This window comes from Caenimonas soli, from assembly GCF_013155545.1.
GTDB lineage: Bacteria > Pseudomonadota > Gammaproteobacteria > Burkholderiales > Burkholderiaceae_C > Ramlibacter > Ramlibacter soli.
Genome location: NZ_JABJVV010000008.1, coordinates 1 through 57,671 on the forward strand (window position 1 = coordinate 1; position 57,671 = coordinate 57,671).

46 protein-coding genes, 1 tRNA gene and 1 pseudogene (1 of these 48 running past the window's edge) are annotated in these 57,671 nt (G+C 62.1%); 11 read left to right on the forward strand and 37 right to left on the reverse strand.

Going from position 1 to position 57,671, the window contains the following annotated elements; genetic code table 11:
• Together HNE04_RS13535 and HNE04_RS13540 are read left to right on the forward strand one after the other, a co-directional pair.
• Positions 1–257 (forward strand): transposase domain-containing protein (locus tag HNE04_RS13535; RefSeq protein ID WP_172219723.1); only part of this gene is annotated, 257 nt, incomplete at its 5' end.
• 1,216 nt (positions 258–1,473) lie between these two features.
• A complete protein-coding gene (locus HNE04_RS13540) occupies positions 1,474–2,160 on the forward strand; it encodes a hypothetical protein (RefSeq protein ID WP_172219726.1) in 687 nt (228 codons plus the stop codon).
• A gap of 369 nt (positions 2,161–2,529) precedes the next feature.
• Here the strand turns inward: HNE04_RS13540 and HNE04_RS13545 are convergent, their stop codons facing one another.
• The 6 genes and pseudogenes from HNE04_RS13545 to HNE04_RS13570 all read right to left on the reverse strand — a co-directional run bounded on the left by HNE04_RS13545 (position 2,530) and on the right by HNE04_RS13570 (position 10,791).
• Entirely contained in the window at positions 2,530–5,664 is a 3,135-nt protein-coding gene (locus HNE04_RS13545) for a CARDB domain-containing protein (protein WP_172219729.1), read from the reverse strand.
• Positions 5,661–6,137: a hypothetical protein gene (locus HNE04_RS13550; protein WP_172219732.1), complete on the reverse strand. Its 477-nt coding sequence runs from the start codon at positions 6,135–6,137 to the stop codon at positions 5,661–5,663. The genes HNE04_RS13545 and HNE04_RS13550 overlap by 4 nt, the downstream gene beginning before the upstream one ends.
• 53 nt (positions 6,138–6,190) lie before the next feature.
• Complete coding sequence (locus HNE04_RS13555) at positions 6,191–6,565, reverse strand: hypothetical protein (RefSeq protein ID WP_172219734.1); 375 nt, start codon at positions 6,563–6,565, stop codon at positions 6,191–6,193.
• A gap of 650 nt (positions 6,566–7,215) precedes the next feature.
• Positions 7,216–7,838 (reverse strand): annotated as a pseudogene (locus HNE04_RS13560) (tyrosine-type recombinase/integrase).
• A 381-nt stretch (positions 7,839–8,219) separates the two neighbouring features.
• Positions 8,220–9,875, reverse strand: coding sequence for an exonuclease domain-containing protein (locus tag HNE04_RS13565; protein ID WP_172219736.1), 1,656 nt, complete (start codon positions 9,873–9,875; stop codon positions 8,220–8,222).
• A gap of 1 nt (position 9,876) precedes the next feature.
• The gene (locus HNE04_RS13570; protein ID WP_235964997.1) at positions 9,877–10,791 is read right to left on the reverse strand and encodes a leucine-rich repeat domain-containing protein; all 915 of its coding nucleotides are present in this window, start codon (positions 10,789–10,791) and stop codon (positions 9,877–9,879) included.
• On the opposite strand from HNE04_RS13570, the gene HNE04_RS13575 reads away from it, so the two are divergent.
• The gene (locus HNE04_RS13575) at positions 10,790–11,113 is read left to right on the forward strand and encodes a hypothetical protein (protein WP_172219739.1); all 324 of its coding nucleotides are present in this window, start codon (positions 10,790–10,792) and stop codon (positions 11,111–11,113) included. The two genes, HNE04_RS13570 and HNE04_RS13575, sit on opposite strands and share 2 nt — an antisense overlap.
• A gap of 722 nt (positions 11,114–11,835) precedes the next feature.
• Here HNE04_RS13575 and HNE04_RS13580 read toward each other — a convergent pair.
• The 3 genes from HNE04_RS13580 to HNE04_RS13590 all read right to left on the reverse strand — a co-directional run bounded on the left by HNE04_RS13580 (position 11,836) and on the right by HNE04_RS13590 (position 17,007).
• Entirely contained in the window at positions 11,836–12,813 is a 978-nt protein-coding gene (locus tag HNE04_RS13580; RefSeq protein WP_172219741.1) for a M48 family metallopeptidase, read from the reverse strand.
• A 744-nt stretch (positions 12,814–13,557) separates the two neighbouring features.
• Positions 13,558–15,219: a DUF262 domain-containing protein gene (locus HNE04_RS13585; RefSeq protein WP_172219743.1), complete on the reverse strand. Its 1,662-nt coding sequence runs from the start codon at positions 15,217–15,219 to the stop codon at positions 13,558–13,560.
• Between the two features lie 342 nt (positions 15,220–15,561).
• Positions 15,562–17,007, reverse strand: a complete 1,446-nt coding sequence (locus HNE04_RS13590) for a hypothetical protein (RefSeq protein WP_172219745.1) — start codon at positions 17,005–17,007, stop codon at positions 15,562–15,564.
• A 389-nt stretch (positions 17,008–17,396) separates the two neighbouring features.
• Between HNE04_RS13590 and HNE04_RS13595 the strand changes: the two genes are divergently transcribed.
• Genes HNE04_RS13595 through HNE04_RS13615 form a run of 5 tightly spaced genes read left to right on the forward strand, consistent with a single transcriptional unit; the run spans position 17,397 to position 26,942 of the window.
• Positions 17,397–18,161: a hypothetical protein gene (locus tag HNE04_RS13595; RefSeq protein WP_172219747.1), complete on the forward strand. Its 765-nt coding sequence runs from the start codon at positions 17,397–17,399 to the stop codon at positions 18,159–18,161.
• Positions 18,162–18,188: 27 nt separating this feature from the next.
• Positions 18,189–20,807 (forward strand): hypothetical protein, encoded by a 2,619-nt coding sequence (locus HNE04_RS13600; RefSeq protein WP_172219748.1) that lies wholly within the window; start codon positions 18,189–18,191, stop codon positions 20,805–20,807.
• Positions 20,804–23,533: a BREX-2 system phosphatase PglZ gene (gene pglZ, locus HNE04_RS13605; RefSeq protein ID WP_328700326.1), complete on the forward strand. Its 2,730-nt coding sequence runs from the start codon at positions 20,804–20,806 to the stop codon at positions 23,531–23,533. The genes HNE04_RS13600 and pglZ overlap by 4 nt, the downstream gene beginning before the upstream one ends.
• A gap of 10 nt (positions 23,534–23,543) precedes the next feature.
• Positions 23,544–24,854, forward strand: a complete 1,311-nt coding sequence (brxD, locus tag HNE04_RS13610; RefSeq protein ID WP_172219754.1) for a BREX system ATP-binding protein BrxD — start codon at positions 23,544–23,546, stop codon at positions 24,852–24,854.
• A gap of 27 nt (positions 24,855–24,881) precedes the next feature.
• Positions 24,882–26,942, forward strand: a complete 2,061-nt coding sequence (locus HNE04_RS13615) for a DEAD/DEAH box helicase (RefSeq protein WP_207717563.1) — start codon at positions 24,882–24,884, stop codon at positions 26,940–26,942.
• Between the two features lie 38 nt (positions 26,943–26,980).
• Here the strand turns inward: HNE04_RS13615 and HNE04_RS13620 are convergent, their stop codons facing one another.
• The 7 genes from HNE04_RS13620 to HNE04_RS13650 all read right to left on the reverse strand — a co-directional run bounded on the left by HNE04_RS13620 (position 26,981) and on the right by HNE04_RS13650 (position 32,548).
• Positions 26,981–27,478 carry a hypothetical protein gene (locus tag HNE04_RS13620; protein WP_172219757.1) on the reverse strand — a complete coding sequence of 166 codons (498 nt, stop codon included), beginning with the start codon at positions 27,476–27,478 and terminating at the stop codon, positions 26,981–26,983.
• A gap of 153 nt (positions 27,479–27,631) precedes the next feature.
• A complete protein-coding gene (locus HNE04_RS13625; protein ID WP_172219760.1) occupies positions 27,632–28,606 on the reverse strand; it encodes a helix-turn-helix transcriptional regulator in 975 nt (324 codons plus the stop codon).
• A gap of 257 nt (positions 28,607–28,863) precedes the next feature.
• On the reverse strand, positions 28,864–30,213 hold the full coding sequence (locus HNE04_RS13630) for a vWA domain-containing protein (RefSeq protein WP_172219763.1): 1,350 nt from the start codon (positions 30,211–30,213) through the stop codon (positions 28,864–28,866).
• 27 nt (positions 30,214–30,240) lie between these two features.
• Complete coding sequence (locus HNE04_RS13635) at positions 30,241–30,522, reverse strand: hypothetical protein (RefSeq protein WP_172219766.1); 282 nt, start codon at positions 30,520–30,522, stop codon at positions 30,241–30,243.
• A gap of 156 nt (positions 30,523–30,678) precedes the next feature.
• Positions 30,679–31,683 carry a hypothetical protein gene (locus HNE04_RS13640; RefSeq protein ID WP_172219769.1) on the reverse strand — a complete coding sequence of 335 codons (1,005 nt, stop codon included), beginning with the start codon at positions 31,681–31,683 and terminating at the stop codon, positions 30,679–30,681.
• Positions 31,683–32,255 carry a cyclin-dependent kinase inhibitor 3 family protein gene (locus tag HNE04_RS13645; protein WP_172219772.1) on the reverse strand — a complete coding sequence of 191 codons (573 nt, stop codon included), beginning with the start codon at positions 32,253–32,255 and terminating at the stop codon, positions 31,683–31,685. Before HNE04_RS13645 ends, HNE04_RS13640 begins: the two co-directional genes overlap by 1 nt.
• Entirely contained in the window at positions 32,252–32,548 is a 297-nt protein-coding gene (locus HNE04_RS13650) for a hypothetical protein (protein WP_172219775.1), read from the reverse strand. The genes HNE04_RS13645 and HNE04_RS13650 overlap by 4 nt, the downstream gene beginning before the upstream one ends.
• Positions 32,549–32,701: 153 nt before the next feature.
• On the opposite strand from HNE04_RS13650, the gene HNE04_RS13655 reads away from it, so the two are divergent.
• On the forward strand, positions 32,702–33,634 hold the full coding sequence (locus tag HNE04_RS13655; RefSeq protein ID WP_172219777.1) for a metallophosphoesterase: 933 nt from the start codon (positions 32,702–32,704) through the stop codon (positions 33,632–33,634).
• 41 nt (positions 33,635–33,675) lie between these two features.
• Here HNE04_RS13655 and HNE04_RS13660 read toward each other — a convergent pair whose 3' ends face one another.
• Positions 33,676–34,197, reverse strand: coding sequence for a hypothetical protein (locus tag HNE04_RS13660; protein WP_172219780.1), 522 nt, complete (start codon positions 34,195–34,197; stop codon positions 33,676–33,678).
• A gap of 169 nt (positions 34,198–34,366) precedes the next feature.
• Here HNE04_RS13660 and HNE04_RS13665 point away from each other — a divergent pair, with 169 nt between their 5' ends.
• Positions 34,367–34,855, forward strand: coding sequence for a hypothetical protein (locus HNE04_RS13665; protein ID WP_172219782.1), 489 nt, complete (start codon positions 34,367–34,369; stop codon positions 34,853–34,855).
• Between the two features lie 146 nt (positions 34,856–35,001).
• Here the strand turns inward: HNE04_RS13665 and HNE04_RS13670 are convergent, their stop codons facing one another.
• From HNE04_RS13670 to HNE04_RS13730, 13 genes are all read right to left on the reverse strand, one after another.
• Entirely contained in the window at positions 35,002–38,409 is a 3,408-nt protein-coding gene (locus tag HNE04_RS13670) for a TM0106 family RecB-like putative nuclease (protein WP_172219784.1), read from the reverse strand.
• A gap of 8 nt (positions 38,410–38,417) precedes the next feature.
• Positions 38,418–39,143, reverse strand: a complete 726-nt coding sequence (locus HNE04_RS13675; protein WP_207717564.1) for a hypothetical protein — start codon at positions 39,141–39,143, stop codon at positions 38,418–38,420.
• A gap of 540 nt (positions 39,144–39,683) precedes the next feature.
• Positions 39,684–40,313 carry a hypothetical protein gene (locus HNE04_RS13680; RefSeq protein WP_235965001.1) on the reverse strand — a complete coding sequence of 210 codons (630 nt, stop codon included), beginning with the start codon at positions 40,311–40,313 and terminating at the stop codon, positions 39,684–39,686.
• 179 nt (positions 40,314–40,492) lie between these two features.
• Positions 40,493–41,278, reverse strand: a complete 786-nt coding sequence (locus tag HNE04_RS13685; RefSeq protein ID WP_172219786.1) for a PGN_0703 family putative restriction endonuclease — start codon at positions 41,276–41,278, stop codon at positions 40,493–40,495.
• A gap of 79 nt (positions 41,279–41,357) precedes the next feature.
• Entirely contained in the window at positions 41,358–43,025 is a 1,668-nt protein-coding gene (locus HNE04_RS13690; RefSeq protein ID WP_207717565.1) for an AMP-binding protein, read from the reverse strand.
• Positions 43,022–43,726: an ABC transporter ATP-binding protein gene (locus HNE04_RS13695; protein ID WP_172219788.1), complete on the reverse strand. Its 705-nt coding sequence runs from the start codon at positions 43,724–43,726 to the stop codon at positions 43,022–43,024. Before HNE04_RS13695 ends, HNE04_RS13690 begins: the two co-directional genes overlap by 4 nt.
• A complete protein-coding gene (locus tag HNE04_RS13700; RefSeq protein ID WP_172219789.1) occupies positions 43,719–44,492 on the reverse strand; it encodes an ABC transporter ATP-binding protein in 774 nt (257 codons plus the stop codon). The genes HNE04_RS13695 and HNE04_RS13700 overlap by 8 nt, the downstream gene beginning before the upstream one ends.
• The gene (locus HNE04_RS13705) at positions 44,489–45,490 is read right to left on the reverse strand and encodes a branched-chain amino acid ABC transporter permease (protein WP_207717566.1); all 1,002 of its coding nucleotides are present in this window, start codon (positions 45,488–45,490) and stop codon (positions 44,489–44,491) included. The genes HNE04_RS13700 and HNE04_RS13705 overlap by 4 nt, the downstream gene beginning before the upstream one ends.
• A complete protein-coding gene (locus HNE04_RS13710; protein ID WP_172219794.1) occupies positions 45,487–46,371 on the reverse strand; it encodes a branched-chain amino acid ABC transporter permease in 885 nt (294 codons plus the stop codon). Before HNE04_RS13710 ends, HNE04_RS13705 begins: the two co-directional genes overlap by 4 nt.
• A 10-nt stretch (positions 46,372–46,381) precedes the next feature.
• Positions 46,382–47,638, reverse strand: a complete 1,257-nt coding sequence (locus tag HNE04_RS13715) for an ABC transporter substrate-binding protein (RefSeq protein WP_172219797.1) — start codon at positions 47,636–47,638, stop codon at positions 46,382–46,384.
• Positions 47,639–47,668: 30 nt separating this feature from the next.
• Positions 47,669–48,463 carry an enoyl-CoA hydratase/isomerase family protein gene (locus HNE04_RS13720; RefSeq protein WP_172219800.1) on the reverse strand — a complete coding sequence of 265 codons (795 nt, stop codon included), beginning with the start codon at positions 48,461–48,463 and terminating at the stop codon, positions 47,669–47,671.
• A 5-nt stretch (positions 48,464–48,468) separates the two neighbouring features.
• A complete protein-coding gene (locus tag HNE04_RS13725) occupies positions 48,469–49,539 on the reverse strand; it encodes an acyl-CoA dehydrogenase family protein (RefSeq protein ID WP_172219803.1) in 1,071 nt (356 codons plus the stop codon).
• Positions 49,536–50,747 carry an acyl-CoA dehydrogenase family protein gene (locus HNE04_RS13730; protein ID WP_172219806.1) on the reverse strand — a complete coding sequence of 404 codons (1,212 nt, stop codon included), beginning with the start codon at positions 50,745–50,747 and terminating at the stop codon, positions 49,536–49,538. Before HNE04_RS13730 ends, HNE04_RS13725 begins: the two co-directional genes overlap by 4 nt.
• 129 nt (positions 50,748–50,876) lie before the next feature.
• Here HNE04_RS13730 and HNE04_RS13735 point away from each other — a divergent pair, with 129 nt between their 5' ends.
• Entirely contained in the window at positions 50,877–51,578 is a 702-nt protein-coding gene (locus HNE04_RS13735) for a TetR/AcrR family transcriptional regulator (RefSeq protein ID WP_172219809.1), read from the forward strand.
• Positions 51,579–51,879: 301 nt separating this feature from the next.
• Here the strand turns inward: HNE04_RS13735 and HNE04_RS13740 are convergent, their stop codons facing one another.
• The 7 genes from HNE04_RS13740 to cysS form a co-directional block, all read right to left on the reverse strand.
• Positions 51,880–52,182: a nucleotidyltransferase family protein gene (locus HNE04_RS13740; RefSeq protein WP_172219812.1), complete on the reverse strand. Its 303-nt coding sequence runs from the start codon at positions 52,180–52,182 to the stop codon at positions 51,880–51,882.
• 172 nt (positions 52,183–52,354) lie between these two features.
• Positions 52,355–52,447: transfer RNA gene (locus tag HNE04_RS13745), tRNA-Ser, on the reverse strand.
• A 32-nt stretch (positions 52,448–52,479) separates the two neighbouring features.
• Entirely contained in the window at positions 52,480–53,748 is a 1,269-nt protein-coding gene (locus HNE04_RS13750; protein ID WP_172219815.1) for an aspartate kinase, read from the reverse strand.
• An 85-nt stretch (positions 53,749–53,833) separates the two neighbouring features.
• Positions 53,834–54,793 carry a tRNA lysidine(34) synthetase TilS gene (gene tilS / locus HNE04_RS13755; RefSeq protein ID WP_235964989.1) on the reverse strand — a complete coding sequence of 320 codons (960 nt, stop codon included), beginning with the start codon at positions 54,791–54,793 and terminating at the stop codon, positions 53,834–53,836.
• A 43-nt stretch (positions 54,794–54,836) separates the two neighbouring features.
• The gene (locus HNE04_RS13760; RefSeq protein ID WP_172219821.1) at positions 54,837–55,814 is read right to left on the reverse strand and encodes an acetyl-CoA carboxylase carboxyltransferase subunit alpha; all 978 of its coding nucleotides are present in this window, start codon (positions 55,812–55,814) and stop codon (positions 54,837–54,839) included.
• A gap of 31 nt (positions 55,815–55,845) precedes the next feature.
• Positions 55,846–56,490: a DNA-3-methyladenine glycosylase family protein gene (locus HNE04_RS13765; protein ID WP_235964991.1), complete on the reverse strand. Its 645-nt coding sequence runs from the start codon at positions 56,488–56,490 to the stop codon at positions 55,846–55,848.
• Positions 56,487–57,671, reverse strand: the 3' portion of a protein-coding gene (cysS, locus tag HNE04_RS13770; RefSeq protein ID WP_172219824.1) for a cysteine--tRNA ligase. 246 nt of this gene lie beyond the right edge of the window; only the last 1,185 of its 1,431 coding nucleotides appear in the window; the start codon falls outside the window, past its right edge; it ends in the stop codon at positions 56,487–56,489. The genes HNE04_RS13765 and cysS overlap by 4 nt, the downstream gene beginning before the upstream one ends.

A 57,671-nucleotide genomic window follows, 5' to 3' on the forward strand; every position in this document is an offset into this window, starting at 1 on the left:
TGCCCGCCGACAACAACTGGGTGGAGAACCAGATCCGGCCCATCGCCACAGGCAGGAAGAACTGGCTGTTCGCCGGATCGCTTCGCGCGGGCCAGCGCGCCGCGGCGATCATGAGCCTGGTGCACTCGGCGCGGCTCAATGGACACGACCCCTACGCCTACCTGCGCGACGTCCTTGAACGGTTGCCCACCCAACCGGCCAGCCGCATCGACGAACTGCTGCCGCACAGATGGCAGCCGGCTTCGGCGGCAATCTGATACCGCGGCCGTCGTCAAGACGGGATCACCGCGTGCTTACGCCGGAGTGTCGATCCGTGGGTTTCACGGCTCTGAGCCATCGCGTCTACGGCCCTTCCTCAGCCAACGGGCCGGAACTTTCGATGCCCGCTTGCGGGCCATGAACGGCCCCACACGAAGGCCCGCTTAGGGCAAGCTCAATTCTCGCCTGGCGCTCGTTCACTGTGTACTTATCTGCTACGAAGCGGTAGGATCGCGACGAGTTTCGCAGTGACGCGGACTTAGGAGAGGGAGATGCCAGCCCAGCGCTGCGCGCCAGCTTATCGCGCGACATATTCCACAGACGTTTTGGTTCGCCAGAGCGTATTCTCCGCTGGCGTGTGCCGTCCGAGCGGCAGGCCGCCAACGACGATATTCGGTCAAATATCCTGGAATCGCCAGGATATTTCGTCGCCGACATCGTTAGGTCTCTGAGATGCCACTCAAGCGCCTTGTACTGCTTGCGTCCTTGGTCTTCGCGCCATATGTAACCTATGGCCAAATGCCTGACGGTGCCCTTGCTGCACTTCCCCAGGAGCAACAAGCTTGGGTCAACAGATCTTGTCCCAGGAGCCTAGGCCCCGCCCTTTGGTCGTCATGTGTGCAACGTGAGATACGCGCATTGAAGCGCGGCCTTCCGGATCTTTCCGGCCTGAAGGAATCTGACCGCGCTTGGATTTTGCGGAGCTGTCCCTCGAGCCTTGGACCGAACCTAACCCTCTCATGCCTCACCCGGGAACTTGCCGCGGTCCGTGCGGGTATGCCTACACTCGATTCATTGTCTCAGGACAAACGCTCATGGGTATTGCGGTCATGTCCCCAGAGCCTTGGCCCGAACCTTTTCCGGGCCTGCGTTGAGCGGGAATCACGCGCCGTGGCTGCTGGTTCGGCCGGGCCAACTGCACCAGCAAGGCCCGCACCCCGAGTGTTGCCCGCTCAACGTGCAACTCCGAGCCTGAGTTCCGGCCGGAGATCCGGCACATATCTAATCGAAACGTCCCACAACGATGAACTATTCATCATCAATGGTGAGAAGTTCGAGGCAAAGACATATTGCTTCAACATGGAAGAGGATGACGAGGTCATTTTCCTGGATGGGAGTCCCTATGGTGCATGTGCGAGTGCAACACTGCTCAATCTTCGAACGCGAGAAAAGTGCGAAGTGTGGTGCGAGTGACCTAACTGGTCGAGGAGATCCGTGGACGTACGCTACTTCCTCGAGCGGCGGCTGACATTCATAGAGCAGCTGTACGAGAACGCCGCATCGCCGTTTTTGGAGCGAATCCGCAAGATTGAGGCTGAGGAAGAGCCGTTCATTCCGAAGTACTCTGAGGACCCGGAGCCCCCTTTCTTAGCCGAGTGGATTGAGGCCAACGACTCCCTTCAAGTTCTAGGCCGATCGTGCGTCTCCATGTTGGCAGCCTCCTTCCATGTCTATTTCAAGACTTGGGAGAAGCAGTTGAGGAAGCCTGTAACGCCTGTTTTGAAGCCTACATTCTCCAAGCGAGGTTGGTTTGCAGGTTACAAATCGTACTTCTCGCACTACTTGGGCATTCGCTTTGAGGAGAGCGGCTGCAATCTCGCGCTGCTGGAAGAGATCGTCCTAGCGCGCAACCGTGTTCAGCACCCTGAAACGATAACGACCCATCATTCGCACTACTCACAGGAGGACTTGCGCAAGCTCCAAAGCCCGTTCTTCGTGGGGGAGCGGGAGCTTGAACTTCTGTCGGCGCCGGCAGCGCGCGATTCGGCATGGCTCTTGCCACCTCAGATCAACGTCACGGCCGAACATCTGCATGGGGCCATCTTGGAGGTACGAAAGTTCGTTGAATGGCTAGAAACTTCTGATCGTCTATGGATTCGCTCACCATCTCGCTCGCAGTAGAACCGACGCACAGCGCAGAGGGGCCGCATCGGAGGTCAGCATCAATGACGCCTACCCATCATTCCACCGGACCTGCGCAAAAATCCGCGCGGGCGTTGATTTTTAACGCTAGATGGCAGCAGACCAACTCCCGGCAATGAGTGACGCTGCGAAGATCGTCTGGGGTGCTGTGGGCGCAGTTGGGGTGTATGTCATTGGGCAGCCTACTGCAATTCACTGCAATTCGTCAGTGGGACAGGTGCGGCGGCGCAGACGGTGCGGCTCGACGGTGGCACCTTGCTTGATAGGCGTGGCCCTGCGGGGAAAGGAAAGTCAGTCTGAGTCGTACAAGGATCCCGGCACTGACGTGTGGTGTTGGGCGCTCATCCACTATCGAGTCATCCGAATACTTGCAACGCCCACTCGCTGCCCTCCACCGCCCATGGCTGTCACCGTCACCACGTAGGTTCGTCCAATTACGAGTCCTCCCACGCTGGAAAGGTCAAACAGCTGGGCTCCTGCCCCTATGAGGGTTTGATACACGGCAGCATTCGGTGAGCCGGTAACTGCCACGGCTTCGTCGATGACGCTGAGCAGAGTCAAGGCGGCTCCGGCAGGGCTTGTCCAGTTGACCCGGGTGCCTGCCCCATTAAGTGTGAAAGTGGACGGCACGCTAGTACCAACCGGCGCAATCTCCCAAGTGCCGCCGGGTGCAATGAAGTATTGGATACAACCTGGAATGTCCTGGAATTGCTTGCCCCCGGCGACGGTGTAGGTGCCAGCGAAGAAGCCACCATTGGCATTGAAGCTCCCGGAATACGCGCCGGACTGCCCACTGCCGTCGACGGTACCGCTCCAGGTTCCATCCAGCGCAGTATCTGTCTTCGTGCCACTGATTGCGCCGACATTGGCGCTCTGACAGCCAGCGAAAGTGAAGTACATCGCGCCAGCAAATGCGGTACTTCCGGCTGGCAATTGAAGGTAGAGCGCTCCAGGCGTTGGATCCTCCGGATTCGTGACCGGGTCTTCGGCGTAGTACCCGACATACAAGCCGCCTGGGGCGCCTGCACCTGGTGCGCTGCTCACGGTCAATGTCCCGCTTGCGAGCAAAGCATCATTGCTCGCACCCGCTGCAGTTTGGCCGGAGGTGCCACTGCTGTCTGCGAGCACCCATACCTGGTACGCTCCCGCCGTGGTCGGTGCGATGACCGCAGCATTGGCAAGGATGCTTGCCCCGGCGCCCAGCGAAGGAACGCTCACCGTGGCCAAGTTGCCTCCTGCCGCAGAGGTTGCCGACTGATTGATTCGAACGACAGTATTTGACGCCGCCGCCGTCGCATTGCCCTGATTGGTGAGTGTCCAGTTCACCTGCACGCTGCCTCCGGGCACCACAGTGCCCGGCGTGAAACTGATGGTCTGCACCACCAAGTCCGGAGAAACTGTACCGGGGGCGGTCACGGTCAACGTCCCACTCGCCAGCACAACGTCATTGGCTGCGGCTGTGGCGCTCTGCCCTGAAGTGCTGTTGTTGTCCACGATGACCCAGACCCTGTAAAGGCCGGGTGTTGTGGGCGCGGGCGCAGACGCGGCCGGCAAGCCGACACTTGCGCCGGCGGCCAGCGCGGGCACGCTTACTGTCGCAAGATTGGCACCCGCAGCTGATGTCGTTGACTGATTGATGCGTACCACTGCGTTCGAGGCGGCAGCGCTCGCAGTCCCCGCGTTTGTGACTGCGAACAATATCTGAACGTCTCCTCCGGGCGCCTGGCTCCCGGGTGCGAAGGTGAGGTTTTGGACGACGAGGTCAGGGGAGTTGGAGACCGGCTGCGCCACGGTCAATGTGCCGGCCGCCAAAACGATGTCATTCGCAATGGCGGCGTCACCCTGACCACTGGAGCCGTTGTTATCGGCAATGACCCACACCCGGTAGCTGCCAGGCACTGCCGGCGCAGTGACGAACGCAGCTGGTAGAACGACGCTTGCACCTGCACCCAATGCAGGCACACTTATCGTCGCCAAATTGGTGCCGGCAGGCGTGAGCGTCGACTGATTGATGCGTACCACTGCGTTCGAAGCGCTAGCGCTCGTCGTCCCCGCGTTGGTGACTGCAAACATTATCTGAACGGCTCCGCCCGGCGCCACACTGGCGGGTCCGAAGGTGAGGTTTTGCACCACCAGATCAGGTCCTGGCGTACACACCCCGTTTTGAAGCACCTGTGGTGCAGGGCATGCCAAGCCCGTCACGCTAACCTCGCGGGTGAGGAGGATCCGGCCACCATCCGTCGCGATGACCACACTAATGGCACCCGCCACAGCTGGGGTGCAGGTGAACGCACGAGTGTTCGAGGTGCCGCCCGATGACTCTGCAATGTTCACGCATCCTGGCGCGCTGAAAACGAGGCCATTCGGCAAGTTCTGGCCGGCTGCGGTACACGCCATTGACTGTCCGACGTTTGTCGGTGAGCATTGTATCGATGCGATCCGCACAGCGAGCGAATCAGCGGCTGCATACAGAAAATCCTCGAACCGGTCCTGAAACCTGTTCGCCCCCGGAGTGAATGTGACACCCTGGTCTCTCAATACGTCCACCGTAGCAGTCGATAGATATGTCTCGACAATGCTGTGATGCAGGAATTGATCCACGACACCCACGTCGAGCGGTGATGTTGGCTTACTGAAGGTGGCAGGAGACATGGAAAAATTGCAAGCCAGATCTCCTGGACAAAACGGGGTGGTTCTGGTCCAGTCACGAAATCTACCCGGCAAGGTTTCGAGGCTTTGATCTGCAGCGCCGGCGTTGGCGCCCGCCGCGACCGCGGCGGCGATCGCGAGAGGAGAAGTCGCTGCGGAAAAAAGTGCCGCATCTCCTGCGTGGGTAAAGTTCAGGTTGTGGACAGAAAATACCGACGTGTTGGCCACGTTCACTATCCGGAGTTTTCTATTGACATCGTCGCCAAACTCAGCTGCAAGACCAGCGTACGCCAAATTTGCCAACAGATTTCCCTGTGAATGAGCGACGACAACAGCTACCCCAAGCCTTTTAATACGTTTGAGCAGTTGGTTTGCGGCCTCCTTGGTCACCGCCATTTCTGTATCACTTATCTTCCCATCGCTCTCCAGAGAGTTATTACCGGGGGTCATGTCATCGAGAAACCCGTGGACTAGCGCCGCTGCGTCTTGGTCAATACTTCCGGAGCCCATGATTTTCAGGAAATCACGCGCATATTTCTCCTCGGCGGTCTTGAGCAGGAATAGTTCCATCAAGTCTTGTTGAAGGTCAAGGCCATCCTTTACTCCGTACCAACCAATAGGGTTCCAGATCGCGGTAACGCTGAATGTCTTCTTTGGATTGTGGTTAACAGATGTGGTCAGAATGGTGCCGATTATTCGCGTCGTCTCAGCTGCATCCTCCAGCGTATTCTGAATTCCATTGACATACACGACGTTGGTCTGGGCCAGAACACTGCCGTGCCACGTCAACACCATTAAAGCAGCAGCGAGGTATGCCAAAGCTGCGCGAATCATCTTGAGCACCCCTCATCAGTGATAACCGCTCCGGCAAACGCGAGCGCATATGCGGTACGACGCGTAGCCGTGTCCAATGTGGCAAGCGTCACAGATTTGAGATCTGAGAGTCGCTTGCTTTCCGTGATGCAGCGCAAGACGTCGATGTGCCGCTGAGAGGCCTCCTGGGATGGCGACGCGAGGGCTTCACCGAGCGTCTTTGCATGGGTCATCGCCTGGGCATAGATTGGCGCGCTAGTCCCAAACTGCGTAGCGATGAGCCGTTCAACATCGTCGCGTACGCCATTGCCATTCGAATCGACACCAGCGACGGTCGCCTGATTCAAGGCTTTATCCGGCTCCGGCGGCACAGCGATTCCATTTATGACGAGCGCCGAAGTCACGGACTTGTCGCCTCCGCCGCATGCCGACAACAGCATCGCCGATGTGAGCGTCACCACACGCCAAAAGGACGATGCGCGTTTGCAGGCCATATTGACTTGCCCCGATATCTAGGAATGAGACGCCGCCGTCGTAGGCGGTGCCCTTACCTATTTTTCCAGCCACCGCCGTAGCCGGTGCCCTTACCTCTGCCGGTTGCTCCACAACGCACGGCGATCTCCTTACTCATCTTCTTACTGCTTGCCCTGGCCTTACCGCAGTCAGCCTGCGATACTGGCGCGCTTGCAGCAGCCGTGGGTAAAGAGGTTTGCGCCGGTGGCATGTTTACGGGCTCCGCGCCATCGACCCTCCCTGGAGCGGCGATTTGGTTCCTGATCAGCTGTTTGGTCGATTCTTGCAAGTCGGCTGCCAAGTCGGCGACCAACACGGCTTCGTAGGCTAACGATCCATTTACCGATGGGATTGGCTGAGCAAACGCGCCCAGCGATACAGACAGTGCTACCAGCAACAGCGTTTTCATGACTTGCTCCATTCACGGTCGCGTAGGTGAGCGCGGCAGCATCCGACGGACATTGTCGCAGCAAGAATAGATCGCAACGGGTAGGTGTCAAGGCTAGTTACTTGACTTGCCTCCCCGCATGCCGGCGGGCGCTGATCAACACCGAGGCGATTATTTCCGTGCCACTTCCTTGCTTCTCAAGAACAGGCAGTTGCTTTCGAAGTTCTTCATCGAGCCGTTGCATGAGCTGAGGAAGTCGGTCGGTGAAGTCCGGTTCAATCTGTCCTTTCACGCACCGACAATTCACACGCCGATTGGTCGCTCTAAGGAAACCTCGGACGCTGCCCGGAATGCATTGCTGAAGAGCTCATGCGATTTGATTGCGAAACTCCACGCGGTGCCTTGCTTCGAGGCCACAAGGTTTCTTGCGTTCGGAGTGCTACCTCCGCGGAAGTCTGTCGAAAATGTCAATCAGCACGGACGCGCTGGGCCGTCTGGCCGCTGCGCGGCCACCTGTCCTTATGCGCTGGTTACTTTCACGTTTACGCGCCGGTCGACCAATTCGCAGCCGCTCCGATGGAGCGGTTTGCGCCGGCGACCTTCTCCAGTCGGCCGGCTGCTGAGGGTCGGCAGCGCTCGTCGGCAAGGCAAGCGCTTTGGCTCATCACGAGTCAGATTTCAGTCTGCTCGGCGAGTTCAATCGCATCGTCGACGTCGATGCCAAGGTATCGCACGGTGCTCTCAAGCTTCGAATGCCCTAGCAGCAGCTGCACTGCCGCAAGTTCTTGGTGCGCCTGTAGATCAGTGAGGCCTTGGTCCGCCGGATGGAATGCGTTCCGAATCCGATAGGGTCGAGCCCGATCTCCTGGATCCATCCGTGCAGGACACGAGCATATTGCCTAGTTCCAATATGCGGCGAGTGGTGAATGCGGCTCGGGAACAGGAAATCCTCTGGGCGGAGGTTGGCAGCTCGAATCCAAGCCTCCACTGAATCGCGAGTTGCCTGCGTGATCTCGAATTGAACAGGCCGCTGCGTCTTTCGTTGCATCACGATGGCCCGTGAGGCTACGCGCTCACCGTGGCTGATGTCGCGCACCCGAAGGGCAACCAAATCGCAGCCCCTCAGTTTGCTGTCCAGGCCCAAGTTGAACAGCGCCAGTTCTCGCACACGTTGCTGCAATTGCAATCGAACTCGGATCGCCCAGATGTCCTTGGGACGCAGCGGCGCTTTCTGTCCTACCAGCTTGCCCTTGTTCCAGGGCTCGCGGTGCTTGGTTGTGTTGATGGTTTCCACGATGGGCTCCTTCCACTGAAGAAGGCGGCGCGGCTTGCGCCGCCATTTTCGCAACCCGTCAATGCGACGCATCGACCTTGGCGAACCCGCAGATCCACATGGTTGCAAAGGTACTCCACACCGTGGGTGGCACCCCGGCCACAAGCGGGTATTCATGATCGTCGGCTCCTCGAGCAGCGAAAAATTCCGCATCATAATCAAACGTCAAACTGACCACTCAGTTGTTGGAGCCGCCCCAGAATTAAGCCACTCTGCCGCCGCTCCTGTGCGCCACCGGGCGAGGTCGAAATTCCTGATACGACGCGCCTTGCGGGCAATCCGGTTGGCTCAACCGAAGGTCGGCATCTGACGCGCAGCAATCCAAACGCCGACTTCAACTTCCTACGCGATTCGCCCCTCACTGTGGCCTACCAGATCGGAAATCTCCGATTGCAATTGGGCTGCCTGCGATTCAAGTTGGGCTATTTCTGCGGCGATCGCCTTGGCTTGTTCCGCAGCAATCTCATCCAACAAACTCGGTTTGCGCGCACAGAGCTGGTGCAGCTCAAACTCTGGGCTTTCGTGGAGGTCGTTGAGCGAATCCATTGCGGTCAGGATTTCGATTTGCAACGTATCGAGTAAGCGCCGCATGGATTGGATTTCGGCACCATCGTCGAAATCGAGGCTGGCCCAGCCCTTGCGAAGAATGAAACCGTGGGGATCGTTGGCGATCTCGCGCAAGCGCGCAATGTCGCCATCTTCCCGCGCCTGATTGATCGCGCGGGTAAGTTTGTTGTAGGTCTCGATCTTGTCAGGCTGGTGGGCGAAGCGGTCAGGATGGTAGAGGCGGACCAGCCTTTTCCAAAGCGTCTTGAGTTCGTTTTTTTCGTCATGGCTCAGTCGTTTCCGCTTGCCGACAGAAGCATCTACTTCAGCATAGTTCGAGTCGGCCTGGGTCTTGGCGCTGCCGTACTCCTGGGCGACTTGCTCAGCCTCGCCCTCACCACCGCGCAGCAGAGTTTTTAGGTACTTGCTTCGATAGTCGATGACCAGGCGCAGCCGATCCCGCGTCTGATAGTGAACGCGCATCAGCTTGAAGACTGCCGCTTGGGTCATATCAACGGCGTGCCGGTCTTTCATGTAGCCCGCTTCAATCTCGGCCAGCCGTAACCGTGCTGCCGCAACCAGTTGGCGCAATTGCTCAATATGCGGATCGACAAAGATCACGACGCTCATATGGGCCAATGCCGACCCGTTGGATTCTTGCGCGCCAATACCAGTGATCGCCGTGACGGGTTCAGTTGCTTCGTGCCGAGCGTCGTCGAGTTCGAGCCGCTCCAAATACCATCGCCCCATTTGGGCACTGCGATCGCTCTTTGAAGCTGCCAGCCAACGCAGCCAACCATGCAAGGTCTGATCGTTGCGCGCGTCCAGGAAATGCCTGCCTCTGAATCTTCCGAATGCAATGCGAGAGGGAAACCACTTTGCTTCCGCATAAGTGCAGATGTCAGCCCAGGATTGAAGCTGGCGACTTTCAGCAATTGGGCGCAACACGTTGGCCAGCAGGTCGGCTACGGTTTCAACATCGCCAAGCGCCGTGTGGGCCCCGCGTTCGGGCAGCCGGTAGTACTGGCGAAGTGTCTGCAATTTACAATTACCAGCGGGGACGGGATCAAGCAAGCGCTGCGCGAGTCGGAGCGCGCAAAAGCCAGGTGGGCCAATTGGTTTGATGCCCAGTCGCTTCCACTCCGGTGTCAGCACTTCGTCGAGGTCATATTCCAGATTGAATGCAACGATGGGAAGACCGCCCGCGTAGGCAGCGAATTCACGATATACGACAGTAGCCGGCTCCCCGTCGCGTTCGAGAATTTCGCGCGTGTAGCCGTGGACACGCGATGCCTCGGACGGTATGTCCTGATTCTGATTCAGCAGTCGACGAAATGCCGGGCCCACTGGCTCCCACCCTTGCATTTTTTGCGCGCCCAGCTCGACCACATAAATCGGCGCGACCATCCCGGTCGTCTCGGTATCAATCAGAACCCAATGCTGCTCATTCATCTTAAAATTTCTGAGTTGCACGTTTCCTTAGCTTGACCGACGGATCAAGTCGCAAAGCTCGCAGCCCTGGTTGCGCCCGAACGTCGAGTTCAACTAGCTGATTTCCACCGCAATCAAATATTCGGAGCGCTGGGACATTCGACAAGTCGAGCTTGGTAAGTTGGTTGTCCCGACACACGAGGAAATCTAGAAGAGGCACATGCGACAGGGTGAGTTCGGATAGCTGATTGCCGTCACAAAAGAGGTGCCGAAGCTTTGGGACATTCGACAAATCGAGTTCGGTAAGCTGGTTGCCGCCACACGAGAGGTGCCGAAGCTTTGGGACATTCGACAAATCGAGTTCGCTAAGCTGGTTGTCGCCACAATGGAGGCTCGAAAGTAGAGGGACGTTCGACAAATCGAGTTCGGTTACCTTGTTTTTGTCGACTTCGAGTTCATCAAGCAGAGGGACGCTCGACAAGTCGAGTTCGCTAAGCTGGTTGTCGCCACAATGGAGGCTCGAAAGTAGAGGGACGTTCGACAAGTCGAGTTCGGTGAGCCCGATCCCCGAGCAATAAAGATGATCCAACAGGGGCAACCGAAGCAAGAGGCTCGCGGTGGGCACGCCCTTGAAGTCAATCCATCGAATCACCAGCCCGTCCACCCACTCAAATTCCTGGATCGGCAAGAGCGAGAAATCCCACCCCAAGGCCTCGATGGCACCGTCGCGCGCCAAGAACGCTGGGCACCTAGTTACGTCCGAATAGGTGTTTTCAAGTCGCTGGACGATGACCGCGGGATCCAGTTCGAGCGCCTTCGACCACAACAAGATCTGGCGATAGTCCGGCTCACGAAATTCATGGTCTCCGATTCGGAAACGCGCGCGAGCCAATGACCCGTCATGCGACCGCGCCACATCCAGCGCATCGGAGACCATGCTGTACAAGATCCGATTAGGCCCCGATTTGACCTTCTCGATCGCGACAGAAGGCACTCGGATCATCGCATTGGGATTTTCTTCAGTCATCAATGAACTTCGAATGTACGAGCGATTCGCAAGACCGGCGGCAGGACGTGATTCACTTATCGTAACTCGGGCACCATCGGCGAGCCACAACGCCATCGCCACCTTCCTCGTGAACACGACAACACAAGCCGGGGTGTCGCTGACGCGGCATGCCATGGATACGGCGCTGCTGTCCGTCGCTGACACCCGAGGTTGCCAGATGGCGGCCAGTTGGAAGATCCCGAACCGGTGAGCAACTTCATACTGTCACGAATGGATAAACTAAGGTGGCCATTGTTCGTCTGGGGATCTCCCCATGATCAACAGCCGCAATATCGCATCCTTTTCGTCACTTCTAACGGTTAAGCAAATTGAGTTTCCCCAATCCTCGCACGAGGCGAATTGGAATGCTGGGTTGTTCGACACGATGTCATAAACCGTGTGCGCTTCCATTCGGCCGCTCAAGTCATTGGGAAAGAAATAGCAGAAATCCAACATACCCATGGCCATAACATAGCCCAAGCCAGCGCCGCGAGGCGTTCCGGTGGATGGGCTGACGTGTGAACGCATGAAGGCATCACAGATCTGCTGCGCGCACCGGCCGCCGCCGTCGACTGCCACGCCGGTGAGCTAGACGCCGGCGTGTGCATGCCGGTCGGCACGCCGGAGTTCGTGCGGGCATGCATGCGGGTCGCAGGCATCGCCGAGCCGAAGTCGACCTGCTACCCCTAAAGCGCGTCGGCGATGGTCGGCTTTCGGGCGTCGAATTTGAGGGTGCGTACGGCCGCAAAGGGTCGAATGCAGGCGCTGCAGGATACTTGATTTGTGGCCATGTCGTCAGCCTTGTACAGCTTTCTGATTGGACCTAGTGCGCGTAACGGCCGGACTATCAATCCGCCGGTCGCGGAGTCCGCTTCCGACCCCATAGCAGACCATCTGAACCCCGGCTGCCCGCTCCAAGATATCAGAAGGAATTCAGCAGGCTCCCACCCCTTGTTTAACGTTGGGCAAGTCGCAGGACGCTGGACGAAATGCCCGCGGTGTCGGCGCCGCTGGTGTTGCGAACGTCGGCGACTGGAACGAGGCAGCTTGCGATGCTGTTGGCTGGTTGGCAGGTATTCCGGTGGTCAAGTCCGATTTGCCATTTGAGTACAGCTTGGCGGTATATAGGGGAAGGACCTTGGGCATCGCGGCTTTGATGCTGCTTATCCGGTTGTCGCTACTGGGGTGCGTATGGAAGAAATCCGTCTTGCCTGTATCCTTTTCGACGGTTTGCATTTTTTGCCAGAAGGTCAGCGCGGCCTCGGGGTCGTAACCTGCTCGCGCCATGAGCTCCAATCCCATAATGTCTGCTTCGCTTTCCATCTCGCGCGAAAACGGAAGCTGAAAAAACAGGGTGGCGCCGATTCCCGCGAGTCCACCCGCTAAGCCTGCGTTCCTGGAGCCCGACTGCGCAATTCCCTTCACCATGCTGTCCGCCATGAATGCGTTGGACACCTTCTCGCGGGTGTGCTCCCTTAGCGCATGCGCAATCTCATGGCCTATGACGGCCGCAAGCTCGTTGTCCGTAGCCTGCAGCTTGTCGATGAGCCCGGTGAATATCGCTATTTTTCCGCCCGGCATACAGGTAGCGTTGATCTTGGGCGACGTGAAAACGTTAATCTCCCACTGCCACGATTTGGCCTCTGGCCGGTAGATAGTCACCTCCTTGATCAGCCGCTTGGCAATCACGCGGACCCGTTCAGTTACCGTCGAATCCTGGTTCAGCGTGCCGGCCTTCATTGCCGCCGAGGAGATCTGCCGATAACCCAACGCTGCCTGTTGTTCGATTTGCGCAGATGGCATCATGAGGAGCTGAGTTCGGCTGACACCTACGGCGCCTGGCGCGGTGCTCGTAGCACACCCGGCGAGAAGGACCAGCGCGACAGTACCGGCAAGCGCGCGTTTGACCATGTCGTTCTCCAAGAGTGGCTATGGCAGTATTCCTTGTGGCGGCGGCGGGCGTCTATGGGATCTCTATCCCGTATTCCTCCTGGGGGGTACCCCGTTCGACCGCTCTTCATCACACCCCTTGCGGATGAGCTTGAAAGCACCACAACTCTTTTGGAGTCCCTGGTTGCAATCAAGCAAATCGGGGCCCGTACGAGCCGCACTTGCGCTCTTCCGCTCTTGGGTCGGAAGCAGCCATAGCCAGCGGAGTATCGATCCGCAGGTCCTGTTTATCGTTGAACTGCGTGAATGCGGGGCTAAGCGACAAGTGGAGTTGAAGGTCCCTTCTCGACCGCTCGGCAGAAGGCGCGATTGCCTTCCAACTTGCACTCGAGACGACCATCGTCCTCGAGCATTCTGGCCAGAGTCGCAAAGAGCCAGCCCTGGGCGCCATGCTGTGTTCCACTTCTCGGAACCGCAGGCAAGTTGAGATCCAAATTCGTCTTGATCTCTGCAGCGGGGACCCAGCGGTCTTTGTGCAAGGGCTCGCGCTCCCTTATGTACGCCAAGAGTTCGTCACAGCACACGTGGAGAAGCACATGGATCTTGTCCTTCGTCTGCATGAAAAGTTCTCCAAGCCAACATCCGTCTTAACGCCATGGTAGCGGAACGGTGCTTTCCGCTGTCCTGCGTCGCTCCATTGACGCACGTCGATGGAGCGACGCAGGACCCCATGAAAGATGTCCACGGACTCGCAATCCGCCCGTCTTAACCTACGGTGTGCCGAAACAACGGCACTCCCGCCGCGTGCTCAAATGCGTCGCATACCAGAGTCTCTCGCTCCTTCAAGAAACGCACATATCCTTTCGACGAGTTCAGATCCCACAGGCCTGAAGTTTTCTCATGCGGCAGCAGATGCCGCCCCATCACTCGGGAAAAATGTCGTGTTTTCTGGTAAGCCTCCAGATACTTCCGCGGAGGTTTTGACCCAAACGCAGAATTTTCATCGGCTGGTATGAGGCAAAGATTCAGGATGCTGTTCATCGCGCGCTTACTGACGCCCTTCTCGCGGATCAGGAACTGCCGTGGGAATACGTGATGTTTGTGCCGCCTGTTCGCAATACTTGCGAACTCCGAGACCTGCATATCCGTGCCATTGGCGAGGTGCTGCGGTCGCCGCGAGATCAGTAAGCAATAGAAAGCATCGGCTATGGATGAGCGGCGCCCGTAAGTCGCGCGCCTGAGGTCGCTGGCCTCGATCAGCTCTCCCATTTGAAACCGCCTGCGCGTCCCTTGAGCAAGCTCGGCAAAGAACTGAGCATCATCGACGATGTTATGCCGGTATCCAGTCCCGGAGTAGCGCTGTCCCAAAGCTGTTGCCCAAAACCACTTTCGAATCTCCGCTAACTGCTCCGGGGTGGGTTGTTTTGGCCGATGCACGAAGAAGACGGACAGTGTCGAAACCATATATTGGGACGGCAGTAGGCCATCATCCAGTACGGAGAACTTGCTTTTCAGCAGATCTATGGCACGAAGGGTGGCTTGCTCCTGGCCGCGCCAGACCTTCGTGAATCGCACGATCTCGTCCTGCCCGCGCTGATCGATGCGCTCCTCCCAGCGAGCTGCGACCCGCTCCATTGCGCTAGCACCGACATCGTCTAATCCCTCCAATAAGGCGAGCGTTTGAAGAAGTGCCTCATGAGTAAGCCCGCGAAAATCAGCACGAAGCATAGACCACAGATGTTCAGCGTGTTCGCGTAGGTCGAATTTAGCGGCACGCGCGAAAGCTCTGTCGGCCGCTGAAATCGGTGTTCCTGCCGAATTTATCCGGACGAACAGTTCCCGTGCGTCGTCGAGGCTCTCCGTTTCTACGCGAAGCAAGGGGACACGGTATGAAAGTAAGCTCTCCCTGCAACGAGCTGCGCGATTTAACTGCCCCTGGGATAAGGTACGCAGACGTATGCGCCAGTTGCCCGCAAGTACATCGCTCAATGCAACCCATTCCCGCTCGACGGGCCGGCGATATGCGAAGCGATTCTCGTCCCCTTCCCCATCCGTGACGCGAAACACCAGGTGCTCGAAGTCGACCTGTTGGTGACGTGCGTTCTCAACTTTCCCCCCGAACTGAACACGATAAAGGACCGATAGCCGCTGCTGGCCGTCCAAGAGAAACCAGACTCTTTCGTTGTGCTCACGGAATTCAGGGAGAACCTTACTGTCTTTGCGCAGCAGGTCGCGGTTCTTCTTGGAAGTATCCCAGACGGTGAGGGCTCCGATCGGCATTCCTCGATAAACACTGTCAAGCAGTTTCGCGGCCTTCTGCCCATTCCAGACAAAGACGCGCTGGAGCCGAGGAACCGCAAACTGACCGTCGTCAAGCAAGCGGCGCAGTTGAGAGACCTTGTACTCGTGAAACTTGTGCAGCCTCATTAGATTGCCAACTAAATCGCGGGAAGCAATGCGATTCGGCCGGGAATCCGCGGTGGCATTTACCGGCAAAAAAGACCACGACAACTCAGCCTTGGCCGCGCATTCTCGCGCCCACTGACCAGGTAGGTCAAGAGCGAGCTTATGTCGCCAAGGGCGCGAAGACCTGACCGCCGGAAGATCCGCCTATTCAGGCTGCCCGCTCACGCAACCATCGACTTTCCCCTTTAGGCAGCGAAGCGGCAGCTAGCCTCAATCGGCCGCCGGACTAAGAGTCCGCTGGTGTTCGTAGCTGCGGCACCGGCACCTGCCCACTGATAGCACCATCGTATCGGCACGCGTGCGTCATGTTTGAGCGATTGCGGGAAACAGGACGAGCAGACCGCCTGCACTTACCGCGGCCTCGTTGCTCCCGGGCGCACTATTCGCCTTCCGAATCGAATCCAAGCGCTGCAAAGCCTTTGTTTTAGCCTCGGTGAGGCGTGCGGACAGACCACCCAAGTCTGCAGCTGCGGCTACTCGCTTTAGGACCCGAGACTGCCAAAGGTCGAAGTCCTCCTCAAATTCAGAGTCATCTATCGCTGCTAGAAGCGCCTCATTTCCGAGTTCAACAACCCGAAGGTCCGCTTCCAAGCCAGGAGATACCTTTTGCTGCCGCACAATAGCGCGCGCAGATCGAGTGAGTTCCGCCGGAGTTGGGCTGTGATCACTCGTCTCAAATGCCACGCGAGCAGCGGCCCGGAAACGCTCGATAACATGCAAAGCGGCTCTCGCTTTCGGAGCGAGGGTGAAAAATTCTTCAGGTATCGCTAGCTGCACACCCCCGAAGGCCACGCTTTCTGCGACTCTGAAGCCAAGCAAAGTCGAGGTCACCATCTCAGAATCTGCGGTCCGGAGCTGAACCGGATCGCTAAAACAGGCGAACCAATCGATGGCCTCAAGTGTCAGGAGCAGATCTGCCAGCTCTGGCACAAGGTGAATCTCCACCGGAGGCTCTGTCTTTGGCGGTTCGCCATCTTCTTCTTGGGGTGGAGGATCAATTAATGTGAACTCCACATCCCCTGCTCTCTTTACAAGCGTCTGAACACAGACCGCACTGCAAGGCGACGCGGCTTTCCCGACTTCGCCCACGCTAGTGACTTGGGCAACTTGTTGAAGCCCCTGCGCGAGCTGCCTCCACCGACTACCAGCATCCCCACCTTTTGCTTCGAACACATGCCACCCTCCTCCGCTATCCTGAACTAGGTAGTCTGGAAACTTATCGCCTATAGCGGAGAGCGCAATCGGTTTCTTGACAATAGCAGCATCTATGAAGAGCCGCGTGTGTAGGAACCGAGTAACGGTATGCCCTGCACCGTGCATCCACCGGTCAGCGGCCAAAGCAGCGCCCAATGAACCAAGATTAAATGACACGCCAGCTTTCTCTGTCGGCTCGACATTTCCCCAGAATTCTCGAGGCCGGATCTTGCCTGAGCTGATCTCGACGCAGGCCAGCACCGCTTCGAGCTTTCGGCGGAGATAGTCGTACAACGGCGCTCTACTGCTTACCGGTGCGGTGTAGGTTCGGCTCCATGACAGTTCTTTTCCATAGCCAGCGGACAGACCAGCCGCCACCAGGTCAGCTCGCGTGATAACAGTTGAATGTGGAAGCGTTCCCGCACCGTAGAGACGATGACTTGTGTCTTTGGAAAAGTGTGTTTCGATGTACTCTTTGGGGGTGACACCGCCATGTACCGAAAACGGCGGTAGTGTTGGCTTGGCGAGAAACCAATAGGAGATCGGTGTAGACACTGCTCACTTGAGAGGTTTTCGTGAGTCTATCTGAATACAGCCGAGCTTCGTTAGCTTCAGTGCGTCGGCAGCGCTGCGCCGAACCTTGCGGGTGAATATCGCTCAAAATGCGGTCCCGACATGCAGGGATGCGCGATTCGGCGACCATCTATGTCGCCCACAGGCCGCCGTGCGCAGCGAACGAGATCGTGGTCGTGCGCGGGGGACTAAGCACTAGACGCTACGACGGACCCTCAATCCACCGGTCAAACCATCGTTTTGGCCCAAACGCAAGTTCTTCGGTGAGGTTCTGAGTCCTCCAAGCCGAGCCTGGACGAATACGAGCGGACAAGGACCGATCCGTTTCGAAACAGATGACGTTAATCAGAAGGTGCGATAAGCTGGTGGTCATGGCCGTTACCGACGAAGATTTTCGTACCCTCGCAACCCTCATCAAACATCGCAGGACCGGCCTACGCCTAAACGAAAGCAATCGGCTGGCGGACGGCCTCTATTTCGAGAACCGCAGCACAGCCAAGTGGGTGCTGTCGATCTATAGAAACGTCAAACGTAAAGAGAACGAACTAGAGCTCGCGATCGACCCACGTGGAATCTCGTGGGATCCGGCAGAGGTGGCGGCTGTGCGAGCTTGGCTGGTGCATGTAGGGCGCGAAATGGGGGCAAGAGAGTCTGGGATCCACGCGGCCCAGCCGGCGGACGCTATCAGGCTGGGCTTCAGCTTCGACCAGACGCGATGGTTCGCGGAGCGCTTCGTTGAGCGACTTGCTGAACACTCGCCCCAGCGATGGCACGCCCCGCCGGATATCGCGCGCGCGTTGCTAGAAACCGTAAAGCAGACCGTGGCTCAATCCGGTTTGCCAGCGGTGACGGTGGCTAAGACCAAGGAATTCCGCTTTCTCTCCGAACAGGATTTCCTAGAGCACGTTCGCCTGCTCTTGGCAGCAAGCAAGGGCCGGTGTGCCCTCACCCGTGTCGAACTGAAGGAAGGTGACCCTGAGCTGGCGCACTCCCTTGACCGCATCGACTCAGACGGACACTACGAGTCGGGGAATCTGCAGATCGTCGCGAGATTTGCCAATCGTTGGAAAAGCGACAAGCCCGATGCGGCTTTTCGAGCCCTGCTCGCGCTGGTACGCGTTGCGGGTGCTCAGTGACAATCACCCATCAAGCTGCTGAAGCCGGTGTCTGAGGCGGCTCGACAGACCCTCGGCAACGCCTTCGATGAGTTTCAGCGGGTCAGACCCGAGGTCTGGAACACGCTGCTCACCGAGACCGCGGACAAAGAGATGTTCCGCAAGGTCTACCCCTTCAGCCCGGCGTTGGTTCAGACCTTGATTGCCGTGTCGGCTGCGCTACAGCGCGAACGCACCGCGTTGAAGCTGATGCTGCAACTGCTGGTGGATCGGCGTGACGATCTGGAGCTGGGGCACATCATCCCTGTGGGCGATCTATTCGATGTGATTGCCGACGGCGATGAGCCATTTTCCGAGGCGATGCGCATCCACTTCGACAACGCGAAGCGGCTCTACAAGCAAAAGCTGTTGCCGCATCTGGAGCGGCAGCACGGCGTGACGTGGGAGAACATCCGCATTGGTGATGCCGATCCGGCAAAAGCCCGCATGCTGCGCAACGACGCTCGGCTGATCAAGACACTGCTGTTGAGCGCGTTGGTGCCCGAGGTTGAGTCGCTCAAGGCCTTGACGGCTCAGCGCCTGGCGGCCCTGAATCACGGAACGATCAAGTCGCCCATCCCTGGCCGCGAGACCCAGGACGTACTGCGCAAGTGCAAGGAGTGGGCCGCTGACATTGGTGAGATAAAGGTCACCGACGACTCCAACAATCTGATCTCAATCCAGGTCACCGGCGTGGACATCGAACCCATCGTGCGCGGCCCGGCAGCCTCCAGCGACAACCCGGGTAACCGCCGGCGACGCGTGCGCGAGATGCTGTTCGAGCAGCTCGGCGTGACCGATACCAACGACATGTTCGCGACGTACCCAGTGCTGTGGCGCGGCACGCGCCGCGAGGTGGAGGTGCTGTACGAGAACGTGCGCGAGATGTCGGACGAAAAGCTGCGTGGGCGCCCCGGCACGTGGACGGTGGTAATCGACTTTCCGTTCGACGACCAGAAGTACACACCCGCTGATGACCTGGCGCGCTTGGCGGCGTACCGCGGTGAAGAAACGCAAACGCTGGTATGGATGCCCTCGTTCTTCAGTGCCAAGGCCCAGCATGATCTGGGCCGGCTGGTGGTGCTGGACTACATCTTGACGGGCGAGCGTTTCAACGATTTGGCGGCCCACCTGGCGCTGGTCGACCGCGGACCAGCGCAGGCGCTGCTGCGCAATCAACGCGACCAGTTGCAGCAGCGCGTTCGGCAGTACCTGGAGGTGGCCTACGGCATCGCAGGCGACTCGCGCGACGCGGTGGTCAATCCGTTGGCACCAGAAGACCAGTTTCGATCGCTGGACCAGACCCTGACGCCTCTGCCGCCAGTGGGTGCGAACCTGAAGTCGGCTTTCGAGGCGCTGCTGGATCAACTGTTCAGGCATCAGTACCCGGCGCACCCGGTCTTCGACGCCGAGGTGAAGCTGGCGGCTGTGAAGAAGGTTTGGCCCGAACTTGAACGTGCCGTCGCGGCCAGTGACGGGCGCGCGTTGGTCAGCGACCGCGTGGTGCGGCAGCTGATTCGATCGATCGCCGATCCGGTGCAGCTCGGCAAGACGGGCGAGACGCACTTTGTGCTGGGCGACCATTGGCGCTCGCACTTTCTGCGTGAGCAAGCCAAAGAAGCTGCCACGTTCACGGTTGCGAATCTGCGCCGCTGGATGGACCAACCGCAGGCGATGGGGCTGCCGGCGGAGGCTCAGAACCTGATCATCCTGACGTTCGCAGGGCAGACCAACCGCCGCTTCGTGAAGGGCAACGTGCCCTACACACCCGGCATCGACCAGATGCCGGACGACCTGGAACTGCGCGAGCAGACGCTACCCGAGCACGCTGACTGGGAGGACGCCTGCAAGCGTGCTGCGGCGCTGTTCGGTTTGACCATCCCCACCTCGCGCAACGCGAGCAACGTGGCCAAGCTGGTTGAAGACGTGCAGGCCAAGGCGCGTGAGGCGCGGGAGCCGATGGTCAGCCTCGTCAAGACGCTGAACGAGAAGTCAGCCCTGTTCCCGACTTCGGGCGACAACCATCGCCTGCAGACGGCGCGTTCTGCACTGGCTTTGGTGGCCAGCCTGCTGAGTGCCGAAGGCGCCGCCGTCGTCACAACCCTCGCTCAGGCGTCGATAGAAACCTCTGAAGTTGCCATGCGCCAGACTCTGGCCAAGGCTCGCGAGCTGGACGAAGCGGCGCGCACCGCGGCTTGGGAAATCTTCGAGGCGATGAAGGCGCTCACCGACGACCGACAAGCGGCGGCGCGGGCGATCGTGGCGAAGGTTGGCGAGGCCTTGGCTGCCGACGAGCATGCGATTGGACTGAAGGCAACCCTGGATGACCAACGCGGCAAGGCCGTGCGGCTGCTGACCGCGGCGCCGGCACCACCTGCACCGCCCACTTCTGGGCCCGCGCCGACAGGTCCGGTGACGCCACCGCTGCCGCCGACCGGGCCGGCGCCAGCGCCACCGGGCGGGATTGCACCCAAACCGCCGGTGATCGTGCAGGAATCCGCTGCGATGGACCTCGAAAGCACCCAGGCGCTAGCCCTGCTGGACGACCTGCATGCGAAATTGGACAGCGACACCGAACTGCGGCTATCAATCTCATGGCGGCTCGAGAAGCTGGGGAGCAGCAAGTGACCGTGGCTGCCGGGCCCTTGTCGCTCCCTCAAATTGAGGCGCAAGCGCGCGCGGTCCTTGACCGCGCGAGTGATGCCAGGGTCATCGCCATCCAGGCCACGGCCAAGGCACAGTGGCCCGAAGCCATTACGCTGTCGGGCAGGGCCTTCCAGCTCCGCTGGTGCGAAAGCCCATTGATGGCCCGAGAAGCACTTTGTGCGCTGGATGACGTGGCGGATGGGCAAGCGGCCACGGGGCTCATTTTGCTGACCCCGGTGGCCTCGCGCGAGTTGGGCGCCGATGTCGTAGCACAGCTGGCGCGCACCCAGGTATTTCAGCCCGACGCCTGGGGCATGGTCCAACAGCTCTTCAAGGCACGCGAGATCGACGCGCGGCTGAGCCGGTTCCGGTGGATGGCCCAATTGCTGGTGGAGCGCGCCAGCATGGGCGCCTATCCGCCCGTGCCGAACGGCTTTCTGGACATGGATACGGCTTGGCGCCACATCCTGGGCCGGTGCCTCGCTTTGGAAGCCTCGCGGCCAGACGCGGCGATGTTGTTGAACTGGTCGCTGGGCGCAGATTCGGCCGGGATGTTTGCCGATTTGCCAGATGCCGCCAAGACGCAGATCGCCGCTTGGCTGGGCGAATCAGGCGGAGCTGTGGGCACGCTCGTCATCCGCTGCGTCACGGCAGGCAACACCCAGGATGCAGTGCCGCTCGGCTTGGTCTGCGGCGTTGTGTTGTCGCCTCATGGCGAAGGTGTTCACGAACTGGCGGCAGCTGCGATTCGTCTCGAACGGTTCATGGGCGACAAGCGAATCGGCATTGCCGATGGGCGCCTTTGGGCCGCTGACGCGGCGAAGCTTCTCAGCGTCAGCGCGTTGACCCCCTTGACTCCGGCCTTGCGCCACGCCGTGAACGAACGTGCCGAGGCCCTGCTGCGCGAGTTGCATGTGGATGCCTACGCGCACCTGAGCGACGCGCTTCCACTGGGTTTGGAGCAGCGGCTCGGGTTGCTGGCAGATGCGCTGAAGTCCTTTATCGCCGATCCATCGACTGCCCTTCTTCAGGCCACCGAGCGCGCTGCTGATTCGGCCGCGACCCACGCCCATGCCGACGCGGCAAGCACCCGGATGTTGCGGGTGAAGATGGCGGTTCGCTTGTGCCGATGGATGATGGCAGAACGGCCTGAGAACAAGGGCCGCGGGAACGGAGCCACACCGGGGCTCGCAGAGCTCGCGCAGATGTATGCCCGCGAAGGCGCATTCGTTGACTGGGCGCGATTCAAGCTGATTGGCGGTGACGACTTGCCTGGTCTTTCTTCCGCGTTCGTTGCGCTGCGCGACGCGGCACGCAAGAAGGCTGAGGTGTTCAATCAGGCCTTCGCGCAAGCGCTGCAGGTTTGGAACCGTGAGCCGCGGGCCGAGGCTGCATGTATGCCGGTCGAAGCGATCAACGAGCGGCTTGTTGCCCCGCTGGCGCAGCAGGCGCCGGTGCTCTTGTTGGTGGCGGATGGCCTGAGCTACAGCATTTTCCGCGAGCTTTGCGAGGACTTGGAGGCCTTGGGCTGGGACGAGCATGTCGCTGGCCCCCCGCCGACGCTTTCGGTTGGCATAGCGGCACTGCCGACAATTACCGAAGTGAGCCGGACTAGCCTGTTGTCGGGCCGCCTCGTTGCGGGTGCAGCTCCGCAGGAAAAGTCGGCGTTCTCGACCCATGCAGCGCTCGTGGCGGCGTCACGCGCAGGTACAGCGCCGATCGTGTTCCACAAGGGGGATCTGGCTGACTCCGAGGGGTTGTCATCCGTGGTTCGAGACGCCATCGCCTCGGCGCAGCAGCAGGTGGTGGCCGTGGTCTACAACGCTGTGGACGACCACCTGAGTGGCTCGAACCAGATCCATGTGCGATGGACGATCGATGATCTGAGGTTGCTGGGCCCCCTGCTAAGCGAAGCTCGCCGGGCACGACGTGTGGTGATCATCACTGCCGACCATGGACACGTCATCGACGATGGCACCGTGCAGCGTGGCCAAGGCGATGGTGATCGCTGGCGCCTGCCTTCAGGCCCCCTGGACGAGAGTGAGTTTCAGTTCGACGGCGGCCGAGTGAAGACCGCTGCAGGCAACGCGGTGGTTTGTGCCTGGTCGGAAAGCGTTCGACACGGAGCCAAGAAAAACGGCTATCACGGTGGCGTCTCGGCGCAGGAAGTGGTGGTCCCCTTGAGCGTGTTCACGCCGCGCAACATGCCCCTCAAGGGTTGGCAGGTGGCCGCAGCGCCGCAGCCGGACTGGTGGGCACCATTCGAGTCTGCGCCGCCATTGGTCCCTGAAGCCCCGGCGTTGTTTCGTAAGCCACTGAAGCCGAAACCTGTGGCCACGCCGCACCCTGACCTGTTCGGAGGGGCAGCGCCCGCGGCATCACCGGCGCCTGGCGTGCACTGGATCGAAGCGCTTCAGGCGTCATCAGTCTACGTTGCGCAGAAGGCACTTGCGGCGCGCGTGGCACCCGCCGATGCTGACGTTCGGGCACTGCTGGATGCATTGGCGGCTCGAGGCGGGAAGCTATCCAAAGCGGCGCTCGCGCAGCGTTTGGGTATGCCCGCCATGCGCATCAGCGGCTTCGTGAATGCAGCCAAGCGCGTGCTCAACGTTGACCAGGCCGCTGTGCTCGTTCTCGACGAGACCGCCGGTAGCGTGGAACTAAACATGGAACTGCTCGCTCGTCAGTTTCGGGTGACGGTACGATGAGAGCTACGAAATGATCAGCCCACAACGAAGAGCCGAGGTGATCGAAGCCCTCAGGCGCGGCACGGTGCCCAAGGCAGGCCTCGATGCTCTGGCCGTGGGATACGGCCGCCTTCAGGGAACGCTGGATGAAGAGTTGAATGCCGTTGCGGCCGGCCGTGGAGCCTTCAAAGCCATTCGGGGCGAGTATGGGTCAGGCAAGACCTTCTTCGGCCGTTGGCTGCAGGAGCGGGCCAGGGCACGGGGACTGGCCACTAGCGAGGTACAGATTTCGGAGACCGAGACGCCCTTGCATCGCCTGGAAACGGTTTACCGGCGTTTGGTGGAGCGCATTGCAACGGCCGACAGCGGCGAAGGCGCATTTCGCGGCATCGTTGACGGCTGGTTCTACGCCTTGGAGCGTGACGTGCTGGAGGACACCAGCCTGGACCCTACGGATGAGGCAACGCTGCTGTCGAAGACCGAAGCGTTGATGGAGGCGCGGCTTGCTAGCGTCACAAAGGTAGCACCGGCGTTTTCGGCCACCCTTCGGGCGTACCGCCGCGCGTTGCAGGCCGGTGACAACGCCACGGCCGATGGGCTGATGGCCTGGCTCAGCGGCCAGCCCAACGTGGCAGCGTCGATCCGACGCGCGGCTGGCGTGAAGGGGGACATCGACCACTTTGGCGCCACCAACTTTCTGTCCGGCCTGCTGACCATGCTGCGCGACTCGGGTTACGGCGGACTGCTACTGGTGTTGGACGAGGTTGAAACGCTACAACGCATGCGCGCCGACACGCGCGAGCGGGGCCTGAATGCACTACGGCAATGGATCGACGAGATCGACGCCGGCCGCTTCCCCGGCCTGTACCTCTTGATCACTGGCACCCAGGCCTTCTACGAAGGGGCACAGGGCGTTCAGCGGCTCGCGCCGCTGGCCCAACGGCTGCACGTTGACTTCGGCACGGACTCGCGGTTTGATAACCCGCGGGCGGTGCAGGTGCGGCTGCCAGCGTTCGGTCATGAGTCACTGCTTGAAGTCGGTCGCAAAGTGCGCGACATCTATGCCGAGGGAGCAGCGGTAGGTCACAGGTTTCGTACCCTGGTTGACGACACATATGTCGAGTCGCTGGCCAAGGCTGTCACGGGGAACTTGGGCGGAAAGGTCGGCGTCTCGCCAAGGTTGTTCCTGAAGAAGCTAGTGGCAGACGTGATGGATCGCGTCGATCAGTTCGAGGACTTCGATCCTCGCAAGCATTACGCACTGACCATCGCCGAGAGTGAGATGACTGCGCAGGAGCGCGCCGCGGTTGGCGTGGGCTCGGTCGATGACATTGAGCTTTGAACTTGTCGACAACCTTGGTGACTGCCCATGAGCGTGGAGGCCTTCGAACGCCTGCACGGCGCCCTGCAGTACCACATAGTCAACTCGATGGGCTGGACCGGCTTGCGCTCGACGCAGGCCGACGCTGTAGTACCGATTTTGGAAGGCAAGCATTGCTTGATCCTCGCGCCGACGGCCGGCGGCAAGACTGAAGCGGCAGCGATCCCCATCTTGTCGCGCATGGCGACCGAGGAGTGGGTAGGACCTAGCGTGCTGTACGTGTGCCCAATCAAGGCGCTACTGAACAACCTTGAATCGCGCCTGTCTCGATACGCTGGTTTCGTCGGTAGAACAGTACAAGTCTGGCACGGTGACATAGGACAAGCGACCAAGGCCCGCGCCAAACGCACGGCACCAGACATCCTGTTGACTACCCCGGAGTCGTTGGAAGGAATGCTCATTTCTACGAAGGTAGATCGTGCAGTGTGGTTCGGCAATGTTCGCGTGGTGATCGTAGACGAGTTGCATGCGTTCGCGGGTGATGACCGAGGTTGGCATTTGCGAGCTGTCGTTAAGCGTATCGAGGCCTATGCAAGGCAGCCAATTCAAAGGATTGGTTTGTCAGCGACGGTGGGCAACCCGGATGGACTTTTGGACTGGTTCGCGGGCCCAGGAGAACGGCAGGTCGTTGGATCTTCCTTGGTGACCACGGATGCCGATGTAACTATCGACCACGTTGGATCCCTTGCGAATGCTGCGACCGTCATCTCCCGGCTACATCGAGGCTCGAAGCGCCTAGTTTTCTGTGACAGCCGCTCTAAGGTCGAGGAATTGGCGGTCTCATTGCGCACCCTCAACACCCGGACTTTTGTCTCGCATTCATCACTAAGCGCGTCTGAACGAAAACTTGCCGAGACGGCTTTTTCAGAGGAGCGGGACTGCGTGATCGTCGCCACCAGCACGCTGGAACTCGGAATTGACGTGGGCGACTTGGATTACGTGATTCAGATCGACTCTCCCAGCACAGTGTCGTCATTCCTACAACGCATGGGCCGGACTGGGCGACGCACAGGCAGCCGTCGCAGTTTCCTGTTTTTGACAACGAACGATGAAGCCTTCTTGTTGGCCTGCGCGATCACGACGCTATGGCGCGAGAAGTATGTTGAACACATTGCACCCCCGCCTTTGCCTTGGCACATGGTGGCGCAACAGATGATGGCACTAATACTGGAGCGCCCTGGGGTTCCGTCGCACGAGCTCGTGAGCACGACTCAATCGCAGTTTCCGGAGCTTAAATCTGAGACAGTGGCGGCCACATTTGATTTCATGGTCGCTAAGGAGATCTTGTTCACTAGCAGCGGGCTCGCTTCGATGGGACCGATGGGCGAGAAGCTATTCGGACGGAGCCATTTCCTCGACTTGTTGTCGGCATTCGCGAGCCCTATGGTTCTCGTGGCCCGACACGGAGCCACGGAACTGGGATACGTTGATCCTATGGCTGTTCAGCAGCAAAAGGATAGTCCAACCGTCCTGCTACTCGGCGGTCGAAGCTGGAAAGTGATTTCTGTTGATTGGCCAAAGCGCACGGTATCGGTGGAACCCGTGGCGGACAAAGGCAAATCCCGCTGGCTGGGAACATCGAGGTGGCTGGGCTTCGAAGTCTGTCAGGCGATGCGACGCGTATTACTCAACGAAGGCGATGCTGGTCTGGGGCTTTCAAAACGAGGTACGCAGCAGCTCGAGGAAGTTCGCAACCTGATCACTGCACCGGACCGCCAGGGATCGCTCCTGCTCGAACATTTACCTTCGGGGCGACTTCGCTGGTGGACATTTGCCGGTGGCGCAGTCAACAACGCCGTAGCTCTACGACTCGGTTCAATTGGAAGCACGCGAGTTGATGATCTTTGGGTTGAGACGGGTCCTGGTATATCCGTACCAGCGTTGACGGCTCGGCCGATTGAGCCAGGTGCCAGGCTGGCATTTGCTAAAGATTTGGCGGAAGCCAGTGAATTGAAATTCGCTGCTTGCCTCCCCGCCGAACTATTGGCAGCGGTCTTCGCAAGCAGATCCCTGGACGAAACTAATTTATTGAAGCTCCTCTCCATTTGATTCTCGAGTCATCAAGAACGCCTGAAATAACCGCCGGACTACAAATCCGTTGTGTCACGTAAGGGCGGCAATGCGAACTGACCACCCGCGGTGTCTTGGGGACCATCCTCTCCCATCGACCAAAGTGGCAAATATTGCAGGGATTCGGGCTCTTCCTCAATGTCCTCCCATAACACCAACGGCAAATAGTCGCATCTCTCGATTACTGAGATCAGGTCGCACAGCCAGCCAGCGTACGCCCAGTCGCTTCCTCGGCCCCTCGCCGCAATAGCAGGGAAACGCTGAACGAACAATTCAGCCAGTGAGCGGGCGTTGAGCCGCTCCGCATCACGCCAGTCAAAGTAGTGGTTTCCGCCTCCAGCTGCGGAATAGGTGGCGGTGGATCCATGCGTTCCCTCCATCAGGATCGCGCCGTGCGCCTCAGAGAAGCAGCTGCGTGGAGCGATGGCGAGCCTCCATGCCAGCGGATACGCGTACGGCATGATGCGCAGGTGCTGATAACCCATTCGATGCAACTCGCTGACCATGACAATCACGCGTTGAGCTCGCCGAACCCAGGCGATACTTGATCTCACTTGTCACCTTTCGGACGAGAACAAGGGGACTGCCAATCCGTCGGTCTGCTCATGCAGCCACCCATCCAGTCCAGGCATCCGGGTTGGATTGTCCGTCCCGCATAAGATCTCATCTCATCGCCCCACATAATTCCCCGCTGCCGCTAGCAACATCTTCTGCACCTGCCGTCGCAATGCTGCCGGAGAAACCACCTCCACCCCGTCGCCGAACTTCAAGATATCGCCGACGAGTTCGCGCGTGTCTGAGAACGGGACCGACAATACGAAGCTGCCGTCTTCTGCCTCGCTGACCTCCTGCTCTGGATGCCACTCCTCGCGGCGTACCCAGCGGGCGCGTTCAGGCCCGAATTTCAGCACTGCGCGACCCTTGGGTACACCGCCGAAAATGCCATAGCCCCCGCCCAATGTCGAATCCAGCCGTGCATCGGGGATCTCTTCCGCAACCGTGTCAAGTACGTGCACTTGCGCCAGGGCGTCGATGGCGAAACTTCTCAGGTCATTGCGCATGTGGCACCAGGCGTCCACGTACCAGTTGTCGCGGTAGTGGACGAGGCGTTGCGGCGAAATCTCACGGTCGGTCGTCTCGCCGTTCTGCCGATTGAAGTGCTTGACGCTCAGGCGCTTGCGGCCGATCGTGGCGGCGGCGGTGGCCTCAAAGTTTTGCGGTTTCAGCTTTCGCTTTCCAGCGTGCACGAGCCGGATGCGCTTGCCCACATCCGCCGCGTCGAGGCCGTTCTTGGCCATCAACTCGGTGAGACGCTCCTGCAGCGGCCGGAGTCTCGCGCCCAGTATGCCCGGGGCTAGTTGATCCAGCAGCTGCTGGATCGTGACGAGCGCAAGCACTTCTTCCGGGCTGAACCACATGCCGGGAAGCTCGGTATCCGTATGCCCCGGTCCCTGCTCGATGACATAGCCGCCGCGATCGCGATCAAACTTGATCGGTACATGAAGCTGGTCGCGGAGCTTGGCGATGTCTCGCTTCAGCGTCGCCTTCGAAATCTCCAGCTTCTCCATGAGGTCTTCCGCGGACATCGCGCGACGACCGCTCAGGAAACTTTTGTACTGATATAGACGAACAACTTCGCTCATTGAGCCTTGCCTCCCCTCCTCGCAACAAAGTGTTTCACAGAACGAGGATGGCGGCTAGTAGCCGTTCTATGCACAAGGGGAGGAGTGACTAGCAACAAAGAGGTACACATACCTTGTTCCGAGTGAGTTGGTGTCGTTCAATCAGCATTCAGCGCTGGTACACGAACGAGCGCATCGGCAAAACGTCCCGTCCGAGGCGGGAGATTCCTCCCATACGGCACTAGTCAGGCTTGCCTGCCGCTTTGCCAGTCTTGTCGTCACTTCTTGCCCTTGCGGCCTTGGCCTTGGCCTTGACCTTCGCTCGATTTGCGCCGAAGGAACTTGGGCATTTCCGAGTTGTCGGTTTCCGACACGCGGTATTGGCCCTCCGACTTGGACGCAAGGCGCTGCGACGTGCGAAGCATGGCGTAATGCATTTCTTTCACCGCCATAGGCGCATCGCGCGCCACCAGCTGCTTCAAGGCGGCAACCTTCTCTGCGAGCCAAGGGTGATCGGCCACCTGCCGCTCCAGCTCGGTCAGGAGCTTTTCAGCGGCAGTGATGTTTCCTTCCATGACCAGGTCGCGAAGGGTGGCGGTGCTTTGTCCGAACTCCACTTCCTTTAATCGGCGTGCCACCAGTTCGTCAAGCGGCAATCCCTCGCAATCCTTGTCGCTGACCACTGGCAGCGACAACATGGCGCGAAGCCCGACTACCGGCTTGCCGCCTTCCAGCTCCCCTTCCACCGCAACGGCGAGGAGTGCCTGCGGCTGCCGCGGGTCCGCGCCAGGGTTCGCGGCAACATGCAGGCGAACGAGCATCCAGGCCTCGGAGGCCCATGCAAGATCTTTGAGTGCATACCGCCCGTCGGCCAGCTGTTGCACGATACCCAATGGCTCGACGATCACGCCCGCCGCTGGAGCGAGCCTGACGCGCACCTGCCGCAGGAAGAGCGACTGCAGTAGGGCAAGCTCCTCGTCGAAACTGTCCTGCAGATCTTTCGCGGTCTGGCCGTAGTAGTGCTGGCCGCCTCCCGCGCGCGCCATGCCGGTCATCAGGTCTTCGTTGAAATTGCGTCCGAGTCCGACTGTCGTGGTCGAGACGCCGCGCGCAGCCCACTGAGCGCAATGCTTCTCGATGGCAACGGGCTCGCACAGGCCCTCATTCGCCTGGCCGTCCGACAACAGCAGCACACGCGACATCGAGCGCTCAGTGCCTTGCCCGAGGATCGTCGCTCCTGCCTCCCATCCGTCGAAGAGCGCCGTGTTGCCGCCGCTCTCGACGCCCTCCAGGGCCCGGCGAAGAGCTGCAACGTCGCCGCCCCGCTGGAGCGGAAAAGGCACATGCACCTGGTTGTCGTAAAGGACGACCGCCAGTTCGTCGACCGGCTGGAGGCCGGCCGCAATGTATTCCGCGCACTTCAGCGCCTCATGCAAGGGTTCACCAGACATACTGCCCGACCGGTCGATGACGACGGCCAGCCGCAACGGCCCGCGCGCGGCTGCTTGGTCGGACGCAGGCCTGTCGGGCGCCTGCAGCCGCAGCAAAACTTCGAGCGTTCCACCGTTAGCGGGTACAGCTTGACGGCCGGGCGTGAGAATCAGTGTGGGATGTGGAGCGTGTTCCATTTGCTTTGTTCCTCGAGAAGTTGCGTGTCAGTGAAAGCGGCGATGGGTGCGATGGGCTGCCGTGATCACGGCGTCATCTGGCGACACAACCGCGTAGACGCCGAAGTAGCGCTCTGCCTTGGCGTACTCGTGCTGGCTCAATACGCCGCGCAGGTGCTGGCGCGTGGACTTGGAGACGCTCTTGATCACAGCGCCGTGCCCGTCATGTCGCGTCTCCCCGTGCTCGACGAGCAGGCGCAAGTACCAGGCGGGTATGCCGCGTTGTTGCATCCGAATGGCTGCATGGCTAGTGAGGCGAAGGGCGTTCATAAGTGTCTCCTTGGCTGCGAAGACCTCATGGTGGGCATCGAGAGGCTCACGCCCCGAGCCTGCGGCACTGATCGTTCATTCAGTTTTTAGCGCGACTGTCGGACGCTACCGAGGCTCACGCCATGAGCCTCTTCTCATCCGCGCGCCGGGGAGCCCTTAGCCGCTGAGCTTTGCCGCCAGCGCTCGCAGGTCCGGGGGGATGGCGCCATGGCTGACGAGGCGGATGTCGAGGTCGAAGTGTCGGACCAGGCGAACTGATCGCTCGATCGCATCGTTGATCCACAGATGATCGTTACCGAAAACGCCGCCCCCGACGCGCGTGAGGTAGACCGTTCTGCAGCCGCCTTGCTGCGCATTGAGCAAAGCGGCGAGCACCGTGGCCTCGTAGGTCGCCTCAAGGACCAGCGTGGCGAAGCCCTGCCACCTTGGCCGCGGCACCGACGTGTAGTTGACCGGTAGTGCCGAACAGAACACCTGCGAGATGAGCTGCGTCGGATCATCCTTATCCGTCACTTCCACATTCCAGTGCAGCCCAACGCGCAGCAGCCCCCGCAGCTCGTCAAGCTGTCCGGGCGTCATGTCGCGCAAATTCGCGTCGATAGTCGCCAGCCCTGATTTCGTGCAGAGGGCGTAGCCATTCTTCATTTGCCAGAGCGACCCGTCGGTGTTCCCGAGGGCGCGACCCACATCCTTCAGGCAATCGATCTGCCGGCCGGCGCGCTGACCGACTTGGCCGTCGACTTCCGCCAGATAATTGCGAAAAATCGTCCCGGCGCCGGCCGCGATTGCGCAGGCCGGGCCTTGGGTGGGGTCACCTGCATAGCCAGTCACTCCGTGCTCGGGCGTGACGTTCGGTCCGACCATCTCCAGCAGGTTGAACTGCGAGGCGACCTGAAACAAGGCGCCGCGAGATGATGAGTCCGCGTGCAAGCGGCGAACGTCGGCCTGCACACAATTCACCCGGAGCTTACCCCCGGCGCGGACGGGAAGTTGATCCACACGCTGCCGCAGTTCGGCGAGGCTCGGGGTCTCCAGTTGGCCTACAGCCCAGGTCCTGTCTGTATGTTGCGAGAGCAGCCGGCCTTTCGCGACCGAAAGTTTTCGCTGGGTCTCCTCATACGGCAGTTCGGCAAAGCCAGTGATGCGCTTGAACCAATCCATCAGCCGCCCTCCTTTGGCTCCAACAATCGCGTGTACGTGGCCAGATAACGTTCCTGCCCTTCCGTCTCCACCGCGCCCGGCCGCGCAGCGCGAACCTTCTGGAGCGCGCGTTGCGGGTTTTCCCCCAACTCGATCAGCAAAGCCACAGCCACTGTGCCGGCACGCCCGCGGCCGCCCCGACAATGCACGAGGACCTTCTTACCCTTGCGCAATGAGCGCACCGCCACTGCCCCTGCCGATAGCCACAGGCGATGAAAAGCTTGGTCAGGCGTGCTCAAGTCGACGATGGGCAGGTGATACCAGTCAATGCCGCGCTTGCGAAAACCTTCGCCTAGCGTCGGAACCTGGAGGAGGCGCAGTTCGTGCTGCTCTACGAGCGTTAGCGCCACGTCGGCACCCCAGGCTGTTACCGCATCCAGGTCGATGTCGAGGTCGCGCTGCCATGGCGAGCCGAAGACGCTGTCGCCGCGCTTCCCCGGACAAAAGGTGATCCCGACGATGCCGGACGCCCACGGTTCACAGGCAATTTCGACGATGCGCAGGGGATCCGTAGTGCTGGTGCGAGCAGTCATGCTGTCTCGAGCGCCACGCGAGCGACGATCGTCGGCAGGGGTGGCCGATCGCCGCGGATCGGCCGCATATAGCTGTCCGGCACGGGGCCGCGCTTGCGAAGAAAGACCTTGTCATCCATTGTCCACATCATCGGCTGCGCGCATTCGCAAGTCCAGAGGGGACCTGCGTCCTTCAAAGCGAGTTTGCCGCGACCGCTGTCGCGGCGACGCACACGGACGATCAGTCCAAGGTTGGAGGTGTTTTGAGCGTAAATGATGACCGCGAGGTCGCCAGGACGGCAGACGGTTTCCATATGGCTCCTGATCAAAGGGAAAAGTCCGGAGTTTGACCCGGTAGGGGCTCACTGCGTGAGCCGGGGTTACCTCTGGCCAATTCGAAACCGCGATCTAAGACCGCTTCGTTGCCATAATTGCTTTGCAGTGAGAAATGGACGAGTGCAATCGACATGGATTACGACATCATCGGCGACATCCACGGTCAAGCAGACAAGCTTCATGCCCTGCTGGACCATCTCGGGTACCGCGAGCGCGAAGGGGCATATCGCCATAGGGACCGCACCGCCATCTTTGTAGGAGATTTCATAGATCGGGGACCCCGCCAGCTCGACAGTGTGATGACCGTTCGTCGCATGACAGATACCGGTAGTGCGCTGGCAGTCATGGGCAATCATGAGTTCAATGCCATTGCTTGGCACACGCGCGATCCTGATCGTGACGGCGAGTTCCTGCGCCCACGTAGCGGAGCCTTGGGTCGGAAGAATAGGGAGCAACACGCCGCCTTCTTGGCCGAAGTCGAGGACCGAGGGGACTTGCACGAGGAAATAGTCGACTGGTTCCTTACCCTGCCCCTGTGGCTGGATTTGCCCGGCTTTCGTGTAGTGCACGCCTGCTGGCATGACGGATATATGGGCGAACTCAAGCCGCACTTGACGCTAGGCCTGGGACTTACTCGCCAGCTCATGATCGCCGCCAGCCGGGAAGGACGGATGGAGTTTCGCACTGTCGAAGGTCTTACCAAAGGGTTGGAGGTTGCCTTGCCCAATGGCCAACGGTTCCATGACAAGGACGGTCACCTTCGAAGCAACGTGCGGATCCGGTGGTGGGATACCGAAGCCACAAGCTACCGGGCCCTGGCTCTGATGCCTGAGGAGTTGCGAGAACAACTACCCGATACGCCGATCGCCGCGGATGTGCGCTCACCATACGACAACGTCAAGCCGGTGTTCTTCGGGCACTACTGGATGACTGGCCAACCGGCGCTGCAAAGCCCCTCGGCAGTCTGCGTGGACTACAGCGCAGCCAGGGGGGGCCCGCTAGTGGCCTATCGATGGGATGATGGTGCTCCTTTGTCCCCCGATCGACTCGTCTGGACAGGCTGATGCCTGCACACGGGGAGATGCGGCAGCACACTCAGCAGGGGTTAGCCGGCTGTTGTCGCATCTGCCGCCTTCGCCTTGAGCCGCGTGGTGCTTGGTGGCATGCCGAAGATCTCCGACGCGGCAACCGCGTTCGTCGTGTCGGGCAGCAGGTAGCAGCACAGCTTCTCGCCGCGCTTCCACTCAGCCAACACAACCTTGTCAGCGTGGTGGTGTTCCTTGACGCAGACCAGCCTGTCAATGTCTTCCGGAGAAGGGAACCTAGCCCCCCCACCTTTGACTTGAATGAGGACGATCTCGAAAAGGTCGCCTCGATACCGATTGGCGGCTGATTCCGCGTGATTCTTTCGGATGGCGATCATGTCCACGATTCCTCGCGACTCTTGTCCCGCCTTGCCGTTGAAGTTCACAACCTGCCACTTCACGCCCCCCTTGCTCGAGTGGCTTATCAACCACTTGGTCATGGTTCTGGCCCACTTTGCAGTTCGCAATGCCTTTTGGGCGGGAGAGCCTCCGACTAGATCGGTCATTGCGGACTTCTTTGGCAGGGCGCTGATGACTTTCATGTCGACCTCTGATGTGTTGCGTTGCTTTGTTTTGGATAGCGGTGGCGAAGAGTGTGTATCCAGCCCCCTGACGTTTGGGAGACCATTCGGCACCAAGTACACCAGCCTGCCATAGTCGAAACGTCCCTGTTTTGTCCCGGCGGCGCACTAGCTTCAGGAGCGAAGGCACGTGGGTGGCTTCCTGGCCGATGTAAACATGCTCATGGGGCACTTGTGGGAAGCCGCCAATGAGCGCGAGGAATTGGAGCTGGAGATAGAGCAGGTGACCGCTGATGACCGCGACGGGAAGCGCCAAGCGTTCCTCGCGCGCGCCGTAGCCCGTGTTACCGCGGTTGCTGTTGCTTGGCGCCTCAGACCCCAGCGGATGCCCATAGCGCCCTATTCCAAGTTTGGAAGACGCCAGCCTGCCAGCGCGTCAATCGGGCTGGGCATCCCGATCTCTTTGACGACGGAGCAACTCGTAAAGTCTATTGAAAATTTCAAGTTCCCCCGGCTTGAGCTTCTTGCCGCTGGAGATCTGCGCACCGATTATTGCGAAAATGCTGTTGGCAAAGGCGAGAAACTCATCTCGCGGCAACGCCCGCAACGCTCGATCGAGGATCTGCTTATCTGTCGGCTGCATAAAAGTTCTCCTGTACTGAAGAAAGACTTGAGATGACAGCCATTGTCTGCCCGTGAGTGCAATTGAATCAACGCCCCCGCAAAGGCATTTGGACATCGGGTAGCACCTACCACTTGTCCATGATTGCGCTTCTCATCTCTTGCTCCGACATCTCTGTTGACGTCTTGCGTGGTGCGAATCGATCACGATCCGACCGCAGCCACCCAACACAGCAGGTTCACCAGCGCCATCTGCTCCGGCGTCTTGCATTTGATAGCCATGAGCGCCGGGTTGGCGAGGACGATCGCCTGGCACTTGGCGCGCGAAATGGCGACGTTCAAGCGGTTCCTGCTGTACAGGAACTCGATGTTCCGCGGCAAGTCCTGCTCGCTCGAGGTTGTCATCGACACGATGACGAGTTCCGCCTCCTGCCCCTGAAACTTGTCGACGGTGCCCACGCGGGCGCCCGGTGGCAATGTCCTTTTCAGAAGATTCACCTGCACGTTGTACGGCGCCATGACGAGGATGTTGTCGGGCGTCATCGCGTGTTCGACGCCGTCTTCGTCGGTGTAGCGCTGCTCCAGTGCGCTTGTGTAGATGGCCGCAACCACCGCAGCCTCGGCCTCACATCCTTGGGAGCAGCCCTCGTGCTTCACAGGCACGTGCACGATGCCGGCCGGTCGAAGGTCGGGGTGGGCGCGCTCGTGCAGCAGGAGCATCCTTCGCGCGTTCCGGCTTTCCGCCTCCAAACGGCCGTCGTAGACCGCGTCCGAGATGAAGCGACACACCAGAGGATGCATTCGCCAGCTTGTCTTGAGAAAGATGCCGCGATCCGGCGCGATAGTGGCCTCACCGTCGAGCAGATAGTCCAGCGCGGAGTCGCCGGAGCGCCCCGGGTGTACGCCTTGCACGGGTTGGCTGAGCTGCATTTGATCGCCGAGCAGCACGATGTTCCGCGCGCATGTTCCGGCGGCGATCAAGTTTGCCAAGGCCACTTGGCCGGCTTCATCGACGAAAAGCGCGTCGAACTTCTGGTCTGCGGCCGCATCCGCGAACAGCCATGCCGTGCCTGCCACCAGCCGGGCACCCGAAGCCCACACGTCCTTGTTCGACTGAACGTTCGCCACGCCGCCGACCGGATCAACGAACTCCGAATCCGGATTGGTCGCCGATGCCTTCTTGACGGCCGGCACGTTCTGTCCGTTCTCGGCCAGGACTTTCATGACGCCGGCCAAGAGGTGATTGATCGCCTTGTGGCTGTTTGACATGACGCCGACTCGCCAACCTCGCGCCAACAGGTGCGCGATCATGCGGGAGCCGGTGTAGGTCTTCCCGGAGCCGGGAGGCCCTTGGACGTAGAGACACGTATGGTCCATCGCCTGGACGGCGGCCAAACTCCTCTCAAGCAAATCGGCGCCGTCCGCGATGATTAGTTGCCCCTTAGGCCGTCCCGACAGCCGCGGCGCCTCGCGCAAGAGATAACGCTTCAGCGCGAGATACTTTCCGTCGCCCGCAAGCTGGCTGTCCGCGAAGCGGTAAAGGGCGTTCACGAGCGGGTCGCACGGGATCGGCGGGGCGGGGCCGATGCTGAGCCGATCTGGAAGCGGATCATGTCGGGGCCCGATCTTCAATCTCACCTGCCTCGAGGATTCATCGAAAGTAAGCGTCCCCAAGCCTTGCCCGGTGTCTGCCCGCGTACATCCGTCGCCTGTCGCTAGCTTGGTTTCTTGATCTGGCGCCAAGTACGTGTACACCAGCGACCTGTTTTCCTGTTCGGGTGGCCGAAGGAGCGTCAGGCCGCCAAGACACTCCGGGTCTTCCAGGAGTTCGTCTTCGGTCATGTCCCTGCGCGCGTACAAGGCCCACCACGCGGGCTTGTCCGCGCGGCGATGGAAGTCGAGGAGCTGGTACGTGAGCTCCGATGCTCGATCCGCCACGGTCCGCGCCGAGTCGTCTGCAGGCAACTCGTCCAGCAGCTGTTGCCGGTAAGGAATGAGCCGCTCTTCGGCTTCCCCGGCCTTGGACGTCTTGCCTTCGGGAGATGCATCTCCGACGTCCACCGCGACGCGAGGCTTCCAGGCGACTCCAGCTGGCCGATGCGTCAGCAGCCATTCCCGCAGCTGCCGGGTGGATTCGACGTCGTCGCGGTTGTAGGCCTCAATGTCGGCCAGCAACCGCGGATCCGACGTCTCCCGCCACCTCTCGTAGAAGACAATGCTCGCGCCCGCGTTCTGCACGTCGCCTTCGCGCGCCGGGCGGTAGAAATGCTCAACGTACTTAATGGAGTAGCTGGGCTCGGAAATGCGGATGGCTTCCCTCACCACCTTGTAGAGGTCGACGAGCGCCCCCTCTCGCAGCAGGTTGTCGACTTCCACTTCGCGAGTGGCGTGCAGGCTGGCCAGCCGCTTCAGCGCCGTTTCCTCGTAGCTCGCATAGTGATAGATGTGACCTCCAGGATGTTCGCGCCGCCGGCGGACCACGAAATCCATGAACTGTTCGAAAGCCACCCGCTCTTCGGCGCGCGAATGCCCCCAGAAAGCGCGGAACTGCCATCCGCCATCGAAGTACCCGACCCCGAACAGGTATTCGAGCCCGCCCGGCTCCAAGGGATCCCCTTCCATGTCAAAGAACATGTCGCCAGGGTCGGGCACCGGCATGCGGAAGAAACCGCGACGTCCATCCGGATCCAGCGGAAGCACGAGGAACCGGCGCTCGCCCGTGCGGCGGGCGTCATCCTGCAGCGCCGCCTGGGAACGCAACTTGGCGAGTGTCTCGGGATTGAGCTTGGGCACGATGGCGCCCTCAGGAAGGGCGGCCAGCTTGGCCATCGTGGCGACGCCCGCCAGCTGCAGCTTGTTCCATTGAGTTTGCCGGATGCCTGCCACCTGGCACAGGTGATCGTCGTCGAGGCGCTTCTGGTCGCACTTCGCGCGCCAGCCGCACAAGTCGCAATGGTTGCAAGGGATCGGATAGCCCTCGGGCGCCTCCGCGCGCTCCAGCAGCTGCAGGCGGTCCTCGTACCTTGCGAGCAGCGCGCGGAAATAGTGCATGTAGTCGGCGCACATGAAGGAACGCTGGGTCCGGTCGCCCAGGATCACATGCATTCGCTTTGGCTGGGCACCCTGCCCGGCGGCAAGCAAGTCGCTGTAGAACGCCAGCTGCACGAGAAACTTCGCCTTGGTGGACCGCGCGAGTTTGGTGTCCGCGACCTCGTAGTGCCACGCCCCGAGCTCGGAGGAGCGCCCGTCGACACGGAACAGAAAATCCGCATGGCCGTACAGCTGGCCCCGTCGCAAGGTCGCCTGGTAAATGACGTCGGGGCCTGACGCCATGGCCGCGCGCGTATCGTCGACCCGCTGGTCGTTCGTGCGCCCGAGGGTCGGGATCTCGGCGACACTGAGAGCCTGCGACCTGAGCTGGCGCAAGAAGTCCACCTCGTGCTCGATGCCCTTCCGGGAAATCAATGCGGCGGATTCGTCCTGCTCCATCCTCATGGCGCCGCCAAGCTCGCCGCGGGCATGCAGCCAATCAAGCCGCGTGAGGTATTCGCACTCGAGGAAGGAGACCACGTCCGTGGCGGAGATCAGAACTCGGCCGTTCTCGCGCTGCATATGAGGTCCTAGTCGCTCGTTGCCGCGCTTGCGTTGCGGCCCTGGATGCTGGTCCTACCTCTCAGGTTCATGGGCGATTGTGACGAGGGTACCGCCGGCAGAAGAGCAGAGCTCAAGGCCACGGGCAACTCTGGATATCCAAGGTACTCTTGTTGGTGCGATCCCGTGTGATTGGGCATGCCTAGCCGAGTCAGGCAGCCCTTCGGAGCCGCATAGCTGTCGATGCGGCGTTTCGGTTGCTCATGCCAACTGATGTTGAACGCAAAGAGTGTCGGGAAGAAGTAGAGCGAGCTGTAGGGCAGGTGATCGTGGATCCACCACGCCATCTCGGTCCAACGGCCGCCCTGTTCGATTCGATCAACTAGCCAAGGAATGACAATGCATGCGGTCGCACCGCGCTTTCCGTCTTTGTCGGGATAGTCCCAGATATGTGCCGCGTTGTTTGCTTCGTTGGCTGTACAGTTCAGGCCATTCTTGTTGCCGAACTCATTGACAGTCGGAGAACGATATGCTGACCTGATATGGATTCGCCCAAAACAGGCTTGCAGTGGCTCGAGCAATTCCGCGGACAGCTTACGGCCGACCTCCACCATCGCGTCTGGATTGTCTGGTACGTTCTGCATCCCGTTCCACGCTGCGATTTCGGAGTGCAGGAAGTCCCGAACAAAGAAATTCGTGGAAAGTCTGACCCGGCCCAAGTCTTCTAGCTTTCTGTACGAAAGAATTCCGCTCATAGCACTCCTTGATTGCGCGCTTGGTGACTCAAGCTAATCCTACGAACTGCCTCAGATCAGCAGGCGGCTACCGCTTTGCACGAGCCTGCGGTGAACGAAGACTCTCCTTGTCCATTGTTAAGGACTCCCACCACCACGCGTGCTCACCATTCCGGCACGGAGGCCCATGAGAAAGATCTGGCCACGGGTACGCTTCCCCCAACAGAATGTGGCGGTTCAGTTCCTCGCTAGGAACTTCGCGGGCGTACCACCCGCGCCTCAAGAACTGGAGAAAAGATTGCCAGCGAGCCGGCGAACCAAACCTCGCGTGCAGCCGGCTATGACACCGCGTGCACACCGGGTATGCAGCAGGCGCATGCCAGCGGTACGGCACCGAATAGTCTTCGGCGTGAGTCTGCATCTTCGGCGGACTCGGGTCACCGCACATTGCGCACGGAGGTTCTCTCGCAGTGGCCGGCGAGGCGGCACGCCCCATGGCATTGCGTTCCTGCGGGCTATAGCCGTTGTACCAATCCATAGCTTTCTCCGATTGACCCACCATCAGCGAAGCAACGAAGCGATGGCTCTCGCCTCGGCGTCCATCCGCGCTTGAAACTTGCCAAAGTTTGAGAAGTGAAGGTGCAAGTGAACGGATCGACCATGACTAGCGTAGAGAACGGGAAGAATGCCCCCGCGCTTGTTCTTCGTGTCGAGCCAGGGAAACGCTCCGCTTCGCTGCATGAGCTTGGCCACGCCCGCAGAGAGAAACGTGTACTTAGCCCTACCGCTGCGTATTGCCTTGTCGATTCTCTGAAGGTGCGATGGATCCAAATCTTGCGGAGTAAGCCGACTTCTGCCGACGGTCGGGACACGCAGCAACTCCACGAACCCTACGCTGTCCGCATGCGCAGGAGTAAAGCCGATCCGAGCAAAGTTGCGATGGTATTTCTTGCCATCGCCTTTGTACTGCTGCAGCAGGAACGGGTGATGCACACCGTTCGTTCGCCAGAAGGCGGCACCGTTTTCGTGATACTCAACGACGCTTCGGAACACTTCAGAGCGTTCAATGCCTGCCGAGTAATTGGCATCCAAGCCGACGAAAAGAAACTCGGCTCTTTCTGGCTCGACCCCTTGGAATGGTCGAACGGAAAACAACTCCTTGAGCATTTGGCTGGGATGCGACTGAAACATGTGGATCACTTCGCCTTCATGATCGCGATGATCAGGGGGATGAGAAATTCATAGAGGCCATCGAATTCTTTTCGAGATCGTGTGCCTGGCGAAGCTCACGGACTGAGCCCACTGGACTGATCTTTCAGTCAGTGGTTTACGCTCCCGAAGACGAGGGTTGGGGCTCACGCTGTGAGCCCTCATTGCCGCTCGAGCGGAATTCCGAACAGTCGAGCAACTTCGGCCGCGTGGTAACGCAGCTCCTGATCGTGTGCCGCAGTCCAGCTCCTGAGAAGAGACCCGTACGTCAGGGCATGAAACCTCACAGTAGCCCCCGTGAGGTCTCCCGCGAGTCGACCCACAGCCTCCGAATGCGCACGAAGCGCAGTCGCAGCAATCGCGCCTCCATCGGGCCAGTTCGAGGGCTCGGCATAGAGATAGACGAGCACGGCCGGCTTGCCCTGCCGCTTTGCCTCGGCCGAAAGTGCCAAGGCATGCTTCACGAGCTGCGCAGCATCGATGGCGGCGTAGCTCTTGCCCGCCACCTTGAGTTCGTCGCGCAGAGCGAGGTACGGCGCCATCCCAACATCCCAGACGTCGCGCCAATATGCCTTGGAGAACGTCGGCAGATGCGGCCCGCGGAACGGCTCGAACCGCTTCGACTCAATCCCGATCAGGTGAGATTCAGTTTCGGCGAACACGTCCAGCCAAGGGTGCCGCCCACCCGCCCATGGAAAGCGGACCTGGTGCTCCAGGCAAACTTTCTGCACCTTCCACGGGAGATCCTCAAGACCGGGAAGCGGCGGCAGCGTCCGGGCGGGCTCCACAAAATAGCCAAAGGCATTGGCGACCAGCGCCGACGAGGATTCCGGGCTGGACATCTTTCCGGACTGGATTTCCTGGCCCGCGGCGGCCTCGTAGGCTCGCACAATGGCCTGCCGGTTCAAATGGGGCAGGAGAAACGGTTCGTGGGACGTCGCGGACATAGACCAAACACGGTAGTTGGCGACCGACGAACTGAAAAGGGACAAACGTCCTGAAATGTCCTGGGACGCCCTCCTGGGTTCAGGCACTCGTTGTTGTTGTGGCCAGCGACGCGGCATAGCGTGCCGTGGCGTCCTGCCGCAGCAGGTCTTTCTTGACCTTGCCCGAAGCAGTCTTGGGAAACTCGGGAACGACGATGACCTGCTCCGGGTGCTTTTGCCGCGCGACCCGCGCCGCGGCCAGCGTCTGGCACACGCCTTCGAGCGTCACGGCGGCGCCGGGCTGCACGACGAGGTAGGCACACACAGTTTCGCCCAGCCGCGGGTGCGGCATCGCGACCACGGCAGCCTGCAGCACGCCCGGGTGCTGGTGCAACAGGTCTTCCACTTCCTTGGCGCTGATCTTTTCGCCGCCGCGATTGATCAGGTCCTTGATGCGTCCGGTGAACACGATCGCGCCTTCTGGCGTGCGGTAGCCGACGTCGCCGGTATGAAAGAAGCCGTCCTCGTCGAACGCCTCGCGCGTGTCGGACTCGCGCGCGTAGCCCAGGAACAGCGCCGGGCCGCGCGCGCAGATCTCGCCTTCCTCCAGGGGGCCGGCCGGCTGGCCCGCGGCGGTGACCAGCTTGACTTCGTAGTCGACCACCTCGCCGTCGGTCTCGGCCGCGAGTTTCTCGTCGCCCTCCCCCGGGTAGCCCAGCGTGATCACGGGCGCCTCGCTCGAGCCGTACACCCGGAAAGCGCGGCATCGCTCGAGCACCCGCGGGACGCGCCGGATCAACTCGGGCGGCACGGCCGCGCCGCCGCAGGGAAACGCCCGCAGGCTGGGCAGTCCGCGCCGCTGCGACTGCGCCAGGTCCAGCAGTTCCTGCAGGAAGGGCGTGGCGCACAGCGTGAGGGAGATGGCCTCGCGCTCGATGAGATCGGCGGCCTGCGCGGCATCCCACTTGTCCATCAGCACGGTGCGCACGCCGTCGTGAAACGGCAGCTCCAGGCCGAAGGTGAAACCGGTGACGTGGGTCACGGGCGAAGGCATCAGCGTGGTGTCGCCCGCGCGGATGCCCCAATGCCTGCTGGCGCGCCGCATCGACCGGGCCAGCGTGTTGTGACTGTGCAGCACGGCCTTGGGATAGCCGGTGGTGCCGGAGGTGTACAGGATGAGCTTGACGGCATCCGGGGACACCTGCACATCGGGCGCCGGCGCGCGCTCGGCCAGCAGCCCGGACAGGTCGCCGGGTGAGCCGGCCTCGCCCTGCACGGTCCATACGTGCTTGAGATGCGGCAGCGCCGGCAGCAGGCCGCGCAGCATTTCCAGATAGTCGAAGCCGCGGAATTGCCGGGCCACGAAGATGCCCTTGGCGCGGCTGTCGGAGAGGATCAGTTCGACTTCGCGGCCGCGGTAGATCGGCACGATGGGGCACAGCACGAGGCCCAGCCGGCAAGCCGCGAGATCGATGAGTACGGCTTCCAGCCAGTTGGGGGTCTGGAACGCCAGCACGTCACCCGCCTGAAACCCGCGTGCCGCGAGGGCCCCGGCGAGGTGACCGGAGCGTTGCCAGGCCTGGCGGGCGGTGAGCTGTTCACCGGCGCAGACATGCGTCACCGCCTGGGGCGTGGCCGCCGCGAGCGAGCACGCGCGTTGCGCCACGGTGCGGTCTTCCCATTCGCCGCCTTGCTTCCAGCACTGCGCATCCTCCTCGTTCCAGCGCACCGGATAGCCGCTGATGTCCTGGCGCAGCGTGCTGGTCATACGGCGAGATAGCGGGTCTTGAGGTCGGGCTGGGCATCGAACGCGGCCCAGTCGCCCTCGAACACGAGATTGCCGCTGTCCAGCAGGTACACATGCTCTGTGCAGCGGCGGGCATAGGCGATGTTCTGTTCGGCCAGCAGCACGGTGAGCCCGAGTTCCTGGCGCGCGCGGCGCACTTCGTCGGCCAGGTCCATGGCGAGCTTGGGGGCCAGACCCTCCGCCGGTTCGTCCAGCAGCAGCACGCTGGGCGACGCCATGAGGCCGCGCACGACCGCCACCAGCTGCTGCTGGCCGCCGGAGAGCTGGTAGCCGAGCCGCCCGAGCAAGGGCGGCAACAGCGGAAACAGCCGCCCCATTGCCTCGACCGAAGTAGCCGGCCGGTCGCTGGCCTGGCCGTGCTGCGCCAGTTCCAGGTTCTGCCGCACCGTGAGGTTGACGAAGATGCGCCGGTCTTCCGGCACCAGCGCCAGGCCCAGCCGCGCCCGGGCCTCGGTGGCAAGCCCCTGCAGATCGCGCCCCCGCAGCGTGATTTGCCCCTTGCACAAAGGACCCGCGTCGAGCACAGCCTTCATCAAGGTGGACTTGCCGGCGCCGTTGCGCCCGAGCAGGGCCACGCCGCCGCCCTCGCGCACGCGCAGGTTCACGCCGAACAGGGCGTGGCTGTCGCCATAGCGGGCATGCAGATCGCGCACTTCAAGCATGGCTGTCCTCGTCGCCCAGATAGACCTCGCGCACGCGCGGGTCGGCGCGAATCTGCTCGGGCGTTCCCGATGCGATCAGCTCGCCGTAATGCAAGACCGAGATTCGATCGGCCAGGCCGAACACGACGTCCATGTCGTGCTCGGTCAGCAGCATGGCCAGGCGCCGCCGTTGCCGGACGGCGCGCAACAACTCGACGGTCGACCGGCGCTCGGCGGACGACATGCCGGCCGTCGGTTCGTCCAGGAACAGCAGCGCCGGCTGCAAGGCCAGCACCATCGCGAGCTCCAGCCGCTTGCGGTCGCCATAGGCGAGCGTGCCCGCGATCGCGTCCGCCTGCCGTTGCAGGCCGGCCTCGGCCAGCAGCGCGGTGATTTCGTCCTCGATGGCACCGGCGCTCTGGGCGGACAAGCCGGCCACCGGGTTGCGGCGCCGCGATCTCGCCTCGCAGGCGAGCTGCAGGTTGTCCCGCACGGTGAGCTTGGCAAACACGCGGGCAACCTGGAAGGTCCGGCCAAAGCCGCGGTGGACCCGCTGGTGCGCGGGCAGCCGCGTGACGTCCTCGCCCTGGAATTCGATGCGGCCGCGGCTGGTCGACACTTCCCCCGTGAGCACCTTGAACAGCGTGGTTTTGCCGGCGCCGTTGGGGCCGATCACCACATGGGCCTCATCGGGCCCCACAGTAACGTCCACCCCCCGCAGCACGTCGATCTTTCCGTAGGCCTTGAACAGCCCCGTGCCGGACAGCAGCGTCGCGTTCGCGCTCATGGCTTGGACTCCGCGAGCGCGGAAGGTGCCGGGCGGCGGCGCCAGAGGCGCGAGACCAGCTCCAGCACGCCGCCGGGCAGCGCCAGGACCACGCCCAAGAGCAGCAGGCCGGTGACCAGGTCGGAGATGCCCACCAGGGTGCGGGTGGCATAGAACACCGCGGACAGCATGACCGCGCCGAGCACGGGCCCCCAGAAGTAGGCGCTGCCGCCCAGCAGCGTGAACAGGATCGGGTTGGTGGAGTTGGACCAGTGGGCCAGCTCGGGCGTGACGATCTGCGCCCAGGGCGCGACCAGGGCGCCGGCCATGGCGGTGGTGAATCCGGCGAAGACGAAGACCGTCCACCGGTGCAGCCGTACCGGGATCCCCAGGAACTCGGCGCGCTCGGGGTCCTGCTTCAGACCTTGCAGCGCCCGGCCGAACGGCGTCGCGATCACCCAGCGGATCAGCGCGATCAGGAGCACGCAGACGGCGACGATGAAGTAGTAGAAGTTATCCCCGGCCGCCAGGTCGATGCGCATTGGGCCGAGCGCGAGCGCCGGCCGCGGCAGGCCGCTCAGCCCGTCGTTGCGGCCCAGCCACCCGGTGTTCGAGATCAGCAGATGCAGCAGTTCGGCGAACGACAAGGTGAGGATGGCGAAGTACACGCCTTCGCTGCGGCGCAGGGCGACGGCGCCGACGATCGCGGCGATGGCCGCGCCGGCCAGGCCGGCGAGCGGCAGCGCCACCAGCAGCGGCAGATTCCATTGCTGCGTCAGCACGGCCGCGCCATAGGCGCCGGCCGCGAAGAACATCGCCTGGCCGAAACTGAGCACACCCGACAGGCCGAACAGCAGGTTGAAGCTCAGGCCGAACACAGCGTTGATCCAGACCATGCCGGCAATGAAGATCAGCCCGCGGTTCAGGGCCGCCGGCAGCAACAGCCCGAGCAGCGCCAGCGCGAGCAGCACGAGCAGGTCGCGCCGCAGCCCGGCACCGGCGAATGCCGTGATTCTCACTGGCGTCTCCCCATCAGGCCCTGCGGCCGCAGCAGCAGGATCAGCGTCAGCGCCGCGAAGAACGGCAAACCGGGCAAGCCGGGCAACACCCATTGGCCGGCGGCGTCGATGAGGCCCAGCAGAATGGAGCCGATGAAGGCGCCGCTGATGCTGCCCATGCCGCCGACGATGATCACGCCGAAGGCATAGATGACGAAGCCGCTGGCGAGCGAGGGCGACAGCGCCTGGTTCGCCAGCAGCAGCCCGCCCGCCAGCCCGGCCAGGCCAAAGCCCAGCGCCACGGTCAGCGTGTACACCAGGCGCACGTTGACGCCCAGCAGCCGGGCCATCCACGGGTCCGCCGCGATCGCCTTGACGAGCCGGCCGCCCTTGGTGCGGTTCAGGAACAACTCGAGCGCGATGTAAGTAACGAAGCCCGCGGCGATGATGAAGAGCGAGAGGCGCGGCACCACCGCCTGCCCCAGCATCCAGGCGCCGTCCAACGATTGCGGCGGCGTGACGCTGTGGTACTTCAGGCCCCACACCAGCTTGGTGGCGCCCTCGCAGACCAGCAGCAGCGCATAGGTGGCGATCAGCACGTAGGCATCCTCGACCCCCGCCAGCCGGCGCAGCACCAGCCGATCGACCACCAGCCCCAGCAACGCGACGGCGAGGCCCGCGACGAGCGAACCGAACAGGTACACCGCCATCGAACCGCTGCTGCCCAAAGCCTGCGCCAGCGAGTAGGCCGCATACGCCCCGATCATGAAGAACCCGCCATGCGAGAAGTTGAGGATGTGCAGGGTGCCGAACAGCAACGTCAGGCCCGCGGCCACCAGGAACGTGGCCATGGCCCAGGTCAGGCTGTTGACCAGCAATGTCAGGATGTCGGCGGGACCCATTGCGCGGCGGTCAGGCGGTTCGCAGCTTCAGCTTCTGGCCGGGCGCCGGCGGCAGGATCGAGGTGCGGCCATCGACCTTGATGTATTGCGCCACGGCGTAGCCTTTTTCGGTGTTGGCCGGCTCGATGTAGACCAGTTCGACGTCCTTCACGGCCTGGTTGTCCTCGCGGCGCATATGGCGCGGCCCGGTCACCGTGTCCCAGGTCAGGCCCTTGAGGTTGGCGATCACCGACGGCGTTTCCACCGACTTGCCTTTCTCGATGGAGCGGGCCAGCGCGTACAGCGCCGAATGCGCCTCGGCCGCCCAGCCGAGCGGCTCGGGGTCCTTGAACATGGCCAGGTAGTCGGCGACGAAGCGGTCGCTCATGGCGTTGCCCTTGTTGGCCGTCGAGTAGTAATGCATGCCGGTCCACTGCGGCGGCAACTGCTGCTTCATGCCGCGCGCCACCAGGAACTCGTTGGCCGAGTCGCACACCACCTTGTAGCGCTGCATCAGCCCGAAGCCGCGCGCCTGCTGGAACATCGTGATCGCGTCGCCGCCATAGGTGGCATTGAAACAGCCGTCGGCCTGCACGCGCAGGGCGGCGGTGATGCCGTTGCGGTAGTCCGACACGCCGTAGGGCATCAGCACCGGATCGATGATTTCCGGCTTTTTCTTGGCGATGGCCGGGTAGAACTCGAGCAGCCCGTCGACGAAGATGCTCCACACGGTGCGGCCGTACTCGTGGTCCGGAACCAGCCCGGTCCAGCGCGTCACGTTCGGGTACTTCTCCGCCATCAGCTTGGCTTGCGCCCGGCCGCGCGCATCGGGGCTGTCGCCCGGCCGGAACATGTTCTCCGAGTACGCCTCGTGGTTCAACTTCTCGGTTCCGGCGCCGCAGGTGAGATGCACGCCCTTCTCCTGCTGCATCACGGGGGCGAGGGCCAGCACCACGGCGCTGGAGATGCCGCCGAGATGCAGGTTGACGCCGGCGCCCAGCAGCTCGCGGGCGGCGGCCAGCGCGGCCGCCGGGTTGGCCTTGTCGTCGCGGATTTCGAGCGCTACCTGGCGGCCCAGGATGCCGCCGGCCTTGTTGATCTGGCTCATGGCCACCTCGGCGCCGTTCTTGACGTAGGTGCCGATGAATTCCTGCGGCCCCGACAAGGGGGTGATCAGGCCGATGCGCAGCGGCCCGCCCTGGGCCCGCGCGAGGTTCGGCAGCGCGAGGCTGGAAGCGGCGGCGGCGCCGAATTGAAGCACGTGCCTGCGGGTGGGATGTTGACGCATGGAGCTCTCCTGGGTGTCGATGGGTGGGTTTCAGCGGCCGGTGAACTGGGGCTTGCGCCGCTCACGGAAGGCCTTCACGGCCTCCGCGTGGTCGGCACTGCGGTTGGACAGGCACTCGTAGGCGAGGCCCGCGTCGAAGTGCGCGTGGAAGAGCGCGCGCAGCGGCAGGTTGCTGGTGATCTTGGTCCAGCGGATCGCCTTGGTGGCGCCGCCGGCGATGCGCTGCGCCAGCGCCTGCACCTGCTCGTCGAGCTGCGCAAGCGGCACCACGTCGGTGATGAGACCGATGCGCTCCGCCTCGGCGGCCGTCAGCAGCTCGCCGGTGAACAGGTACTTGCGCGCCTTGGCGTAGCCGACGAGCTGCGGCCAGATCAGCGCGCCGCCGTCGCCGGCCACCAAGCCCACGCTCACATGCGGATCGCCGATCTTCGCTTCGTCGGAGGCGACGACGATGTCGCTCAGCAGCGCCAGCGTGGCGCCCAGGCCGGTGGCATGCCCGTTCATCTTGCAGATCAGCGGCTTTTCCAGGTCGAGCTGGGTGAAGACGATGTCCTTGCCTTCGCGCGCCATCCGGTCGAACTCGTCGGGGTCGTCCACATGCGACTGCATCCAGTCGATGTCGCCGCCGGCGCAAAACGCCGCGCCGCTGCCGGTCAGCACGACGACATCGGAGTCCGGGTCGCGCTGCGCGTCGGTGAAGACGCGCGAGAGCTCGGTGTGCAGGCGGCCGTTCACCGCATTGCGCTGTTCCGGGCGGTGCAAGGCGATGGTCAGCACGCGTCCGTCACGGCTGAACCTCAGGCATTGGTAGCTATCGAAATCCATCTGCGTCACCTCCCCACCGGGCTGTCCACGAACCGCCGCAAGTGCTCGCGCGGGCTGCCGTAGAGTTGTTCATCGACCACGGCCCGCCGCAGGCAGTGGCTGGCACCGCACTCCTCGGTGATGCCGATGCCGCCGTGCAGCTGCACCGCCTCCTGGGCCAGCAGCCGGGCCTGCGGCCCGATGAAGGCCTTGGCCGCGTGGACCTCGCCGGCGCGGCCCTGCGGGTCGCCCTGCAGCGCGCGCACTGCCTGGGCCAGCACCGCGCGCGATTCCTGCAGGCGTATGTACATGTCCACCGTGCGGTGCACCACGACCTGGTGGCTGCCCAGCGGCACGCCGAACTGCTGGCGCGTCTTCACGTGTTCCAGCGTCAGCGCGAAGGCGGTCTCCATCGCCCCCACGGCATCGGCCGACGCGGCCAGGGCCGCCAGCAACGCGCTGTGCGTGCCGCCCTCGACCGGCAGCGGCTCCGCCTCGCAACCCTCGAATTCCAAAGTCGCGGCGGCGCGTCCGTCCATCAGGGGATAGGGCTTGAGCTTGACGCCCGCCGCCTCGGGGCGGACGGCGAACCACTGCCTGCGGCCGCCGTCCAGCACTTCCACCAGTAGCAGGTCGGCCAGGTCGGCATCGAGCACGACGTCGCGCCCGCCGACCAAGCCGGCGCCATCGACCCGGACCGGCCAAGCGCCATCGGCGAAAGCACAGGCGATGCGCAGGCGCCCTGCCAGCAGCTCCGGAATCCATCGGGCGCGCTGCGCGGCGCCGGCATGAAGCCGGATCACGTCGGCTGCAATGCAACCCGTCGAGACCAGAGGCTCGTTGATGCCACAGGCGCCGGCGACGCGTGCGAGAACAGCGACGCCCCCGATACGCAGACCCAGGCCGTCATCTTCTTCGGCCGTGGCAACGGCCAGCCATCCCAGGCCGGCCATGTCGCGCCAGCGGGATGCATCGAAGCGTGCTTGCTGCGCGCTCAGGCGATGCCGGTCCGCCGGCGCGTAGCGCTCGCGGCCGAAGCGCTCGGCGGCGTCGGCCAGGGCCTGGTCGATCTCGTCCATGGCGGCGAGCGCTTTCACAGCCCCAGCTCCATCTTGGCAATCACGTTGCGCTGGATCTCGTTGGCGCCGCCATAGATGGTGGCCGCCCGCCCATGCAGGTAGTCGCGCACGAGGCCCGGTCCCAGTTCGGGCCCGGTGGCACTGGCCGGCCGGTCCAGGTGCACCAGGGCCGGGTCGTACACCGTGCCGTGCGCTCCCAGCCATTCCATCGTGGTTTCGGCGATCGCCTGCTGCAGCTCGGAACCCCGGATCTTCATGATGGACGCCTCGGCCCCGGGCGCGGCTTGCGGGTCCATCGCCTGAGCCGTCTGCAGGCAGAAGGCGCGCAGCGCATGTAGGCGCAACTCGAGCTCCGCCAGGCGGCGCTGGAAATCGTCCCGGTCCGCGCGCTGGGGATCGGCCGCGACCAGGCTCCTCAGGTGCGCGAGCTGGCGCATCGAGCGGCCCGTCTCGGCGGCGATGACCCGCTCGTTCGACAGCAGGAATTTCGCATAGCCCCAACCGCTGCCCTCCTCGCCGACCAGGTTGCAGGCCGGGACCCGCACCTCGTCGAGGAAAACCTCGTTGACGTGGTGGCAGCCATCCATCGTCCGGATCGGCCGCACCGTGATGCCGGGCGTCTTCATGTCGATCAGGAGGAAGGAGATACCCGCCTGCCGGCGGCCCTCGTCGCTGGTGCGCACCAGGCAGAACATCCAGTCAGCCCACTGCGCGTAACTGGTCCAGATCTTCTGGCCGGTGACGACGTACTCGTCGCCCTCGCGCACCGCCCGCGTCGTGAGGGCGGCGAGGTCGGAGCCCGCACCGGGTTCCGAGTAGCCCTGCGCCCACCATTCGGCGCTAGCCAGGATGGGCGGCAGGAAGCGTTCCTTTTGCCACCGCGAGCCGAAGGTATGAATGACCGGGCCGACGTAGCTGATGCCGAACGGGATCAGCCACGGCGCGCCGCACGCGGCCGATTCTTCCTCGAAAATGAACCGCTGCAGAGGCGTCCAGCCGCGGCCGCCGTGCTCACGCGGCCAATGGCCGGCCACCCAGCCTTTGGGCACCAGGGCGTGCAGGAAGGCGAGATAATCCTCCTTCTCGAGGAAGAGGTTGGCCTGCACTTTCGCGCGCACACGGGCCGGCAGTTCGCGCTCGCACCAGTGGCGCACCTCGGCGCGGAACAGCATGCCTTCCGGGTCGCCGCCGGCACCCGCATTCGCCGGCGGTGTCAGCGCATCCATCGGGGGGTCTTGTAAAATGAACGGTGGTTCATAACTCATTATTGACGCACAGCCAGTCTCCCATAGCTAGGGAAAACGCGGAGCAGGTGCGGGCTAGACTGCAAGCTCGAGTGTGAAAGGATGGCATGGATGAGAAGCGACAGTTCCCGTGAGCGCGCCCAGCCGGGGCGGGTTGCGGCCGCGCCCGAATCGCCCGCCCTGCGCGAGCGCCAGCCGCGCAAGCTCTCCGACGCGGCGGTGCAGGCCCGGGCCCAGCGCGCGGCGCAAACCCGCGACGACCTGCTGTTGTCGGCCGCGCTCGTCGTGGGGGAAAGCGGCTATCGCGATGCCTCGGTGCAGAGGATCACCACCGCGGCCGGGCTGGCGCAGGGCACCTTCTACCTCTACTTTCCCTCGCGGCAGGCGTTGTTCGACGAGCTGCTGCCGCACTTCGGCTTGCAAATGCTGGAGCAGGTGCGCGCCCGCATGGCCGAGGAGCACGAATTTCTTGAGATGGAAGTCGCCGGCCTGAAGGCGGTGTTCGAATACCTGTCGGACAACCCCTGGTTCTGGCGCGTGCTGAACGAGGCCGAGGTCGAGGCGCCCACGGCCTGGGCACGCCATCACGAGGAGGTGACGAGCCGCTATATCCGCTTCCTCAAGCGCGTAAAGGCGGGCGGCGGACTGCGCGCTTACGGCGTTGCAGAGTTGCCCACCGTGGCCCAGTTCCTGGTGGCGGCGCGCGACTACATGTACCGCAGCCACCTGACGAGCCATGCGCCGGGACGGGACATCCCGCTGGCCATCCTGAAGACCTACCGCCGCTTCATCGAACGCGGGCTGGGCGACTGACCGATTCGCGCGGCTACTGCAGCTTCACTTCACCGTCAAATGTGACGCGCAGTCTCGCGTTTGTCAGCGACCCATTTCTTCAGTCCGGCAAGTCGATCGCATTAAGCTCGGCGAGCAGGCCGGCCAAGTCCTTCTGCACCGTGCCCCACAACAAATCTGTCTCGATATCGAAGTATGCGTGAACGGGACCAGCGCAAACCGAAGCATCTCATCCTGGTCCAAATCAGCCCGCGCACGACCTGCGACAAATCCCTGAGCCAACTTCGCAGCATCGATCATGTGGCGAATGCGTACTGCATCTTCAGCTCGCATACTGAACCTCCGCCGTCTTCACCACTTCTTCTCGAAAGTAACGCGACAGATCACCGGGTGTGCGCAAATCTACCTTGCGACCACCAAGCAAATCTGACAGCTCGATCTCCATCGCGGCGATGCCAAATAGTCCGGGCATATGGGCCGGATCGAACTCCACGAGCAGATCGATGTCGCTGTCGGGGCGTGCCGTGCCTTTGAGCTGCGAACCGAACAGCGCCAGACGGCGGATATGGTGAGATTCGCAGAACCGCGCGACTGTCGCTTCATCCAAGTTCAAGGCGGGGTGCATGGACTAATCCTTAGAAAGATGCTTGAAATCTCCACGCCTACGGATGAGGGCTGCGACATGCGGGGAAAATCTGGGAATTCAAAGGGCTTTAGGGCTCAGAAGTAAAGCCTTGAATTCACTAGCAATTTTTCTGCTTTGACTTGCCGTAAAGTTGGGCGAGTCTGAAGGGTCCTGGCGGAAACGGAGGGATTCGAACCCTCGATGAGGCTCTACACCCCATACTCCCTTAGCAGGGGAGCACCTTCGGCCACTCGGTCACGTTTCCTGTAGGGGAGATTATGCCCCATCGGCAGCTCTTCAGGAGGCCGGCTGGTCCAGGTCGAAAGCCCGGTGCAGGGCCCGGACGGCCAGCTCCATGTACTTCTCGTCGATCACCACGGAGGTCTTGATCTCGCTGGTGGAAATCATCTGGATATTGATACCTTCTTCGCTCAGCGAGCGGAACATCTTGGCGGCGATGCCCACGTGGCTGCGCATGCCGATGCCCACGATGCTGACCTTGCAGATCCGGGTGTCGCCTTCCAGCTGGTCCGTGCCCAGCGCCGGCAGCACCTTGGTCTTGAGCAGGTCCACGGCGCGCGCGTAGTCGTTGCGGTGCACGGTGAAGCTGAAGTCGGTCTTGCCGTCCTTGGAGATGTTCTGGATGATCATGTCGACTTCGATGTTGGCATCGGCGACGGCGCCCAGGATGTTGTAGGCGATGCCGGGCTTGTCGGGCACGCCCAGGATCGAGATCTTGGCTTCGTCGCGGTTGAAGGCGATGCCGGATACGACGGCTTGTTCCATTTGTACGTCTTCCTCAAAAGTGATCAAGGTGCCGGACTTGGCCTCCTCGTCGATGTCTATGTCCCAGGGCGTGAAGCTGGACAGCACGCGCAGCGGCACCTGGTATTTGCCGGCGAATTCCACCGAGCGGATCTGCAGCACCTTGGAGCCCAGCGATGCCATTTCCAGCATCTCCTCGAAGCTCACCGTGTGCAGGCGCCGCGCCTCGGGCACGACACGCGGGTCGGTGGTGTACACGCCGTCCACGTCGGTGTAGATCAGGCATTCGTGCGCCTTCAGCGCGGCAGCCACTGCCACGGCCGACGTATCGCTGCCGCCGCGGCCCAGCGTGGTGATGTTGCCCTGGCCGTCCACGCCCTGGAAGCCGGTGATGATGACCACCCGGCCGGCGGCCAGGTCGGCGCGCACCTTCTTGTCGTCGATCGATTCGATGCGGGCCTTGGTGTAGGCGCTGTTGGTCTTGATCGCCACCTGCCAGCCGGCATAGCTCACGGCGTCCAGGCCTTCGGCCTGCAGGGCGATCGCCAGCAGCGCGGACGAGGCCTGCTCGCCGGTCGCGCCCAGCATGTCGAGTTCGCGGTGGAACGCGTCGCTATGTTTGGCCGGCGACAGTTCCTTGGCCAGGCCCAGCAGGCGGTTGGTTTCGCCGCTCATGGCGCTGGGCACCACGACCATCTGGTGGCCGGCCTTGTGCCACTTGGCCACGCGCTTGGCAACGTTGCGGATGCGCTCGGTCGAGCCCATGGACGTGCCGCCGTATTTGTGAACGATCAATGCCATCGGAAGGGAATGAGTAGATGAGGCGGCCGCGCCGCGCAAAACCTGGGGATTATACCTAGTGAGTTAGGGGGACTGGATGCCGGATCTAGTCCGGCATGACAGGCAAAAAGCGCAGACTGTCGCCGTCGCGCTGCACGAAGCCCGTTCCGACCTTGATGCGGATGTCGTGGCCGCGGGTGGCGCAGGCGTCGACCTGGTCCAGCAGTTCTTCCATTTGCGCCGCGCTGGCCGCGCACTGGTGCGCCGTGCGCAGCCAGTGGCGCAAGGCATTGGCCTGGCGCGGCCGGGAGAGCTTGCGCAGTTCCCGGATGGCCGGCGGGTTGCCGACGATGGCAAGGTCGTCCGCCGCCAAGGCCGCCAGCAGTTCCTGGGCCTGCGCCGCATGGCGCGCCGAGCGGGCGAAGGTGTCGCGGAACTGCGGGAAGGCCTTCTCCAGCGCCGGCAGCAGTTCGTGGCGGATGCGGTTGCGGGTGAAGGCGGTGTCGGCGTTGGTCGGGTCGTCGATGAAGGAAACGCCCTGCCCCGCCAGCCAGGCGCGGATGGCCACGCCGCTGACGCCCAGCAGCGGGCGCTCGAAATGCACGCCGTTGCGCAGGAAGCGCTGCGGCATGGCCGCCAGCCCCGGCAGGCCCGCGCCACGGCTCAGGGCCAGCAGCATGGTTTCCACCTGGTCGTCGGCATGCTGGGCCAGCAATACCGACTTCATGCCGAGCGTTGTCGCAGCCTCGGCCAGGGCGGCGTACCGGGCTTTGCGGGCGGCGTCCTCCGGGCTTTCGCCGGGCTCGTTGCGGGCATCGACATTCACCTGATGCAGCGGCACGTTCAACCCGGCGCACACCGTCTCGCAGTGCCGCGCGAAATCATCGGCGGCGGCCTGCAGGCCGTGATGAACGTGGATGGCGTGAAGCTGGCCGGGCCAGGTGGCGGCAGCCGCCAGCAGCAGCGCCGTGGAGTCCGCGCCGCCGCTGAAGGCGACGGCCACGGGCAATGCGGGAGAAGGCCCTTGCAGCGGTGCAAGGGCCGGGTTGTCCGAGAGTTCAGCCAAGCCCCTTGCGGGGCTGCGCCGGGTTGGGGCGGCCCGGCCCCGGCTAGCGCGCGTCGGCTTTGGTGTCGGTGAAGCGGCCATAGCTTTGCAGCCGCTCGTAGCGCCGATCGAGCAGCTCGCGCACCTTCAAGTCGCTCAGCTGGCGCCAGGCGTCGTTCAGGGCGCGCTTGAGAAAGGCGGCCATCTGCTTGTGGTCGCGGTGCGCACCGCCCACGGGCTCGTTGACGATCTTGTCGATCAGGCCCAGGGCTTTGAGCCGGTGCGCGGTGATGCCCATCGCCTCGGCCGCGTCCTGCGCCTTCTCGGCGGTCTTCCAGAGAATGGAGGCGCAGCCTTCGGGGCTGATGACGGAATAGACCGAGTACTGCAGCATCAGCACCGTGTCGGCCACCGAGATGGCCAGTGCGCCGCCGGAGCCGCCCTCGCCGATCACCGTGGTGATGATGGGCACTTCGAGTTGGGCCATCTCGAAGATGTTGCGGCCGATCGCCTCGGACTGGCCGCGCTCTTCCGCATCGATGCCGGGATAGGCGCCGGGCGTGTCGACGAAGGTGAACACCGGCAGCTTGAACTTCTCCGCGGTCTTCATCAGGCGCAGCGCCTTGCGATAACCCTCGGGCCGGCTCATGCCGAAGTTGCGCAGGGCCCGTTCCTTGGTGTCGCGGCCCTTCTGCTGGCCCAGCACCATGCAGGCATTGCCGTTGAAGCGGGCCAGGCCGCCGACGATGGACAGGTCGTCCGAGAAGTGGCGGTCGCCGTGCAGTTCGATGAAGTCGGTGAAGAGCTCGTTGATGTAGTCCAGCGTGTAGGGACGCTCCGGGTGGCGCGCGATCTTGGTGACCTGCCACGGGGTGAGGTCGCTGTAGATGTCCTTGGTGAGCTGTTGGCTCTTCTTGCTCAGCTGGTCGATCTCTTCGGAGATATCGACAGCGGACTCCGTCTGCACATAGCGCAGCTCTTCTATCTTGTTCTCGAGTTCCGAAATCGGCTGCTCGAAATCGAGGAAGGTCTTCTTTGCCAAGGTCACTCCTTGTTTTTTCTGCGGCCGGTCGTCAGTACGCGACTGGCTGCGGGTCCAACGAGCGCCAAATATACCAAGTTGCAACACTGCAATATGGAGCCCAGGCGGCGGCCACTTCCCGGGCGTCGCTGCGGCTGACCGGATCGCCCGAGAAATAATTGCGGCTGATACCGTTGATGAGCCCGATATCGTCCAGCGGCAGCACGTTCGGCCGCATCAGGTGAAAGATGAGGAACATTTCCGCCGTCCAGCGGCCGATGCCGCGGATACCCACCAGTTCGGCGATGATTTCCTCGTCGGCCATTTCCTTCCAGGACTCGACATGGATCGCGTGGGAGTCGAAGTGCAGCGCCAGATCCACCAGGTATTCGATCTTGCGCGCCGACAGTCCCGCGGCCTGCATGTCGTCCACCTTGAGCCTGAGCACATTGGCCGGGCTCATCCGCCGGGGCAGCTTGGCGAAGCGGTCCCACACGGTCTGCGCCGCCTTGACGGAGATCTGCTGGCCCACGATGCTGCGCGCCAGCGTGGTGAAGGCGTCGCCGCGCGACTGCAGGCAAGCATCGCCGAACTGGGGAATCAGGCGCTTCATCACCCGATCTTTCTTCGACAGGTGGCGGCAAGCCTCGTCCCAGTATTCGGGCGTGGTCAGGATGATCGGGGGGTTGGGGCTCAAGAACCGGCCTCCCAGGTGGTGCCTGTCGGCGAGTCTTTCAGCACCACACCCTGGTCCAGCAGCTCCTTGCGAATCCGGTCGGCCTCGGCAAAGTTGCGGGCCTTCTTGGCGGCGGCGCGTTCTGCGATTTTTCGCTCGACCATCGCACCGAGCGTTTCGACCGTCAAGGTACCAGTAACGCTGGTAGTCATCGCGATGCGACCGGATAAGAGCCCTGTGTTTTGTAGGAAACCCTTGGGATCGCCCTGCAGGATGCCCAGGCAGCCACCCAGGGCCTTGAGCAGGCCCGCGACTTGCGGCGACTTGCCGCGGTTGACCTCGGCCGCCAGTTCGAACAGCACGGCCACCGCCTCGGGCGTGGCGAAGTCGTTGTCCATCGCGGTCTTGAAACGGATGGCATACGGATCGGCCCAGTCGATATCCACCTGGGCCGGCGCCACCAGCTCCAGCGCCGTGTACAGGCGCTTGAGCGCAGCGCGCGCATCGTCGAGGTGCACGTCGCTGTAATTGAGCGCGCTGCGGTAATGCGCGCGGACCAGGAAGAAGCGCAGGGTTTCGGCGTCGAACTGCTTCAGCACCTCGCGGATGGTGAAGAAGTTGCCCAGCGACTTCGACATTTTCTCGTTGTCGATGTTCACGAAGCCGTTGTGCATCCAGTAGCCGGCCAGCGGCTTGCCGAACGCGCCTTCGCTTTGGGCGATCTCGTTCTCGTGGTGCGGGAACTGCAGGTCGGCGCCGCCGCCGTGGATGTCGAAGGTTTCGCCCAGCAAGGCGCAAGCCATCGCCGAGCATTCGATGTGCCAGCCCGGCCGGCCCTTACCGTAGGCGCTGTCCCATTGGGCATCGGCGGGCTCGGTCGGCTTGGCCGATTTCCACAGCACGAAGTCCAGCGGGTCTTCCTTGCCTTCGAGCACGGCGACGCGTTCACCGGCATGCAATTCATCCAGCGACTTGCCCGAGAGTTTGCCGTAGCCGGGGAAGCGCCGCACGGCGTAGTTCACGTCGCCGCCCTCGGCCCGATAGGCCAGGCCCTTGCCTTCGAGCAGCTTGACGATGTCCAGCATCTGCGGCACGTAGTCGGTGGCACGCGGATCGTGCGTGGGACGCTCTATGCCCAGCGCATCGAAGTCGCGGTACATCTCGGTGATCATGCGGCTGGTGAGTGCTCGCACCGGTTCGCC

Bases quoted from the DNA above. Each gene is read 5' to 3' on its own strand.
- HNE04_RS13545 (WP_172219729.1), bottom strand. From the start codon at position 5,664: ATGATTCGCGCAGCTTTGGCATACCTCGCTGCTGCTTTAATGGTGTTG.
- HNE04_RS13550 (WP_172219732.1), bottom strand. From the start codon at position 6,137: ATGGCCTGCAAACGCGCATCGTCCTTTTGGCGTGTGGTGACGCTCACA.
- HNE04_RS13555 (WP_172219734.1), bottom strand. From the start codon at position 6,565: ATGAAAACGCTGTTGCTGGTAGCACTGTCTGTATCGCTGGGCGCGTTT.
- HNE04_RS13565 (WP_172219736.1), bottom strand. From the start codon at position 9,875: ATGAATGAGCAGCATTGGGTTCTGATTGATACCGAGACGACCGGGATG.
- HNE04_RS13575 (WP_172219739.1), top strand. From the start codon at position 10,790: ATGCTGTACAAGATCCGATTAGGCCCCGATTTGACCTTCTCGATCGCG.
- HNE04_RS13570 (WP_235964997.1), bottom strand. From the start codon at position 10,791: ATGGTCTCCGATGCGCTGGATGTGGCGCGGTCGCATGACGGGTCATTG.
- HNE04_RS13580 (WP_172219741.1), bottom strand. From the start codon at position 12,813: ATGGTCAAACGCGCGCTTGCCGGTACTGTCGCGCTGGTCCTTCTCGCC.
- HNE04_RS13585 (WP_172219743.1), bottom strand. From the start codon at position 15,219: ATGAGGCTGCACAAGTTTCACGAGTACAAGGTCTCTCAACTGCGCCGC.
- HNE04_RS13595 (WP_172219747.1), top strand. From the start codon at position 17,397: ATGGCCGTTACCGACGAAGATTTTCGTACCCTCGCAACCCTCATCAAA.
- brxD (WP_172219754.1), top strand. From the start codon at position 23,544: ATGATCAGCCCACAACGAAGAGCCGAGGTGATCGAAGCCCTCAGGCGC.
- HNE04_RS13615 (WP_207717563.1), top strand. From the start codon at position 24,882: ATGAGCGTGGAGGCCTTCGAACGCCTGCACGGCGCCCTGCAGTACCAC.
- HNE04_RS13625 (WP_172219760.1), bottom strand. From the start codon at position 28,606: ATGAGCGAAGTTGTTCGTCTATATCAGTACAAAAGTTTCCTGAGCGGT.
- HNE04_RS13630 (WP_172219763.1), bottom strand. From the start codon at position 30,213: ATGGAACACGCTCCACATCCCACACTGATTCTCACGCCCGGCCGTCAA.
- HNE04_RS13635 (WP_172219766.1), bottom strand. From the start codon at position 30,522: ATGAACGCCCTTCGCCTCACTAGCCATGCAGCCATTCGGATGCAACAA.
- HNE04_RS13640 (WP_172219769.1), bottom strand. From the start codon at position 31,683: ATGGATTGGTTCAAGCGCATCACTGGCTTTGCCGAACTGCCGTATGAG.
- HNE04_RS13645 (WP_172219772.1), bottom strand. From the start codon at position 32,255: ATGACTGCTCGCACCAGCACTACGGATCCCCTGCGCATCGTCGAAATT.
- HNE04_RS13650 (WP_172219775.1), bottom strand. From the start codon at position 32,548: ATGGAAACCGTCTGCCGTCCTGGCGACCTCGCGGTCATCATTTACGCT.
- HNE04_RS13655 (WP_172219777.1), top strand. From the start codon at position 32,702: ATGGATTACGACATCATCGGCGACATCCACGGTCAAGCAGACAAGCTT.
- HNE04_RS13660 (WP_172219780.1), bottom strand. From the start codon at position 34,197: ATGAAAGTCATCAGCGCCCTGCCAAAGAAGTCCGCAATGACCGATCTA.
- HNE04_RS13670 (WP_172219784.1), bottom strand. From the start codon at position 38,409: ATGCAGCGCGAGAACGGCCGAGTTCTGATCTCCGCCACGGACGTGGTC.
- HNE04_RS13675 (WP_207717564.1), bottom strand. From the start codon at position 39,143: ATGAGCGGAATTCTTTCGTACAGAAAGCTAGAAGACTTGGGCCGGGTC.
- HNE04_RS13680 (WP_235965001.1), bottom strand. From the start codon at position 40,313: ATGTTTCAGTCGCATCCCAGCCAAATGCTCAAGGAGTTGTTTTCCGTT.
- HNE04_RS13685 (WP_172219786.1), bottom strand. From the start codon at position 41,278: ATGTCCGCGACGTCCCACGAACCGTTTCTCCTGCCCCATTTGAACCGG.
- HNE04_RS13690 (WP_207717565.1), bottom strand. From the start codon at position 43,025: ATGACCAGCACGCTGCGCCAGGACATCAGCGGCTATCCGGTGCGCTGG.
- HNE04_RS13695 (WP_172219788.1), bottom strand. From the start codon at position 43,726: ATGCTTGAAGTGCGCGATCTGCATGCCCGCTATGGCGACAGCCACGCC.
- HNE04_RS13700 (WP_172219789.1), bottom strand. From the start codon at position 44,492: ATGAGCGCGAACGCGACGCTGCTGTCCGGCACGGGGCTGTTCAAGGCC.
- HNE04_RS13710 (WP_172219794.1), bottom strand. From the start codon at position 46,371: ATGGGTCCCGCCGACATCCTGACATTGCTGGTCAACAGCCTGACCTGG.
- HNE04_RS13715 (WP_172219797.1), bottom strand. From the start codon at position 47,638: ATGCGTCAACATCCCACCCGCAGGCACGTGCTTCAATTCGGCGCCGCC.
- HNE04_RS13720 (WP_172219800.1), bottom strand. From the start codon at position 48,463: ATGGATTTCGATAGCTACCAATGCCTGAGGTTCAGCCGTGACGGACGC.
- HNE04_RS13730 (WP_172219806.1), bottom strand. From the start codon at position 50,747: ATGGATGCGCTGACACCGCCGGCGAATGCGGGTGCCGGCGGCGACCCG.
- HNE04_RS13735 (WP_172219809.1), top strand. From the start codon at position 50,877: ATGAGAAGCGACAGTTCCCGTGAGCGCGCCCAGCCGGGGCGGGTTGCG.
- HNE04_RS13740 (WP_172219812.1), bottom strand. From the start codon at position 52,182: ATGCACCCCGCCTTGAACTTGGATGAAGCGACAGTCGCGCGGTTCTGC.
- HNE04_RS13750 (WP_172219815.1), bottom strand. From the start codon at position 53,748: ATGGCATTGATCGTTCACAAATACGGCGGCACGTCCATGGGCTCGACC.